56 protein-coding genes and 3 pseudogenes (2 of these 59 cut by a window edge) are annotated in these 55,139 nt (G+C 69.5%); 24 read left to right on the top strand and 35 right to left on the bottom strand.

The window, feature by feature from the left end:
• Positions 1-517 carry the 3' portion of a class I SAM-dependent methyltransferase gene (locus ABZT04_RS13800; protein WP_356056388.1) on the top strand. 68 nt of this gene lie to the left of the window's left edge, so only the last 517 of its 585 coding nucleotides appear in the window; its start codon lies beyond the left edge, outside the window; its stop codon occupies positions 515-517.
• On the opposite strand, the gene ABZT04_RS13795 is transcribed toward ABZT04_RS13800, so the two are convergent.
• From ABZT04_RS13795 to ABZT04_RS13760, 8 genes are all read right to left on the bottom strand, one after another.
• Positions 464-985 carry a hypothetical protein gene (locus tag ABZT04_RS13795; RefSeq protein WP_356056387.1) on the bottom strand — a complete coding sequence of 174 codons (522 nt, stop codon included), beginning with the start codon at positions 983-985 and terminating at the stop codon, positions 464-466. The genes ABZT04_RS13800 and ABZT04_RS13795 overlap by 54 nt on opposite strands.
• Positions 982-1,530, bottom strand: a complete 549-nt coding sequence (locus tag ABZT04_RS13790; protein WP_356056386.1) for a hypothetical protein — start codon at positions 1,528-1,530, stop codon at positions 982-984. The genes ABZT04_RS13795 and ABZT04_RS13790 overlap by 4 nt, the downstream gene beginning before the upstream one ends.
• Complete coding sequence (locus tag ABZT04_RS13785; RefSeq protein WP_356056385.1) at positions 1,508-2,782, bottom strand: hypothetical protein; 1,275 nt, start codon at positions 2,780-2,782, stop codon at positions 1,508-1,510. The genes ABZT04_RS13790 and ABZT04_RS13785 overlap by 23 nt, the downstream gene beginning before the upstream one ends.
• Positions 2,782-3,081, bottom strand: a complete 300-nt coding sequence (locus ABZT04_RS13780) for a DUF6317 family protein (RefSeq protein ID WP_356056384.1) — start codon at positions 3,079-3,081, stop codon at positions 2,782-2,784. The genes ABZT04_RS13785 and ABZT04_RS13780 overlap by 1 nt, the downstream gene beginning before the upstream one ends.
• Positions 3,081-3,590 carry an SAV_915 family protein gene (locus ABZT04_RS13775; protein WP_356056382.1) on the bottom strand — a complete coding sequence of 170 codons (510 nt, stop codon included), beginning with the start codon at positions 3,588-3,590 and terminating at the stop codon, positions 3,081-3,083. Before ABZT04_RS13775 ends, ABZT04_RS13780 begins: the two co-directional genes overlap by 1 nt.
• Positions 3,591-3,762: 172 nt before the next feature.
• Positions 3,763-5,538 (bottom strand): 3-oxosteroid 1-dehydrogenase, encoded by a 1,776-nt coding sequence (gene kstD, locus ABZT04_RS13770; protein WP_356056380.1) that lies wholly within the window; start codon positions 5,536-5,538, stop codon positions 3,763-3,765.
• Positions 5,539-5,620: 82 nt separating this feature from the next.
• Entirely contained in the window at positions 5,621-6,724 is a 1,104-nt protein-coding gene (locus ABZT04_RS13765; protein WP_356056558.1) for a substrate-binding domain-containing protein, read from the bottom strand.
• A gap of 96 nt (positions 6,725-6,820) precedes the next feature.
• Positions 6,821-8,740, bottom strand: a complete 1,920-nt coding sequence (locus tag ABZT04_RS13760) for an AMP-dependent synthetase/ligase (protein WP_356056378.1) — start codon at positions 8,738-8,740, stop codon at positions 6,821-6,823.
• Between the two features lie 362 nt (positions 8,741-9,102).
• Between ABZT04_RS13760 and ABZT04_RS13755 the strand changes: the two genes are divergently transcribed.
• Positions 9,103-9,957 carry a MaoC/PaaZ C-terminal domain-containing protein gene (locus tag ABZT04_RS13755; RefSeq protein WP_356056376.1) on the top strand — a complete coding sequence of 285 codons (855 nt, stop codon included), beginning with the start codon at positions 9,103-9,105 and terminating at the stop codon, positions 9,955-9,957.
• Here ABZT04_RS13755 and ABZT04_RS13750 read toward each other — a convergent pair.
• The 6 genes from ABZT04_RS13750 to ABZT04_RS13725 all read right to left on the bottom strand — a co-directional run bounded on the left by ABZT04_RS13750 (position 9,952) and on the right by ABZT04_RS13725 (position 14,014).
• Positions 9,952-10,614 carry a TetR/AcrR family transcriptional regulator gene (locus tag ABZT04_RS13750; RefSeq protein ID WP_356056374.1) on the bottom strand — a complete coding sequence of 221 codons (663 nt, stop codon included), beginning with the start codon at positions 10,612-10,614 and terminating at the stop codon, positions 9,952-9,954. The genes ABZT04_RS13755 and ABZT04_RS13750 overlap by 6 nt on opposite strands.
• 60 nt (positions 10,615-10,674) lie before the next feature.
• Entirely contained in the window at positions 10,675-10,974 is a 300-nt protein-coding gene (locus ABZT04_RS13745; RefSeq protein ID WP_356056372.1) for a DUF4229 domain-containing protein, read from the bottom strand.
• 95 nt (positions 10,975-11,069) lie between these two features.
• Positions 11,070-11,594, bottom strand: coding sequence for a GNAT family N-acetyltransferase (locus ABZT04_RS13740; protein WP_356056370.1), 525 nt, complete (start codon positions 11,592-11,594; stop codon positions 11,070-11,072).
• Between the two features lie 10 nt (positions 11,595-11,604).
• Positions 11,605-12,768, bottom strand: a complete 1,164-nt coding sequence (mqnE, locus tag ABZT04_RS13735; RefSeq protein ID WP_356056368.1) for an aminofutalosine synthase MqnE — start codon at positions 12,766-12,768, stop codon at positions 11,605-11,607.
• A gap of 48 nt (positions 12,769-12,816) precedes the next feature.
• A complete protein-coding gene (locus ABZT04_RS13730; protein ID WP_355904730.1) occupies positions 12,817-13,272 on the bottom strand; it encodes an Lrp/AsnC family transcriptional regulator in 456 nt (151 codons plus the stop codon).
• 49 nt (positions 13,273-13,321) lie between these two features.
• Entirely contained in the window at positions 13,322-14,014 is a 693-nt protein-coding gene (locus tag ABZT04_RS13725; protein WP_356056366.1) for a UbiX family flavin prenyltransferase, read from the bottom strand.
• A gap of 90 nt (positions 14,015-14,104) precedes the next feature.
• On the opposite strand from ABZT04_RS13725, the gene ABZT04_RS13720 reads away from it, so the two are divergent.
• Positions 14,105-14,725: a rhomboid family intramembrane serine protease gene (locus ABZT04_RS13720; protein ID WP_356056363.1), complete on the top strand. Its 621-nt coding sequence runs from the start codon at positions 14,105-14,107 to the stop codon at positions 14,723-14,725.
• Here ABZT04_RS13720 and mqnP read toward each other — a convergent pair.
• Both mqnP and ABZT04_RS13710 read right to left on the bottom strand, forming a co-directional pair.
• Positions 14,715-15,617 (bottom strand): menaquinone biosynthesis prenyltransferase MqnP, encoded by a 903-nt coding sequence (gene mqnP / locus ABZT04_RS13715; protein ID WP_356056360.1) that lies wholly within the window; start codon positions 15,615-15,617, stop codon positions 14,715-14,717. The genes ABZT04_RS13720 and mqnP overlap by 11 nt on opposite strands.
• Positions 15,614-17,074, bottom strand: coding sequence for a menaquinone biosynthesis decarboxylase (locus tag ABZT04_RS13710; RefSeq protein ID WP_356056359.1), 1,461 nt, complete (start codon positions 17,072-17,074; stop codon positions 15,614-15,616). The genes mqnP and ABZT04_RS13710 overlap by 4 nt, the downstream gene beginning before the upstream one ends.
• A gap of 88 nt (positions 17,075-17,162) precedes the next feature.
• On the opposite strand from ABZT04_RS13710, the gene ABZT04_RS13705 reads away from it, so the two are divergent.
• A complete protein-coding gene (locus ABZT04_RS13705) occupies positions 17,163-17,459 on the top strand; it encodes a PLDc N-terminal domain-containing protein (protein WP_356056358.1) in 297 nt (98 codons plus the stop codon).
• A gap of 18 nt (positions 17,460-17,477) precedes the next feature.
• Here the strand turns inward: ABZT04_RS13705 and ABZT04_RS13700 are convergent, their stop codons facing one another.
• The gene (locus ABZT04_RS13700) at positions 17,478-18,392 is read right to left on the bottom strand and encodes a hypothetical protein (RefSeq protein ID WP_356056357.1); all 915 of its coding nucleotides are present in this window, start codon (positions 18,390-18,392) and stop codon (positions 17,478-17,480) included.
• 176 nt (positions 18,393-18,568) lie between these two features.
• On the opposite strand from ABZT04_RS13700, the gene ABZT04_RS13695 reads away from it, so the two are divergent.
• Positions 18,569-20,011: a cytosine permease gene (locus ABZT04_RS13695; RefSeq protein WP_356056355.1), complete on the top strand. Its 1,443-nt coding sequence runs from the start codon at positions 18,569-18,571 to the stop codon at positions 20,009-20,011.
• Positions 20,012-20,194: 183 nt separating this feature from the next.
• Entirely contained in the window at positions 20,195-20,518 is a 324-nt protein-coding gene (locus tag ABZT04_RS13690) for a helix-turn-helix transcriptional regulator (protein ID WP_356056353.1), read from the top strand.
• An 11-nt stretch (positions 20,519-20,529) separates the two neighbouring features.
• Here the strand turns inward: ABZT04_RS13690 and ABZT04_RS13685 are convergent.
• Positions 20,530-20,682 (bottom strand): annotated as a pseudogene (locus ABZT04_RS13685) (helix-turn-helix domain-containing protein); the annotation flags it as partial.
• Here ABZT04_RS13685 and ABZT04_RS13680 point away from each other — a divergent pair.
• The 5 genes from ABZT04_RS13680 (at position 20,620) to ABZT04_RS13660 (ending at position 24,933) form a co-directional block, all read left to right on the top strand.
• Positions 20,620-21,174 carry a zinc-binding dehydrogenase gene (locus ABZT04_RS13680; protein ID WP_356056557.1) on the top strand — a complete coding sequence of 185 codons (555 nt, stop codon included), beginning with the start codon at positions 20,620-20,622 and terminating at the stop codon, positions 21,172-21,174. The pseudogene ABZT04_RS13685 and the gene ABZT04_RS13680 sit on opposite strands and share 63 nt — an antisense overlap.
• Complete coding sequence (locus ABZT04_RS13675; protein WP_356056352.1) at positions 21,159-21,755, top strand: Uma2 family endonuclease; 597 nt, start codon at positions 21,159-21,161, stop codon at positions 21,753-21,755. The genes ABZT04_RS13680 and ABZT04_RS13675 overlap by 16 nt, the downstream gene beginning before the upstream one ends.
• A 127-nt stretch (positions 21,756-21,882) precedes the next feature.
• Entirely contained in the window at positions 21,883-22,770 is an 888-nt protein-coding gene (locus tag ABZT04_RS13670; RefSeq protein ID WP_356056349.1) for an MBL fold metallo-hydrolase, read from the top strand.
• Positions 22,771-22,958: 188 nt separating this feature from the next.
• Complete coding sequence (locus ABZT04_RS13665; protein WP_356056348.1) at positions 22,959-24,149, top strand: cytochrome P450; 1,191 nt, start codon at positions 22,959-22,961, stop codon at positions 24,147-24,149.
• 175 nt (positions 24,150-24,324) lie between these two features.
• Entirely contained in the window at positions 24,325-24,933 is a 609-nt protein-coding gene (locus ABZT04_RS13660) for a TetR/AcrR family transcriptional regulator (RefSeq protein WP_356056347.1), read from the top strand.
• A 128-nt stretch (positions 24,934-25,061) separates the two neighbouring features.
• Here the strand turns inward: ABZT04_RS13660 and ABZT04_RS13655 are convergent, their stop codons facing one another.
• Both ABZT04_RS13655 and ABZT04_RS13650 read right to left on the bottom strand, forming a co-directional pair.
• Positions 25,062-25,745 (bottom strand): hypothetical protein, encoded by a 684-nt coding sequence (locus ABZT04_RS13655; protein ID WP_356056344.1) that lies wholly within the window; start codon positions 25,743-25,745, stop codon positions 25,062-25,064.
• Positions 25,742-26,230: a sigma-70 family RNA polymerase sigma factor gene (locus ABZT04_RS13650; RefSeq protein WP_356056342.1), complete on the bottom strand. Its 489-nt coding sequence runs from the start codon at positions 26,228-26,230 to the stop codon at positions 25,742-25,744. The genes ABZT04_RS13655 and ABZT04_RS13650 overlap by 4 nt, the downstream gene beginning before the upstream one ends.
• Positions 26,231-26,546: 316 nt before the next feature.
• Here ABZT04_RS13650 and ABZT04_RS13645 point away from each other — a divergent pair, with 316 nt between their 5' ends.
• Entirely contained in the window at positions 26,547-26,804 is a 258-nt protein-coding gene (locus tag ABZT04_RS13645; protein ID WP_356056340.1) for a hypothetical protein, read from the top strand.
• 14 nt (positions 26,805-26,818) lie between these two features.
• On the opposite strand, the gene ABZT04_RS13640 is transcribed toward ABZT04_RS13645, so the two are convergent.
• A complete protein-coding gene (locus tag ABZT04_RS13640; RefSeq protein ID WP_356056338.1) occupies positions 26,819-28,081 on the bottom strand; it encodes a PucR family transcriptional regulator in 1,263 nt (420 codons plus the stop codon).
• A gap of 106 nt (positions 28,082-28,187) precedes the next feature.
• On the opposite strand from ABZT04_RS13640, the gene ABZT04_RS13635 reads away from it, so the two are divergent.
• The 4 genes from ABZT04_RS13635 (at position 28,188) to ABZT04_RS13620 (ending at position 33,432) form a co-directional block, all read left to right on the top strand.
• A complete protein-coding gene (locus tag ABZT04_RS13635) occupies positions 28,188-28,637 on the top strand; it encodes a nucleoside deaminase (RefSeq protein WP_356056336.1) in 450 nt (149 codons plus the stop codon).
• Complete coding sequence (locus ABZT04_RS13630; protein WP_356056334.1) at positions 28,630-29,622, top strand: 2-oxoglutarate and iron-dependent oxygenase domain-containing protein; 993 nt, start codon at positions 28,630-28,632, stop codon at positions 29,620-29,622. Before ABZT04_RS13635 ends, ABZT04_RS13630 begins: the two co-directional genes overlap by 8 nt.
• Before the next feature lie 139 nt (positions 29,623-29,761).
• Positions 29,762-31,894: a hypothetical protein gene (locus tag ABZT04_RS13625; RefSeq protein WP_356056333.1), complete on the top strand. Its 2,133-nt coding sequence runs from the start codon at positions 29,762-29,764 to the stop codon at positions 31,892-31,894.
• A complete protein-coding gene (locus ABZT04_RS13620) occupies positions 31,891-33,432 on the top strand; it encodes a hypothetical protein (protein WP_356056331.1) in 1,542 nt (513 codons plus the stop codon). Before ABZT04_RS13625 ends, ABZT04_RS13620 begins: the two co-directional genes overlap by 4 nt.
• A gap of 13 nt (positions 33,433-33,445) precedes the next feature.
• Here the strand turns inward: ABZT04_RS13620 and ABZT04_RS13615 are convergent, their stop codons facing one another.
• The 9 genes from ABZT04_RS13615 to hemL all read right to left on the bottom strand — a co-directional run bounded on the left by ABZT04_RS13615 (position 33,446) and on the right by hemL (position 42,877).
• Positions 33,446-34,384, bottom strand: coding sequence for a CU044_5270 family protein (locus tag ABZT04_RS13615; RefSeq protein WP_356056330.1), 939 nt, complete (start codon positions 34,382-34,384; stop codon positions 33,446-33,448).
• Entirely contained in the window at positions 34,381-34,995 is a 615-nt protein-coding gene (locus ABZT04_RS13610) for a sigma-70 family RNA polymerase sigma factor (RefSeq protein ID WP_356056329.1), read from the bottom strand. Before ABZT04_RS13610 ends, ABZT04_RS13615 begins: the two co-directional genes overlap by 4 nt.
• Positions 34,996-35,080: 85 nt before the next feature.
• The gene (gene ccsB, locus ABZT04_RS13605; RefSeq protein WP_356056327.1) at positions 35,081-36,157 is read right to left on the bottom strand and encodes a c-type cytochrome biogenesis protein CcsB; all 1,077 of its coding nucleotides are present in this window, start codon (positions 36,155-36,157) and stop codon (positions 35,081-35,083) included.
• Positions 36,154-37,929, bottom strand: coding sequence for a cytochrome c biogenesis protein ResB (locus tag ABZT04_RS13600; RefSeq protein WP_356056326.1), 1,776 nt, complete (start codon positions 37,927-37,929; stop codon positions 36,154-36,156). Before ABZT04_RS13600 ends, ccsB begins: the two co-directional genes overlap by 4 nt.
• 3 nt (positions 37,930-37,932) lie before the next feature.
• Positions 37,933-38,694: a cytochrome c biogenesis protein CcdA gene (locus tag ABZT04_RS13595; RefSeq protein ID WP_356056556.1), complete on the bottom strand. Its 762-nt coding sequence runs from the start codon at positions 38,692-38,694 to the stop codon at positions 37,933-37,935.
• A gap of 9 nt (positions 38,695-38,703) precedes the next feature.
• Positions 38,704-39,306, bottom strand: a complete 603-nt coding sequence (locus tag ABZT04_RS13590) for a TlpA disulfide reductase family protein (RefSeq protein ID WP_356056325.1) — start codon at positions 39,304-39,306, stop codon at positions 38,704-38,706.
• 104 nt (positions 39,307-39,410) lie between these two features.
• A complete protein-coding gene (locus ABZT04_RS13585; protein ID WP_356056324.1) occupies positions 39,411-40,706 on the bottom strand; it encodes a hypothetical protein in 1,296 nt (431 codons plus the stop codon).
• 147 nt (positions 40,707-40,853) lie between these two features.
• Entirely contained in the window at positions 40,854-41,540 is a 687-nt protein-coding gene (locus tag ABZT04_RS13580) for a histidine phosphatase family protein (protein ID WP_356056323.1), read from the bottom strand.
• A complete protein-coding gene (gene hemL, locus ABZT04_RS13575; RefSeq protein ID WP_356056322.1) occupies positions 41,537-42,877 on the bottom strand; it encodes a glutamate-1-semialdehyde 2,1-aminomutase in 1,341 nt (446 codons plus the stop codon). Before hemL ends, ABZT04_RS13580 begins: the two co-directional genes overlap by 4 nt.
• Positions 42,878-43,391: 514 nt before the next feature.
• Here hemL and ABZT04_RS13570 point away from each other — a divergent pair.
• Positions 43,392-43,829, top strand: a complete 438-nt coding sequence (locus tag ABZT04_RS13570) for a hypothetical protein (protein ID WP_019061278.1) — start codon at positions 43,392-43,394, stop codon at positions 43,827-43,829.
• 47 nt (positions 43,830-43,876) lie between these two features.
• Here ABZT04_RS13570 and ABZT04_RS13565 read toward each other — a convergent pair.
• Positions 43,877-44,479: pseudogene (locus ABZT04_RS13565) on the bottom strand (tyrosine-type recombinase/integrase); the annotation flags it as partial.
• Positions 44,480-44,496: 17 nt separating this feature from the next.
• On the opposite strand from ABZT04_RS13565, the pseudogene ABZT04_RS13560 reads away from it, so the two are divergent.
• The 3 genes and pseudogenes from ABZT04_RS13560 to ABZT04_RS13550 form a co-directional block, all read left to right on the top strand.
• Positions 44,497-44,673, top strand: a pseudogene (locus ABZT04_RS13560) (serine hydrolase); the annotation flags it as partial.
• A 256-nt stretch (positions 44,674-44,929) separates the two neighbouring features.
• Complete coding sequence (locus ABZT04_RS13555) at positions 44,930-45,460, top strand: hypothetical protein (protein ID WP_356056321.1); 531 nt, start codon at positions 44,930-44,932, stop codon at positions 45,458-45,460.
• Positions 45,457-47,991, top strand: coding sequence for a tetratricopeptide repeat protein (locus ABZT04_RS13550; RefSeq protein WP_356056320.1), 2,535 nt, complete (start codon positions 45,457-45,459; stop codon positions 47,989-47,991). Before ABZT04_RS13555 ends, ABZT04_RS13550 begins: the two co-directional genes overlap by 4 nt.
• Positions 47,992-48,089: 98 nt before the next feature.
• Here the strand turns inward: ABZT04_RS13550 and ABZT04_RS13545 are convergent, their stop codons facing one another.
• Entirely contained in the window at positions 48,090-48,764 is a 675-nt protein-coding gene (locus ABZT04_RS13545) for an IclR family transcriptional regulator (protein ID WP_356056318.1), read from the bottom strand.
• A 154-nt stretch (positions 48,765-48,918) separates the two neighbouring features.
• Here ABZT04_RS13545 and ABZT04_RS13540 point away from each other — a divergent pair, with 154 nt between their 5' ends.
• The 4 genes from ABZT04_RS13540 (at position 48,919) to ABZT04_RS13525 (ending at position 53,020) form a co-directional block, all read left to right on the top strand.
• Positions 48,919-50,298 carry an MATE family efflux transporter gene (locus ABZT04_RS13540; protein ID WP_356056316.1) on the top strand — a complete coding sequence of 460 codons (1,380 nt, stop codon included), beginning with the start codon at positions 48,919-48,921 and terminating at the stop codon, positions 50,296-50,298.
• Positions 50,299-50,336: 38 nt separating this feature from the next.
• Positions 50,337-51,155 (top strand): SAM-dependent methyltransferase, encoded by an 819-nt coding sequence (locus tag ABZT04_RS13535; RefSeq protein WP_356056314.1) that lies wholly within the window; start codon positions 50,337-50,339, stop codon positions 51,153-51,155.
• 234 nt (positions 51,156-51,389) lie between these two features.
• Entirely contained in the window at positions 51,390-51,560 is a 171-nt protein-coding gene (locus ABZT04_RS13530) for a hypothetical protein (RefSeq protein WP_356056312.1), read from the top strand.
• Positions 51,561-51,643: 83 nt separating this feature from the next.
• A complete protein-coding gene (locus tag ABZT04_RS13525; RefSeq protein ID WP_356056310.1) occupies positions 51,644-53,020 on the top strand; it encodes a histidine-type phosphatase in 1,377 nt (458 codons plus the stop codon).
• Here the strand turns inward: ABZT04_RS13525 and ABZT04_RS13520 are convergent, their stop codons facing one another.
• The 3 genes from ABZT04_RS13520 to ABZT04_RS13510 form a co-directional block, all read right to left on the bottom strand.
• Positions 53,021-53,185, bottom strand: a complete 165-nt coding sequence (locus ABZT04_RS13520) for a hypothetical protein (RefSeq protein WP_356056309.1) — start codon at positions 53,183-53,185, stop codon at positions 53,021-53,023.
• Positions 53,186-53,347: 162 nt separating this feature from the next.
• Positions 53,348-54,799: a HAMP domain-containing sensor histidine kinase gene (locus tag ABZT04_RS13515; protein ID WP_356056307.1), complete on the bottom strand. Its 1,452-nt coding sequence runs from the start codon at positions 54,797-54,799 to the stop codon at positions 53,348-53,350.
• Positions 54,800-55,139, bottom strand: partial view of a response regulator transcription factor gene (locus ABZT04_RS13510; protein WP_356056305.1) — the 3' end only. The gene runs 401 nt beyond the window's last position; only the last 340 of its 741 coding nucleotides appear in the window; its start codon lies beyond the right edge, outside the window; it ends in the stop codon at positions 54,800-54,802.

Below are 55,139 nucleotides of genomic sequence, written 5' to 3'. Positions count from 1 at the left end.
CGGCCAGGTGGCCGACCTCGGCTGCGGCCCCGGGCGGACCACCGCGCACCTCGCCTCCCTCGGCCTGGACGTCTTCGGCCTCGACCTGTCCACGTCCATGCTCACGATCGCCCGCCGCGAGAACCCGGGACTGGTCTTCCGTCAGGGCTCGATGCTGGACCTGGACATTCCCGGCGGGGCGCTCGCGGGAGCCGTCTCCTGGTACTCGTCCATCCACACCCCTGTGGACCGACTCCCGTCCCTCTTCACGGAGTTCCACCGTGTACTGGCCCCGGGCGCCCACCTCCTGCTCGCCTTCCAGGCGGGCGACCGGCCCCTCACCCTCGACCAGCCCTTCGGCCACCCGGTACGCCTGGACTTCGAACGACGGCGACCGGACGCGATGGCCGGGCTGCTGGAGGCGGCTGGGTTCGTGATGCGGTCGCGGGCGGTGCGGGAGGCGGACGAGGAACTCGGGGAGTCGTCAGCGCAGGCGTTTTTGCTGGCCCGCAAGGCTGCGGCTGTGCTCCAGGGCTAGGCGGGCGCCGACCTCGCTGGGGTACTCGCGGACGGAGAACGCGGCCGCGATCGTGCCGACGCACCACGCGAAGAGGGCCGGCACGACGGGGAGTACGAGCAGCGCGGGGAGGACCGCGGCGCGGCCCAGCCCCTGGCCGCGTCGTGTCGCGTCGCGCTTGTCCAGCCAGGCCTGGGTGGGAGTCGGCGGGTTCAGCATCTTCTCGTGGATGTCCCGGCGCTGCTTCACCCAGCCCCAGGCAAAGGCCCCGCATGCTGCGAGCGCCTGCGCCCAGTCCCACACCGTGCGCAAGGGCGGGGGCAGGTGGACGCGGAACGACCGGTAGAGGTCGAGGACGATGTAGCTCATGAAGGCCAGAATCACGAACCAGAGGAGTGCACCGGAGGCGCGGCGCAGCCAGTAGCGGGCGCCGCGCTTGTACCAGGTTCTGCCGAGGCCGGGCAGTTTCGGGATGTCGGACGGGGTCATGTTCCGGACGGGTGCTCCTGCAGCCAGCGGCGGGCGCCAACCTCGCTGGGGTATTCGCGGACGGTGGTCCAGGCCGCGAGCCAGCCGACGAGGTACGCCGCGAAGGCCGGCATGACAGGCGCTGCCAGGGCGATGAGCACCCGCCCGCCCGCGGCACCGAAGCCGGCCGACCTGCCGGCCTGCCGGTTGTGGTCGCGCTTGGCGATCCAGGTCTGCTTCGGGGTGGGCGGGTCCAGGAGCGCCGTGCGATGACCCTGACGCTGCTTGATCCAGCCCCAGACGAGGGCCGCGCAGCACAGGACGACCTGCGCCCAGTCGTACGCGGTGCGGGCGTTGGACGGCAGCAGGTCACGGACTCCCTGGAAGAGGCCGAAGGTGAACAGGCCGTAGATGGCCATGAAGACGAGCAGGAAGACCGTCGTACGCACACGGCACAGCCAGTAGAGCGTGCCGCGCTCGTACCAGGTTCTGCCGAGTTTCGGCAGCTTCGGGATCTCCACGTGCGCCCCGGCGGCGGCGACCTCAGAAGATGCTCGTGACGCCATGCCACACGTCCTTTAGTAGTCGTTTCCCGTCGTCCACCGTCTCCGTCGCGACATCACCCGCGCCGTGCAGTACACCGCCCACCACTCCGTGGTCGTGGATGTCCTCGCTCCAGTGCTCGTGGACGGCGTGGTCGAAGATGCTGGTCGCGGCGATGGTCGCACCGACGCCGACCGCCGCCACCGCCACCGCGCCCTCGACCGGGAGCGCCACCACCGCCAGCGCGCCCGCAGCCACACCCCCGACAGCCACACCTACATCCACCGTCACCGACTTCTGCCACGACCACCCCTTGTCATGGTCGTCCTTCGCCTCGACCAACCCACACGCGGCGGCCGCGGCGACGTCGATGACCGGGATCTCCTTGAGGAACTCCGGCAGCGCCTCAAGCCCCTTGCCCAGCCGCAACGCGTCCGCCGCGTCGGCGAGTTTGACGTTCAGGACCCGGTCGTAGGGCAGCTTGCTGCTGCCGACGTCGGCGCGGGCGATGGCCTCCTCCAGGGAGTCGACCTTCATGACCGCGTCGCCGTAGGCGCCCTTGGCGGGGAGGTCCTTGGGGAGGCCGCGGCCCGCCTTCTGGTACGCCTTGCGTTCCGCCCGCATCTCCTTCTTCGCCGCCTGCGCCTCGGCCTTGGCGTCGTCGAGCTGGGCGCGCGCCTTCTTGCCGCCGGCCCTCGCGTCCTCGGCGTCGTACGCGTACAGGCCGCGCAGCGCGTCCGCGATGGTGATCTTGTCGCCGGTCGACACCTTGTCGGTGACCTGGGCGTACAGCCCGTTCAGCTTGTCGGCGGCGACCAGCCGGGCGTGCTGGGCGGTGTGCATGACCTGCTTGAGGACGGTGTCGTACTCGGTCATCGCGGAGATCGTCTTCTGGTCCGCCGCGCTGGGCGGATTCGCCGTGACCATCGGCAGGGGCACACCCTTGTCGCCCATGGGCACGCCCTTGGTCGTGGCGACGTGCTCGGCGTTCTGCAGGGCCGTCTCGCAGGTGGACAGCGCGTCGGCGAGGGTGCTGAGGATGTCGCCCACGTCACTCACCATGCTGGCGAAAGCGCCCGCCGTCAGCGCGTCCTCGCTCCACTTGGCGCGGAACTCCTCGGCCGCGTCGCCCTTCCAGCCCGCGTCGCCGACCAGCTTCTCGACGGCGCCGGTGACCGGGCGGACGACGTCGTCGAGTTTGTCCTTGGCGTTCTTGTACGTGGTGGCCATCGTGCGCAGTCCGCCGATGTCACCGCCGACCCAGCTGTCGCCCATCAGCCCTCCACCATCAGGTCCTCGAACACACCGTGGACGTCCACGTCGTGCCGGTGGAACGAGTCACGCGCGTACGCGACCTTGTCGCCGTGGTCGTCCAGCCGGTCGGCGAAGCCGGTGTGCAGGCCGAGGATGAGGTTCGCGACCTCCTTGATGGCGTCGTCGAGCCCCGCGTCCCCGCCGCTCACCAGGGGCGGGGAGACGTCGGCGGCGAGTCCCCGGTAGTCGGTGGCCTGGTCGTGGAAGGTCTTGGTCATCGAGGTGAGATCGCTCAGCACCGCCTTGAAGTCGGCCGACATCAGCGCACCTCCCGTGCGAGGGCGGCCAGGTCGGCCGGCCGCCAGTTGCGCCGAACCGGGGCGACCTTCGGGTCGAGGACCACGGTCGCTCCCCGCTCCCCCATCGCCTCGGCGAGCGGCCCGATCGACGTGAGGACCCAGGGCTGGGCCTCGCCGAACGCGGCGACGAGCTTCTCCACCGTGCTGAAGGCGAAGGCCGCGGAGTCGGCGGCGGGGTGCTCGAAGAGTTCGTAGACGACGAAGGGCATCCGGACCGGACGTCCGTCCTCGTTCACGGCCTCGATGGACCGAGGATGCGCCGGCACGAACACCGCCGTCTCGTACGGCGGCACGCCCGGCCTGGGTCCCGGGCGACCGTCCGGCTCCGGGCGCCGCGACGCCTCCGCGTAGTCGAGCAGGCTCGACCGACGCGACTGCGCGGTCGCCACCGGCGGTCCCTGTGTGTAGTCAAGAAGGCGTGAACGGTTCGGCTCCCCCACCGCCGTCTCCTCTTCCCCGTCAGTCGTCATGGTCGCTGTGGACGTATTCGCGCCATCACAGTAGCCACCGGACCAACGCCCAAATCCGGCTATGTCCCGTCTGCGAACCCGTTGCATGCGCAATGCATACGGCCGCTTGGCCCCGGCCTGGCCATCCCTTGACCCCGTGATGACCGGGCCGGGGAACCTCCCCCCACCTCCGCTACAGCGCCCCCGCCAGATCCAGCGCCGCCACATACCCGAACGTCATCGCCGGGCCGATCGTCGAACCCGCGCCCGCGTAGCTGTGGCCCATCACGGCGGCGCTCGCGTTCCCGGCCGCGTACAGACCCGGGATCACCGAACCGTCCGCCCGCAGCACCCGTGCCCGTGCGTCCGTGCGCATGCCGCCCTTGGTGCCGAGGTCGCCGGGGACGATGCGGAAGGCGTAGTACGGGGGCAGCCAGAGCGGGGCCAGGCAGGAGTTGGGGAGGATCGACGGGTCCGTGTAGTAGTGGTCGTAGGCGCTGTCGCCGCGCCCGAAGTCGGTGTCTTTGCCGCTCGCCGCGAGGGAGTTGAAGCGGGTGACCGTGGAGCGGAGGGCCGCCGCCGGGACGCCGATCGACGAGGCCAGCGCGTCCAGCGTCCACGCCTTGTACGCCGCGCCCGAGCTGTACCAGTCGTCGGGGAACGTGAACGTCGGTGCCACGTCCTTGAAGAGGTAGCGGTTGCGGTAGTTCTGGTCGACGATCAGCCAGGCCGGGATGTCGGGGGCGGCCGTGTTGCGGTCGTACATGGTGTGGACTACGTCGCTGTACGGCGCGGCCTCGTTGACGAAGCGGGAACCGGCCTGGTTGATCAACAGGCCGCCGGGGAGGGTGCGTTCGGCGAGGCAGAAGTACGGGTCGCCGGGGAGCGGGATGGTGGGGCCCCACCAGGCGTCGTCCATCAGCGCGAGCGAAGCGCCCGCACGCCGGCCCGCCTGGATGCCGTCACCCGTGTTCTCCTTGGCGCCGACCGTCCAGTCCGTGCCGATCGGCTGCCGCTGGTACTGCGCGCGCATCGCCGCGTTGTGCTCGAAGCCGCCGGAGCCGACCACCACCCCGCGCCGGGCCCGGACCAGTCCGGCGGTTCCGGCGCGGGTGACGACGGCTCCGGTGACGGCGCCGCCCTCCAAGTACAGGTCGGTGAGCGGGGTGTTGAGCCACACCGGCACCTGGGCGTTCAGCAGTCCCGCGCGCAGGCCGGCGGCCAGCGACTGGCCCATGGTGAGGGGTTTCTGGCCGAGCAGGGCCGCCTTCGTCCCCCGGGCCAGGCACTCGGTGGCTACGGCGGCGCCCTTGGCGCTCACCGCGGACAGGGCTAGCCACTTGTAGTCGGCGCTGAAGACGACCATGCCGGTCGGGACGGCCAGGTACGGCGGGTTGAGGTGGGCGAGTTCGGCGCCGAGGATGTTGCCGTCGAGCTGATCGGGTTCTATGGAACGGCCGTTGGGGAGGCCGCCGGTCAACTCCGGGTAGTAGTCGCTGTATCCCTCCATCCAGCGGAAGCGCAGCGGGCTGTTCGCCATGACGAAGGAGATCATGGCGGGGCCGTGGGAGAGGAAGGACTGCTGCCGGTCGGCGGAGACGTCGGAGCCGACCACGGCGGCGAGGTAACTGGCCGCCTTCGCGGGGGTGTCGGGGACTCCGGCGGCCAGGATCACGGGGTTGTTGGGGATCCAGATCCCCGCTCCCGAGCGGGCCGCCGAGCCGCCGAACGTCGGTGCCTTCTCCACCACCACACAGCTCAGGCCCTGCTTGGCGGCGGTCAGCGCGGCGGTCATGCCGGCCGCGCCCGAGCCGATCACCACCACGTCGTAGGTGCCGAGGAGCGGGAGGTCGGCGGCGCGCGCCGACTGCCGCGCTCCGGTGGCGACGGTGAGCGCGGCGACCGCACCACCGGCCAACACACGTCTTCTACCGGGGAGTTCCTGTTGTGCGTCCGTGCTCGGGGTCATGGCCGCTCCAGCCCGACAAGGAAATGGGCTGGGAATGTCGCGCGGGGGTCTTGTGAAGTCAATGAGCAGGGCCGAAGCGGAATTACGTCAGTCCGATCGCCGCGCAGTCCGCCGCGTAGGCCGCCGTGCAGATGTCCTTGACGGTGTAGACGTCGTCCGCGATCACCGTGTCCTTGATGTTGTCGCGGGTGAGGGCGACCACCGGGACCAGCATCGAGGGGATGTCCTTCTGTGTCGGGCTGTCGACCTTGTCGCGGGTCAGCGCGTCGAACTCGATGTCCTGGCCCTGGACTTCGGCCACCGCCATCTTCGCCGCGTAGGTCGCCTCGTCGAGGAAGGACTTGTACACGGTCATGTACTGCTCGCCCGAGACGACCCGCTGCACCGCGTCGAGGTTCGCGTCCTGCCCGGTCACCGGCGGGATCGTGGTCGCCCCTGCCGCCTTCAGCTCGTCGATGACGGCGCCGGCCATACCGTCGTTCGCGGAGTAGACGGCCGCGATGTTGCTCAGGCCGACCGACTTGATCGCCTTCTTCATGTTCGCCTTGGCGACCGCGGGCGACCACTTGTCGGTGTTGTACTGCTTCACGATGTCGACGTTGCCCTTGAGTTCGCTGAGCGCGCCTTCCTCCAGCAGGGCCGTGTTCGGGTCGGCGGGGTCGCCGTTCATCATGACGACCTTGCTCGCCTTCGCCTTCGAGCCGAGCGCCTCGATGACGGCGCGGGCCTGCACCTGGCCGACGAGTTCGTTGTCGTGGGAGATGTACGCGGTGATCGGGCCCTGGGCGAGCCGGTCGTAGGCGATGACCGGTATGCCCGCGTCCTTGGCCTTCTGGACGTCCGGCGCGATGCCCTTGGCGTTCAGCGCGTCGACCAGCACCACGTCCACCTTGGCGTCGATCATCTGTCCGAACTGCTCGCTCTGCTTGGCCTCGCTCGCCCCGGCGTTGGCGTAGCGGACCTTGCCCTTGCCGTGGGTGAGGGTGGCCACCTCCTTCTCGATGATGGGGCGGTCGAACTTCTCGAAGCGGGCGGTGTCCCGGTCCGGCAGCAGCAGCCCCACCGTGATGTCGTCGCCCTTCTTCGGGGTGGCGGAGTCGCTCCCGGAGGAGCCGTCGATGACTCCGCACGCGGCGAGCGAGAGGGCGGAGGAGAGAGCTGTCAGGACGGTGGCGGTACGGCGCACAGCGGTCCCGCGGGTGGTACGAACGTTCACTTGAGCAACCCGGTGTCGTGACGTGCGGATGGACCTTGGTGGTGCCTGGATGGGACGCGGGAGGGGCTATCGCTCCTGCGCGTACAGCTCCTCGATCTCCTTCGCGAAGTCCCGCATGACGACCTCGCGGCGGAGTTTCATCGACGGGGTGAGATGGCCGGCCGCCTCGGTGAAGTCGACCGGCAGGACGCTGAAGCGGCGGATGGACTCGGGGCGGGAGACCAGCTTGTTGGCGTCGTCGACGGCCCGTTGCAGGACGTTCCTCAACTCCTCGTCGTGGACGAGCAGTTCGGCCGGCACCGGGTGCTTGCCGTTCATCTGGCGCCAGTGGGTGATGCCTTCGAGGTCGAGGGTGATGAGGGCGGCCACGTAGGGGCGGCGGTCGCCGACGACCATGCACTGGGCGATGAGGGGGTGGGAGCGCAGCCAGTTCTCCAGCGGGGCCGGGGCCACGTTCTTGCCGCCGGCCGTGATCAGGATCTCCTTCTTGCGGCCGGTGATGGTCAGATATCCGTCGTCGTCGAGGCTGCCGATGTCGCCGGTCGCCAGCCAGCCGTCGGCGGACGCGGGGATCACGCCGTCGCCGTGCGGGTCCCAGTAGCCCCGGAAGACCTGGCCGCCGGCGAGCAGGATCTCGCCGTCCGAGGCGATCCGCACCTTGGTGCCGGGCATCGGCCAACCGACCGTCCCCAGCCGGGGTTTGAGGGGTGGCGTGCAGGTCGCCGCCGCCGTGGTCTCGGTCAGGCCGTAGCCCTCGAAGATCTCGATGCCCGCCCCGGCGTAGAACGCGGCGAGGCGGCGGCCGAGCGGGGAGCCGCCGCAGATGACGTAACGGAGCTTGCCGCCAAGGGCGTTGCGGATCTTGCGGTAGACCAGCGGGTCGTAGAAGGCGCGGGCCGTTCTCAGCGGGCGGCTGGGGCCCGAGCTCTTGCCGGACTGGCGGGCCTCCAGGGCCTCGCCGTAGCGGCGGGCCACGTTCGTCGCGCGGTCGAAGACCTTGCCCCGGCCGCCCTTCTCCGCCTTCGCCCGCGCGTTGTTGAAGACCTTCTCCAGCATGTACGGGATGGCCAGCAGGAAGGTCGGCTGGAAGCTCGCCAGATCGGCCAGCAGATCCTCGGACTTGAGGCTCGCGGCATGCCCGAGCCGGACCCGGGCGCGGACGCAGGCGACGGCGACCATCCGGCCGAAGACATGGGAGTAGGGCAGGAAGAGGAGGGTGGAGGGCTCTTCGTTCGGCTTGTTCTTGAAGACCGGGTAGAGCAGTTCGATCGCGTTGTCGACCTCCGCGAGGAAGTTGCCGTGCGTGATCGCGCAGCCCTTGGGGCGGCCGGTGGTGCCCGAGGTGTAGATGACGGTGGCGAGCGTGTCGGGCAGCAACACCCCACGCCGTACGGCGACTTCCTGGTCCGGGACGGTACGGCCCAGCTCTGCCAGCCGCTCCAGATGACCCTTCTCGAAGACCCACATGTGGCGCAGGTCGGGGAGCCGGGGCGTCTCCGGGCCGAGGGCGGCGGCCTGGGAGACCGTCTCGGCGGCCATCGCCACCGCTCCCGAGTCCTGGAGGATCCACCGGGTCTGGAAGAGGGAGGAGGTCGGGTAGATCGGGACGGTGACCAGACCCGCCGCCCACGCGGCGAAGTCGAGGAGCGTCCATTCGTACGACGTCCGGGCCATGACCGCGATCCGGTCGCCCGGCGCGAGGCCCTCCGCTATCAGCCCCTTGGCGACGGCCCGCACCTGCTCGGCGAACTCGGCCGCCGTCACGTCGGTCCAACCGCCGTCCTCCGTCTGCCTGCTGAGGACCAGGTGTTCGGGGGCCGCCGTCGCGTTCTCGAACGGTATGTCGGCGAGCGAGCCGTGCGTGGCCGGCGGCACCAGCGGCGGTACGGACACCTCGCGCACCACGCCGTCCAGCCGCCGTATCTCGGGCTCGACGAGTACGGGCGCGCCGTCGTAGTCGTAGCCGGACGGGTAGGCGAGGGACATTGGCGGCTCCTGAGGCGTGCAGCTTGTACCGCTCTGCTGCATTAGGTACGCATGGCGCGTACCGAGGCGTTCATCCGCGGCCCGCGGCCGGGGTTACCTCGGGTCAGGTCGCAGATCGTACGGGGCCCGCGTGGTGACTTTGTGCGGGTTCGGGGGTGGTACGGAGCCGGGCCTGTGCAGCCTCGGCGGGTTCGAGGGACTCTGTCAGCCATACGTCAGTTGTCTGTCGGCCTTGTGCGACCCCTGCGTCACCCATGCGTGTCCCATGACCGCCCGGCTCGCCCCACTTGACCTTACCTGCGGTAACCTTACTGCGAAGTAAGCCGAAAAGAGCCGCCCAGGACGCCACTCGGGAGTGGGACATGGCCAACCCCTATCCGACCCTCAGCGACACCCCCGCACTCACCCCGCTCCTCCTCCGCGGCGCCCTGCTCTCTCCGTTCAAGAGACCGCGCCCCGACGCCGAGTTCGCCCGCACCGGGCTCGTGCTGCCCGGCGTCCGCGTCGACCTGGCCAGACTCGCCGCCTACGAACGGGTCTGCGGCTTCGCCACCGGCGACGACGCCCTCCCCGTCACCTATCCGCACGTCCTCGGCTTCCCGCTGGCCATGCGCCTGATGAGCGGCCGGGCCTTCCCGCTCCCCCTGCTCGGCCTCGTCCACACCTCCGTGGAGATCACCCGGCACACGGCTGTACCGGCCACCGGTGAGTACGAACTCGCGGTGCGCATCGACGAGTTGGTCCCGCACCGGCGCGGGACCGAGGCGACGGTCAGCACCGAGATGCGGGGTGGAGGCGGGGGCCGGGTGATCTGGGAGTCGCGGAGCACCTATCTCGCCCGGCACCACCGCACCGGCACGGCCGCACCCGAAGTCCCTGGCCCTCAGGCCCCATTGCCCACCGTCGCCGAATGGCACCTCGCCGAGGACGTCGGCCGTCGCTACGGCGCCGCGTCCGGCGACCGCAACCCCATCCACCTCTACCCGCTCACCGCCCGCCTCTTCGGCTTCCCGCGGACCATCGCGCACGGCATGTGGACGGTGGCCCGGTGCCTGGCCGCGCACGGCACACCCGAATCGGCTTATGTGCAGGCCAAGTTCAAGGCGCCGGTGCTGCTGCCGGGGGTGGTGGAGTACGCGGCGGAGGGCGGCCGTTTCCAGTTGCGGAGCGGGGAGCGCTCACATTTGGACGGGGTCGTACAGCCACTCATGTCATGAGCGCTCGGCGTCCACCGTCGCAGGCGGAGTCCAGGGCCGCCCCTCCATCAGGCCGCCAAGGCCCGCCCACGCGAAGTTCATCAGGGTCGCCGCCGCCTGCTTGGCGGTGACGCCCGGCGTCGAGTTCGACCAGGCGGCCAGGGACTCGGCGGCGCCGACCAGCGCCTCGGCGAGACCGGCCACCTCGCGCTCGGGGAGGTCGGGGTTGCGGTGGGCCTCGCGGGCGGCGACCGCTATCAACTGGGTGACGAACGCGACGAGTTCGGCGCGCATCGCGGCCACCTCGGCCGCGAAGGGCTCACCGTGGGTGCGGGCCTGGAGGTGCAGGACGGACCAACCGTCCGGGTGCTGGGCGGTGTGGGTGAAGAACGCCCGCAGCCCGTCCCAGAGTTGGCGGTCGGCGGGCGAGGCGGTGTCCACTCCGGCCCGGACCGTCTCGGTGAGCGCCTGGCCCTCGCGCCGGATGCACGCGGTGAAGAGGTCTTCCTTCGAGTTCAGGTAGAGATACACCAACGGCTTGGAGACGCCCGCGAGTTCGGCGATCTCGTCCATCGACGCGGCCATGTAGCCGCGCTGTCCGAAGGTCCGCACGGCGGCGTCGAGCATCTGCTGCTCACGGACCGCCCGCGGCATCCGCTTGGTCTTCACGACACCCATGGGGGCAAGGGTAGTTCGCCCCGGGCACCCGGCCTGCCGACAGGAGTTACAGCAGGGGTTCTAGGAAGTCTGGCCCTGCGGGTGGGCGGCGTCCACCGTCTCGTCCTCCTGGCTGCGGTTGGCGTCCAGGTTGGCCTTCATCCGGTCGACCCGCTCGACGATCTGCACGGAGGCCCGGTCGCGCACCCCGCGCAGCACCACGAAGCTGATCGGTGCCGAGATCACCAGCGCCAGCAGCACGATCCACATGCCGTTGGACTCACCGAAGCCGCGCGGGAAGACGCCGAGGTAGACGAGGCCCCAGACGACTCCGAGGCAGCCCGCGAAGACCCCGAGGCGCATCAGTGTGTAGCGGAACATCTCAATCCACTCTTCCGTGAGCTTCCGAAACCATGACGAACAGTCCTACTCAGTGAAGCACGCGCCCCCACCGATCTTCGGGCGGGGTACGCGGCTCACATCAGGGGCCGCAGCATGAAGATGTCGTCCCGGTCGTCGCCGGGGGCGACACGGATCGCACCGGGCACCCGGCCGACCTCCTTGTAGCCGCAGGAGCCGTAGAACCGCTCCAGGCCGTGGCCGCCCCGGCAGGTGAGGCGGATCGCCTCGATGCCGTCGAGGCCGCGGGCGGCCTCCTCGGCGGCGGCGAGCAGGTCGCGGCCGTAGCCCTTGCCCTGGTGGCGGGGGTGGACCATCACGGTGTAGAGCCACACCCAGTGCAGCATCAGCCGGTGGGTGTTGAACGCGAGGAACACGGTCGCGGCGACCGTGCCCGACTCGTCCCGGCCGACCAGCAGCCGGGTGCGGCCCTTGGCCATGGCGACGAAGTGCCGGACCAGTTCGGGCCGTATCTCGTCCACCGTCACCGGTGCGACGAACCCGACGGAGCCGCCCGCGTTCGAGACGTCCGCCCACAGGGCGAGGATCTCCTCGCGCAGGGCAGGGGTTATCGCGGGGTCCAGTTCGAAGGTGAGCGCCATCGAGCCGTTCTCACACCCGCATCGGCTGCGGGGACTCGCGCCGCGCCGGGTCCGGGCCGTCGTACTCGCGGATGATCTCGTAGCGGGTGTTCCGCTCGACCGGCTGGAAACCGGCGTCGCGGATCAGGTCGAGGAGATCGTCGCGGGTGAGCTTGTTCGGGGTGCCGTAGTTGTCGGCGTCGTGCGTGATCTTGTACTCGACGACCGAGCCGTCCATGTCGTCCGCGCCGTGCTGGAGGGCGAGTTGGGCGGTCTGGACGCCGTGCATCACCCAGAAGACCTTGACGTGCGGGACGTTGTCGAAGAGCAGCCGCGAGACCGCGAAGGTCTTGAGCGCCTCGGCGCCGGTGGCCATCTGGGTACGGGCCTGGAGGCGGTTGCGTACCTTGCCGTCCTTCATGTCCACGAAGTCGTGCTGGTAGCGCAGCGGGATGAAGACCTGGAAGCCGTTCGTCTCGTCCTGGAGCTCGCGGAGACGCAGTACGTGGTCGACCCTGTGCTTCGGCTCCTCGATGTGGCCGTAGAGCATGGTGCACGGGGTCTTGAGCCCCTTCTCGTGCGCCAGCCGGTGGATCCGGGACCAGTCCTCCCAGTGGGTGCGGTGGTCCACGATGTGCTGGCGGACCTCCCAGTCGAAGATCTCCGCGCCACCGCCGGTGAGGGATTCGAGGCCGGCCTCGATCAGCTCGTCGAGGATCTCGCTCGCGCTCAGCCCGGAGATCGTCTCGAAGTGGTGGATCTCCGTCGCCGTGAAGGCCTTCAGCGAGACGTTCGGGAGGGCCTTCTTCAACTCGCTCAGGGAGCGCGGGTAGTAGCGCCAGGGGAGGTTCGGGTGCAGCCCGTTGACGATGTGCAGCTCGGTGAGGTTCTCGCCCTCCATCGCCTTGGCGAGGCGGACGGCCTCCTCGATGCGCATCGTGTACGCGTCCTTCTCGCCCGGCTTGCGCTGGAACGAGCAGTAGGCGCAGGACGCGGTGCACACGTTGGTCATGTTGAGGTGGCGATTGACGTTGAAGTGAACGACATCGCCGTTCTTGCGCGTCCGCACCTCGTGCGCCAGCCCGCCCAGCCAGGCCAGGTCGTCCGACTCGTACAGCGCGACGCCGTCCTCGCGGGACAGCCGCTCACCGGAGCGGACCTTCTGCTCCAGCTCGCGCTTGAGCCCGACATCCATGCCCTTACCTCTTCCTGAGACAGCTTGTTAAACGGTACGCCTTGACCTCTACGCCTCTTCGGGCAGCTCTCCGACCCGGTTCTCCCACTTCGTGGAGAGCACGATCGTGGTACGGGTCCTGGAGACCCCCTTCGTCCCACTGAGCCGCCGGATGGTCTTCTCCAGGCCGTCCACGTCCGGTGCCCGCACCTTGAGCATGAACGAGTCCTCGCCCGCGATGAACCAGCAGTCCTCGATCTCGCTGAGGTCCTTCAGCCGGCGTGCCACGTCCTCGTGGTCGGCGGCGTCGGAGAGCGAGATGCCGATCAGGGCGATGACGCCGAGGCCGAGCGAGGCCGAGTCGACGGTCGCGCGGTAGCCGGTGATGACACCGGCCGCCTCCAGCCGGTTGATGCGGTCGGTGACGCTGGGTCCCGACAGGCCGACGAGGCGCCCCAGCTCCGCGTAGGAAGCCCGGCCGTTCTCTCTCAGGGCCTGGATGAGCTGCCTGTCCACCGCGTCCATGCGATCGATTGCCTTCCGGTGATGAGGATGAATTCGTGGGTGCCGTACGTCAGTTGCCGGTGGTGCGGGAGCCCCCGAGGTCGCCCTTCCACCGGCGGTACAGATCGTGCTCGACGCCCGCCGCGTCCAGGACCCGCCCGGCGACGAAGTCCACCAGGTCCTGGATGTGGGTGGCACCGGCGTAGAAACCGGGCGAGGCCGGCACCACGGCCGCGCCCAGGTCGTCCAGGGTCACGAGGTGGCGCAGCGTCTGTCCGTTCAACGGGGTCTCGCGCACGGAGACCACCAGCCTGCGCCGCTCCTTGAGGGTCACGCTCGCCGCCCGCTGCAACAGGTCCTTGCTGAGGCCGAGGGCGACCCCGGCGACACAGGCGGTCGACGCGGGCACGATCAGCATCCCCTTCGTGGGATACGACCCCGAGGACGGGCCCGCCGCGAGGTCGCCCGCGCTCCAGTGCCGTACGGCGGCGGTGTCGATGGCGTGCTGGAAGGTGCCGGGCTTGCCGTCGGCTCCGCGGGCCAGCCATTCCCGCAGGTCGTCCTGCCAGTGCGCGTCCCTGAAGGCGATCCCCGTCTCGTCGAGGAGCGTGAGCCGGGAGGCCCGGGAGACGACGAGGTCGACGCTCTCGCCCGCGTCGAGGAGCCCGCGCAGTACCGCAGCCGCGTATGGGGTGCCGGAAGCGCCGGACACCCCTACGATCCAAGGCGTACGCGGCGTCTCTCCTGGCTTGACTGGGTTCACGACACCGAGCCTAGCTGGCGTCGCGGAGCGGGAACCGGCCAAGGGGGCCGGGCGTTGTGTGGTGGGGACGAGTGGACCGTGGGGGGTGCCATGTCCGGTACGAGGTTCGGTACGGAATTGGAGTGGTCGCGGGGCGACCGCGCGAAGGCCGCGGCGAAGCTGATGGTGGGCTGGGTCGCGCTGTTGTGGCTGCTCGAAGTGGTCGACGTGATCAGCGGCCACGCCCTGGACGGCCTGGGCATCGTCCCGCGCGAGCCTTCTGAACTGGTCGACATCGTCCCGGCCGCGTTCATCCACTTCGGCTTCGCCCACGTGGCGGCGAACAGTGTGCCGCTGCTGGTGTTCGGCTTTCTCGCGGCCCTGGGCGGCATCCGCCGGTTCGCCGCCGTCTCCGCGCTGATCATCGTCGCGGACGGCCTGGGCGTCTGGCTGATCTCCCCCGCCCACACCAACACGGCGGGCGCCTCCGGCCTGATCTTCGGCCTCTTCGGCTTCCTCCTCGTCAGCGGCTTCGCCGAGCGCCGCCCCCTCGGCATAGCCGTCGGCCTCCTCGTCGGCGCGGTCTGGGGCACCTCGATCCTGCTCGGCCTCGCCCCGACCCAGTCGGGCGTGAGCTGGCAGGCCCACCTGATCGGACTGGCGGCGGGGGTGGGGGCGGCGTTCGCGTTCCGGCGGGGGCCGGCACCCCGGCCCGCCGCGCTTACACCGTGAGCCCCCGCACCAGCAGATCCAGCAGCGCGCACAGGAACAGCGCGATCCCGATGAACCCGTTGACGCTGAAGAACGCCCGGTTGAGGCGGGACAGGTCATGCGGGCGGACGATCGAGTGCTCGTACACGAAGGCGCTCGCGACGATCAGCAGGCCGAACCAGTAGAAGGCGCCGGCGCCGGTCGTCGCGCCGTACCAGGCGAGGAGGGCCGTGGTGATCGCGTGGCAGACCCGCGCGCCCCAGATGGACGCCGGGATGCCGAAGCGGGCCGGGACAGACATGACGCCGATCTCGCGGTCGGTCTCGATGTCCTGGCAGGCGTAGATCAGGTCGAAGCCGCCGATCCAGATGCCGACGGCGAGGCCGAGGATCACCGCGTCCCAGGACCACTCGCCGGTGATCGCGAGCCAGCCGCCGACCGGTCCCATCGCCTGGGCGAGACCGAGGATGGCCTGCGGGAAGTTCGTGAACCGCTTGCCATAGGGGTAGATCACCATCGGCACGACCGCGATGGGGGCAAGGGCCAGGCAGAGCGGGTTGAGGAGGGCCGCCGAGCCAAGGAAGACGACGAGCGCGACGAGCGCGCCCGTCCACGCGTGCTTCACCGTCATCGCGCCGGTCACCAGCTCGCGGTGCGCGGTGCGCGGGTTCCGGGCGTCGATCTCCCGGTCGATGATCCGGTTGACCGCCATCGCGAAGGTCCGCAGCCCCACCATGCAGATGGTGACCAGCAGCAGCCGCCCCCAGTGGATGTTCTTGTCCCACTGGAACATCGCGGTCAGCGCGGCGATGTAGGCGAAGGGCAGGGCGAAGACGGAGTGCTCGATCATGACGAGGCGTAGGAAAGCCTTGGTGCGCCCCGGCTGCGGGATCGCGGCTGATGCGCTGCTCACGAGAGTCCGTACTCCTTCCACCGGCGGTCGACCTTCGCCGCCGTCTCCGGGTCGGACAGCACCATCTCGGGCCAGCCGCCGTCCCGCGTATAGCCCTCCTCGGGCCACTTCCTCGTCGCGTCGATCCCCGCCTTGCCGCCCCAGAACTGCTGGTAGGAGGCGTGGTCGAGATGATCGACGGGTCCTTCGACGACCGAGAGGTCACGGGCGTAGTCCGTGTTGCCGAGGGCCCGCCACGCGACCTCGTGCAGATCGTGGACGTCGCAGTCGGAGTCGACGACCACGATCAGCTTGGTCAGGGACATCATGTGCGCCCCCCAGACCGCGTGCATCACCTTCTGCGCGTGCTTCGGGTACTTCTTGTCGATGGAGACGATCGCGCAGTTGTGGAATCCGCCCGCTTCGGGCAGGTGGTAGTCCACGATGTCCGGCACGATGATCTTCAGCAGGGGGAGGAAGAAGCGCTCCGTGGCGCGCCCCAGCGGTCCGTCCTCCGTCGGAGGCCGGCCTACGACGATCGACTGAAGCAACGGCCGCTTCCGCATCGTCACACAGTCGATGGTCAGCGCCGGGAAGGGTTCCTGCGGGGTGTAGAACCCGGTGTGGTCGCCGAAGGGACCTTCCGGGAGCATCTCGCCCGGCTCCAGCCAGCCCTCGATCACCACTTCCGCCTGGGCCGGCACCTGCAACGGCACGGTCTTGCAGTCGACCATCTCGATCCGCCTGCCCGCGATGAACCCGGCGAAGAGGTACTCGTCGATGTCACCGGGAAGGGGCGCGGTGGAGGCGTACGTCACGGCGGGCGGACACCCGAAGGCGATCGCGACCGGCAGCCGCTCACCCCGCCGGGCCGCGACCTGGTAGTGGTTCCGGCTGTCCTTGTGGATCTGCCAGTGCATGCCGATGGTGCGCTTGTCGTGACGTTGGAGCCGGTACAGCCCGAGGTTGCGGATCCCGCTCTCCGGGTCCTTGGTGTGCGTCAGCCCCAGGTTGAAGAAGGACCCGCCGTCCTGCGGCCAGGTGAAGAGCGCGGGCAGCGTGTCGAGGTCGACGTCGTCGCCGTGCAACACGACTTCCTGGACCGGGGCGTTGTCGGATTTCACCTTCTTCGGCGGCACATGGGTCATCGAGCCGAGCTTCCCGAAGGCGTCCCGCACCCCCACGAACCCCTGCGGCAGCTCGGGCCGCAGCAGCCCGCCGATCTTCTCGGAGATCTCGCCGTACGACTTCAGTCCCAGCGCCTTCAGCAGCCGCCGGTCGGTCCCGAAGACGTTCATGGCGAGGGGCATGGAGGAGCCCTTCACGTTCTCGAAGAGGAGAGCGGGCCCACCGGCCTTCTGCACCCGGTCGACGATCTCCCCGACCTCCAGATACGGGTCCACCTCGGCCTTGATGCGCTTGAGGTCTCCCTCGCGCTCCAGTGCCCTGAGCAGGGAGCGAAGATCGTCGTAAGCCATGTGTCCAAGTATCGGCCACGCGCTAGCCTGGCCCCGTCACCGGGGCCGCCTCACCTCTCTTCCCACCACTCTGGAGAAACTCACCACCATGCTCAGGTATCTGCCCTTCCTGCTGGTCCTGGCGCTGTGGATCTACGCCTTCGTGGACTGCCTGAACACGCCCGAGGAAGATGTGCGGGGCATGCCGAAGGTGGCGTGGGTGTTCGTCATCCTGCTCTTCGGCGAGGTCCTGGTCGGGCCGGTCGGCTGGCTGATCGCCGGGAAGAAGCGGCGGGAGACGGCGCCGGGCGCGACCCAGGCCGAGGGCCGGTGGATCGCGCCCGACGACAACCCCGAGTTCCTCAAGTCCCTCAAGCCGGAGAGCGAGGAGCGAGACGGGGAGTGATCCCGGGACAGCCGCGGATCAGCTACCGCTCCGGCACTGGCTGACCGAACTGCAGCTCCGGCTGTAGGAGTTCGCGCTCGGGGAGTCGATGTCCGTGTTGTAGCCCCAGTCGGCGCTGTTGTCGCGGGCCGGGTCGTAGGTGACGCGGGCTGCGACGTGGTGCGGGTTGGCCACGAACTGGTCGTAGTTGAAGGTGATGGTGCTCGGCCGGATGAAGCCCTCGTTGTAGCGGGCCGTCATCGTGTAGATCCGCACGCCGGTGATCGCGTAGTTCGGGATGTGCCGGACGTACGCCCACTCGTCCTGCGAGTGGTAGTGGTTGTAGAGGTTCTGGTCGCCCCGGATCTGGTCGGGGACGTACATCGCGTTCGACGCCCAGGTGGGGTCGATGAGGTAGACGAAGGTGCGTGCGGTGACGGTGCCGTGCAGGCACCGGTCGAGGAGGTACGGCCCGATGCCGGGAAGGATGGCGTAGGTGACCAGACGCGACGTGGAGCACTGGCTGTTCAGGGCCAGGTTGGCCATGGTGTTGGCGCCCTGACTGCGCGCGAACTGCACGGCTACGTTCATGTTCCCCGACGTCGAGATGTACTCGCTGTTGAGGGAGCGGTCCCCCTGGACGTGCGAGCGGATGTCGGAGTTGGTGCCACGGGACCAGAACCCGGCGTCGAAGATGCCCTGTCCGTTGGGAGCGACCGGCGGGCGGGCGTCGCCGCGGTACACGACGGAGGGGAACGCCCGCTCCGCGACGAGGTCGCGGTTGTGCAGGGAGGGACAGGTGCCCTGGCCGGACGAGGAGGCTCCCGAGGAGGGGCCGCCCGCGCAGGGGTAGGTGGTGGCCTGGGCGGTGGACAGCGGGCCGAAGAGGGTGGCGAGCACCGCCAGCAGAACCGCGCTCACCGCGCCCGTGATGGTGTGTGTGCGATGGGACATGGCACGAGACTCGGACCCCGGGAATTGAAAGGCACCCCCTCCCACCACGGCAATCAATCAACCGGCCGGGAGGCCACCGCGGCGACCGTCCCCGACAGGTTGTACGCCACCGAGCCCCCCGAAGCGGACAATGCGCCCCTGGGCCTGTGGCCCCCGGAGCCGGACACTTACCTCGCATGACGACTGCACCCGCCGACTCCGCCGGCACCCTCGCCCCCGCATACGGTGACAAGGTCATCGCCGTCGAGACGGCGGGCGCCGAGCCCATCCCAGACGCCGAACGGCATGGCAGCCCGCTCCAGCTCCTGTGGACCTGGGCCTCCCCGAACATCGAGTTCGCGACCGTCTACATCGGCGTGATCTCGGTCCTCTTCTTCGGCCTGAGCTTCTGGCAGGCGACCGCGGCGATCGTCCTGGGCACCGGCCTCGGTGCGATCACCCAGGGTTTCCTCTCCCTGGACGGCCCGCGCTTCGGCGTCCCACAGATGGTGATCGGCCGCTTCTCCTTCGGCTTCCGCGGCAACATCCTGCCGTCGGCGGCGAACGGCTTGGTGGCGGGCGTCGGCTGGTTCGCGGTGAACAGCGTGAGCGCGGCCTTCGCCCTCAACACACTGACGGGCCTACGCCCCCTGCCGTCCCTGCTGCTCGTGGTGGTCGCCGAGATCCTGATCGGCTTCATAGGCCACAACTTCGTGCACACCTTCGAGAAGTACGCCTTCCCGGCACTCGCCCTGATCTTCCTGCTGGCCGGCGTGTGGACCTTCAAGGACGCGCACCTCGGCGGGGGCGGCACGGGCGGCGGGGTCGGCGGCTTCCTGCTCGCGTTGAGCGCGGCCTGGGGTTATGCGGCCGGCTGGAACCCGTACGCGACGGACTACGCGCGCTACCTCCCCCGTACGGCGAACAAGTTCAGGACGATCCTCTACCCGGCGGTCGGCCTGTTCGTGTCCGTCACGTTCGTAGCGGTGATGGGCGCGGCGTCAGCGACTCTCCTCGCCCCCAAGAACGCGACCCCCACGGCAGCGTTCACCGGCCATCTCCCCTCCTGGCTCGGCGACCTGGTCCTGATCGCGATCATCCTCGGCGCGGTCTCGGCGAACGCCCTCAACGTCTACTCCGGCGCGATCTCCCTCACCGCCCTCGGCCTGAAACTCCCCGCCTGGCTGAACCGCGGCGTCCTGGTCGTGGTGTCGGGCGTGGCCGGCACGGCGGCGGCCTGGGCGTCACTGTCCGACGCGGGTTCGGCGTACGAGGCGTTCCTGCTGGTCATCGCGTACTGGGTGGCACCGTGGCTGGGCGTGGTCCTGGTCGAACGCTGGCACCAGTCCCGCGTCCCGACCGAGGAGTTGGCCCCGCGCCTGACCGACCCCACTTTCACCAACTGGCCCGGCCTGACAGCCCTGTTGACCGGCATCGCGATCTCGGTCCCCCTGTTCTCCAACCAGGAGGACTACGTGGGCTACGTGCCGAAACACTGGCCGTCGTTCGGGGACAGCACGCCGATTGTGGGGTTTGTGGTGAGTGCGGGGGTTTATGTGGGGTTGCGGGCGGTGCTGGGGAAGAAGGGAGAGGCTGCGGGGACTCTGGGTGAGACGCAGCCGACCGGCACTTCCGCCTGACCCGCGTACCTTCGCTGCGGATCTACAGGCACCCGCGACCGAGCGGTCTGGACTGCGCCCGGGTGGCGGGAGCGTCGAAGATGCGTGAAGCGGCGGAAGTCGAACGCGCCCAGCAGGCGCAGAAGGTCTGCGAGGCCGAGCACGGCCTGCTCAGCACACCTACGATCGGCGCAGGGAGAGTTGATGAATCACAGTGTGTGGAAGACGCGCCGGACCCGGCAGCTTGCCGGCGAGGCGGTGGAGTACGACGAGGAGTACATGGACGCGCGGCTGGCCGGCGATCTCGGGCAGGCGGTCTACGACCATCGGATCGAACTCGGTCTGTCCCAGGCCGAGTTGGCCGAACCGGCCGGGATGACGCAGCCCCAGGTCTCCCGGATGGAGGGCGGCGACACTGTGCCGACACTCCCGCTGCTGCGGCGCCTGGCAAAGGCACTGGACGGCTCGCTGAACGTCGCCATCGACGAGGGCGACTCGCACGTCACATTCACTCCGCACGCCGCGTGACGTAGGCCCAGCTACCGCAGGACAAGCGCGAGAAGCCCCGGAAAGCCGGCCTCGAACTCCTCGCGGCGGAGTCGGTTGACGCGCTCGGGGCCCTCGTCGCGCTGTTCGACGAGGCCCGCGCCGCGCAGGACCGCGAAGTGGTGGCTGAGGGCCGCCTTGGCTACGACGACGTGTTCGTCGGCGAGTTCGAGGCGCCGGTGCGGGCGGCGACCGGTGGGCGCGGGGTCGACCTGGTGCTGGATCCGGTCGGCGGCGACACGTTCCGCGCGGGCCTGGCCGCCCTCGCGACCTTCGGCCGCCTGGTCTCCTTCGGCAACGCGAGCTCGGCGGAACCGTGGCAGGTGGGCCGGCCCGAGCTGTACCCCGGCGCCCGTTCCGTCTCCGGTTTCTCGATCCTGACCCTGGCCCAGACCGACCCGGCGGCCTTCCGGGCCCTGGCCGAGCGGGCGTTCACCAAGGCGGCGGACGGGACGGTGGCTCTGCCGGTCACAGCCGAGTTCGAGTTGGCGGAGGTGGCGGAGGCGCACCGGTTGATGGGGGCGCGGGCGAGTACCGGGAAGTTGCTGCCAGGGTGGCTGCCGGGCGACCGGGCCGGGCGCGGAATCCCAAACACCCTCAATACCCCCAATACTCTTGGTACATGGAGTACGCGATGATGCGCGCGATCGCGACGGAACTCGGGGCATACGCCGAGGGCCTCGAAGGGGCCTGGAGGGTGGAGATCGGCCCGTCGGGCCCGGTACTGGCCATGAGGTGTCCGTCGAAACGACACGCGGGCACGATCCGTCGTATCCGCAATCAGTTGGACGAGCAACTCCTCACAACTCACCCCGGCTATATCTGCGCCAACGGGCCTGAGATCGAGCACCCGTCGCTCGGTCGCATGCGGGGCCCCGACGCCGTCGTCATCCCCGAGGACGTACTCGACGAGGAAGGCCTCGCGGTCGACGCGACGCAGGTGCTGGCGGTGATCGAGATCGTCTCGCCGTCCAACCCGAACAACGACTACGTCGAGAAGCTCGCCGACTATCCCGCCATGGGCATCGCCCACTACCTGATCGTCGACCCGCGCACCGGCACGATCGAGGTCCACTCCGATCCGTGCAGGAACGGCTACGCCCGCAAGGACCCGTACATCTTCGGGGACGCGGTGCCCTTCGGCCCGTGGACCGTGGACACGTCCGCCTTCCGCCGCTACGGCAAAGCGGGCAACGACATCGGCGAAGAACAGCCGTAAACACCGACCAGAGCGGCCCGCCCCCGTAAGCACAAGGCCCGAACCCCCCTTCCACTGTCCACCCGGTGCGGGATACCCCTGAAGACGAGCCGCCGCTCGGCGGACGTCGGTACGGAAGGGGATGGCCATGGGTGAGGAGCGGTTCGAGGACGGCTGGCGGGTGGACGAGCGGTGCACGAACTGCGATGTGGCCCGCCAGCTCGCCCCCGGTCTGATCGGCGAGGTCGACGGCCGCTCGGTCGTACTGCGCCAGCCGCGCGGCCAAGCCGAGGTCCGGCAGATGAACGCCGCCGCGCACGCCTGCCCCCCGCGCTCGATCCGCCCCCCGACCGGTCGACTGGAACCGGCGCAGGACCCCTTCCCGATGGCCCTGGACGACACCGTGTACCTGTGCGGGCACAACTCCCCGCACACCGCGGGGGCCAACTCCTACCTGCTGCGCCGCCCCGACGGCACGGCGATAATGGTGGACACACCGCGCTGGAGCCCCTCATTGGCCGCGCGCTACGAGTCGCTGAGCCCGGTCACCGACGTCCTCCTCACCCACCGCGACCACGTCGCGCACGGCCGACGCTACGCCGATCACTTCGGTGCCCAGTTGTGGATCCACGAGGGCGACCTCGACGCCGCCCCGGACGCCGACCGCGTACTCCGCGGCACCGACCCGACGCGGATCGCCGAAGGGGTCGTCGCCTTCCCCTTACCCGGGCACACCCAGGGCAGCGTGCTCTTCCTCGCGGACGAGCGGTACTGCTTCAGCGGCGACAGCTTCTACTGGTCGCGCGGCACCGGGGACATCGAGGTGGCCGAGAGCGTCACCTGGTACTCCATCACCGAACTGGCCGCGTCCCTGGCCCGAACAGTCGACCGGCTGCGCTTCGAGTGGCTCCTACCGGGCCACGGCGACCGCCGCCAGCTCCCCGCCGATGACATGGCCCAGCGGCTACGACGGCTGACGGCACGCACCGGCCAACTGCGGCCCCGCGCCATCGATTTCAGCGCGGTGCGCTGGTAACGAGGGCCGCCGTAAACGCCGACCATGCGGAACGGCCTGCCTCGCCGGCAGCGGCAGCCGTAGGGCGGCATGAAGGGGGTACGGGGTGGGTGATGTACGGATTGCCCGGCTTCCCTCGGTTCGCGAGAACGGCCTGGGCTTCCGGCCGAAGCGCCTACCGCTCCCGCCCCCATTCGACCGAGGTGGCCATGCCCGACCTCTGCCTGTTCGATGCCCTCTCCGAGCCCGAGCAGCTCAGCGACCCGTACCCCTTCTACTCCTGGCTGCGCACCAACCATCCCGTTCACCGCGACCCGGACGGCACCGCCTACGTCTCCCACTACGACTACGCCACCCTGCTCAAGGACCCCGACCTGCGGGACGCGCCGGTGCACGACGCCGACTCCTACACCCTGCGCACCCTCAACCAGGCCCTCATCAAGGCCGTACCGCCGCGCCACACCCGATTACGCCGCGTCGGTTCGGCGGCGTTCGACCGGGACCTCCTCGCGCAGGCCGAAGAGCGGATGACAGAGACGGCCGAGGAGCTGGCCGACCGACTCGCCGTCGCCCTGGCCGAGAACGGCACCGCCGACCTGCACACCGCGTACTCGCTGCCGTTCACCCAGCGGGCGGCGGCCACCGTCTTCGGCATTCCCGACGCCGACTTCGAGCTCCTCGCCGCGCTGCCCGCCCGGATGTTCCAAGCGCTCTATCCGAGGGCCACCCCGGCCGACACCGCCGACGCCGACGACGCCTCCCGCGCCCTGTTCACCTACATGGAAACCGCCGTCCGTGAACAGCGGTTCAGCCCCGGCTCCGGCTTCGCCCGTCTCATCGAGGCCGCCGACCTCATGCCGGCCGACGAGATCACCCGCCTGTGCTGGATGCTGTGGTGGGGCTCCTACACCTCGGCTCTCGCGGCCATCGACCTGGCCGCCCTCACCCTCATCGAGCACCCCCACACCGCGCCCCTCCTGCACGAGGACACGGGGACGTGGGTCGAGGAAGCGCTGCGCTACCGCAGCCCCCACGTCATCAACTCCGCGAACCTCACCACACGGCGCACGATGACCGTCGGCACCGTCACCCTCCCGCCCCACACCCCCGTGCGCTTCCTCCTCGCCGCCATCAACCGCGACGAGAGCGCGTTCCCCGGCGGCGACGCCTTCGACCCGCACCGCACCGGCACACCACGCCACCTCGCCTTCGGCGAAGGCATCCACGCGTGCATCGCCGCCCAACTCGCGCGCAGGGAACTGGCCATCGCCCTCACCACCCTCGAGACCCGCCTGCCCCGCCTCGCCCTGGCCGGCCCGCCCGTCTGGCGCCCGTACACCACCCAACGCCTGTGCAGCGGCTTCCCGGTGACGGTCACAGGGAGCGTGACGTCGGAGTGACATCGGACTGCGGACGGGAAGCCCCGGGTCCACGGCCGTCCGTATCCCCCGAAACGGGCGGACGCGGGCCCGGGTACCGCCAAGTCTGGATCTACAGGTGACCAGACCGGAAGAGGGTTCCAGAAATCTGCTCTAGAAATTCACTCTAGAACGGATCACCCATACGCTGTCCGGCATGAGCCCAAAGCAACAGCGCGGAGAGGTCACGGCCGACCTGCTCCTCGACGCCGCGCTGCGCGTCTTCACGGAACAGGGTGAACAGGGCCTCACCGTCAACGCCGTGACCAGGGCCAGCGGTGTCAGCCTGGGCAGCATGTACCACCACTTCGGCAGTCTGGACGGGCTGTACGACGCCCTGACGCAGCGGTGGCTGAGTCGGCTGCTGGACGAGCTGACCATCGCGCTCAGGGCCACCCGTACCGCCCGCACCGGCATCCGCGCGATCGTACGGACATATCTCACCTTCGTCCGCGAACACCGGGACGCCGCCCTGCTGTTGCACTCCTCCAGGACCGACCAGCGCAACATGACCCGGGCCCGAGAACTCCGCGACTCCCAGGAGGCCAGGCTGTCGGTGTTCGCCCTGTGGATCCAATGCCACGTGGACTCAGGGGAGTTGGCCCCGCTTCCGCCCGCCCTGATCGAGTCCCTCGTCCTGGGCCCGCTGATCGGCGTGGCCCGCCGCTGGCTCTCCGGCGTCGACGACACCGAACTCGACCTCGACCAGGCCACACGCGTCCTGCCGGACCGGATCTGGCGGTCGGTCAGCGCGGAGCCGAACTGAGCGCCGTGCCCGCACCCGCTGAGCGCGGAGCCGACGCGAAGGTGGCAGGTGAAGATGAACGTGCACACCACCGCGCCGGCTCCGCACGGAGCCCCCCTCCTGGCCCCCTCCCCCGGGCTCTCCTCCGCTCAGCCGAACGTCGGCACGTCGTCGGAGCAGGTCAACTGGCTTGTGTCCGTGGGCACGATCCGCTCGACCGAGCCGACGACCCTGCCGCCGGAGCTGGCCTTCTGCTGGTCGGCCGTCAGGTAGCCGATGAACATCTGCTTCCCGGCCGGCATCGCGGCGGGGTCGAAGTCGAAGACCACCTTGTCGTCGCCCTCCCGGTGGGCCGTACGCACGTCGTTCACGCCGGGCCCGGTGCCGCTGCGGTCGAGCGTGCCGGGGTCGTTCGTCCCCTTGCAGAACTCGCCGACCTTGATGAGCACCGGGAACCCGGCGTCGTGCAGAGCCTTCGCCAGCCCCGCGTGGTCGTCGAAGTAGGCCTGCTTGTCCCAACTCACCCTGACCGAGCCGTTTTTGAGGCTGTCCACCGTGTAGGCCGCGGTACGGATGTGGATGGTTCCGGCCCCGGTCGCGATCTCGTCCGACGGCGGCGCGGTGGACGGGTTGCCGTAGGTCGCCACACCCAGTGCCAGCGCGGCTACGGCGACGGTGGCACCGGCGGTCAGCCCGAGGCGGCGCGTGCGGCGCCGGGCGCGTCCGGTGGCGACGATCCGCTCGACGGGAGTGTCGAGGGCGACGTCGGCGAGCGAGGCCCGCAGGGCGTTCAGTACGTCCAGGTCGGGTGCGTTCGTGTCGAGTTCGGTCATGGTCCGGCCTCCGGGGTGACGAGGTGGCCGCGCAGGGTCGCTACGGCCCGTGACAGGTGGGCGGTGACGGTGCCGGGTGCGATCCCCAGCGCCTTCGCCGTGGCCTCGGTGTCGAGGTCCAGGAAGACCCGGAAGGCGATCACCTCCCGCTGGCGGCGCGGCAGTCGGCGCAACAGGACGAGCAGCGCCGGATCGAGTCCGGCGTCGGCGACCGCGGGGGCGGCCCGGTCGTGCCCGGCGTCGTCGAGGGCGACCTCGCGCCGCCTCCGCCGCCACCACGAGACACGGGTGTTGAACGCCGTACGCACGACCCACGCCCGGGGCGCAGGATGCCGGCCGACCTTCGCCCACCCCATCCACGCCCGGGTGAACGCCTCGGCCACCAGATCCTCGGCAAGCTGCCGCTCACCCACACCGGCGAGCACGGCCCTCAGGCACACGTCCCGGCTGCTGCTGTAGAACTCCGCGAACTCCAGCTCCTTCACACCCCCTATACGCCGTGGGACGGGGATCCGCTTACGTGCCGGAACGGTGTCTTCTACCGCACCGTGGGCATTCTCGGGCCATGCCTGCTGTGCTGACACTTGCCCAGGGCCAGGGGTCCTCCGGCTTCGACGACTACCTACAGACCGCCGCCATCATTCTCGCCGCCGCCGGCGTGATCATCACTCCCATTCGCCACAGTGCCCGGCGGACGCGCGGGCGTACCACGACTCCATAGCGGACGGCTCGCCCTGGACGGCCTGCGTCAACGACAGCCAGGACGCGGACGTCCGACGACTCCTGCGGTTCTACAACCAGTTGTCGATCCTGCTCGCCAAGGACCTCATAGACGAGGAGTTCGTCTTCGGGCTCATCGGCGCCGGGCTGATCAGTGTGTGGCCGGTGCTGCGCCCCGCGGTCGGCTACTACGAGCACTACTACGCGCGCTCGACCGGAGCGGAGTGGCACGAGGCACCCCGGCTGATCTACTACGAGGTCCAGACCCTGTACGAGCGCTGCGCCAGGTGGAACGAGCAGCAGCGGGCAAGGCCCGGCGGCGGTACGGCGGCGCGGTGACCTCGTCACCCTGGCTAAGCCACCGTCCGCAAACCCCGCCCCCGAGCAACCGCCCCCATCCCCCGCACCACCCGATGCGCGCACACCGCCGCCAGCAACTCCCCCAGCAGATCCGGGTCGTCGATCTCCAGGCCGAGCAACGACTCGATGCGCTCCAGGCGTTGGTAGAGGGACTGGCGGCCGATGTGCAGCAGGGACGCCGTGCGGGTCGGGGAGCAGCCGTGGCGTAGGTGGACCTCGAGCGTGCGCACCAGGTCGCTGGGGTGGGCCGCCTCCCAGGCCAGCAGGGGGCCCAGCGCGTGCTGCACCAGGCGGGCGAGGCGGTCGCGGTTCGCGTCCACGCCGCCGCGGGTCAGCTCCCGTTCCAGCGCGAGTGCTCGCGCCGAGGTCACCAACGGGCCCTCCGGTACGGCGGGTTCGGCGGCCGGGACCGTCAGGGCCAGCTCCAGGGTCGTACGGGCCGCGCGCAGCGTGTCGCTCCAGCGGAGCCAGCCGCTGCCCGCCTCGACCACGTGCCCTACCGCGACGGTCAGCCCGGGATCGGCGGCCGTACGGAAGGCCTCCTGGACGGTGCGGATCGGGTCGCCGGCGACGGAGGCGGGGAGCGCCAGCAGCGCCAGTACGTCGCCCGGGAACGCCGCCCGCAGCACGCTCGCCCCGCCCAGCAGCCGTACCGCCCGGTCCACGGCCGCCACCTCGCGCGTGCCGTGCACCGAGACCCCGATCAGCCGGGCGCCAGGGCCGGGGTGGAAGCCGGCCAGCGCCGAGCGTGCCTCGACCTCCGGCTGGTTCAGCGCGGCGCGGTCCGCGAGGTCGGCCAGCAGGGCCGCCGTGTGGTCGTCGCCCCACGGTCGTGCCACCGAGCGGCCGGACAGGCCCCGGGCCACGATCGCCCGGTTCGCCGCCTCGGTGATCCGTACGAAGGGGACGACCCGGTGCAGGGCCAGGAGCGGCAGGCCCAGGCGGCGGGCCTCGTCGGTGACCTCCGCCGGCATCGTCGGCAGCGAGCGGCCGATCTCCACCGCCAGGCCGGAGGCACCCCGGGCGGCCAGCTCACGCACGTAGCGGCGGCGGATCTCGGCGTCCGTGTCGGTGAGGCCGAAGCCGTTGGTGAGGAGGAGTTCGCCGCCGTCGAGGAAGTTCGCGCCCTCGTAGACCTCGCTGGAGTGGACCCAGCGCACGGGGCGGTCGAGCGCGGCCTCGCCGGCCAGCAGGACGGGCTCGGCGGCCCGTACGGGGTCCAGGTCCAGGACTTCGCGGAGGGTGAGTGCGGCCACGGGCACCTCCAGGGACAGCGCGTGGACACTTCGTCCGGCGGCGGGATGCCCGGAGAGTACTTTCCGCACGTTGCCCTCGTGTTTCGGCCACAGGAGAGTGGGACGTATGGATCAGGCACAGGCACGCGCGTGGCTCGCCACCGCCGTCGAGGAGGCCCGCGCCGGGCTCGCCGAGGGCGGCATCCCGATCGGCGCCGCGCTCTACGGCCCCGACGGCACCCTGCTGGGGCGCGGCCACAACCGGCGCGTCCAGGACGACGACCCCTCGATGCACGCGGAGACGGCCGCGTTCCGCGCGGCGGGACGGCAGCGGTCGTATCGCGGGACGACCATGGTGACCACCCTTTCGCCGTGCTGGTACTGCTCGGGGCTGGTGCGGCAGTTCGGGATCTCGCGGGTCGTGGTCGGCGAGGCCGTCACCTTCCACGGCGGGCACGACTGGCTGGCCGAGCATGGTGTGGAGATCGTCGTCCTCGACGATCCCGAGTGCGTCACGCTGATGCGCGACTTCATCAACAACCGTCCGGAACTGTGGAACGAGGACATCGGTGAGTGACCCGCATAACCCACGTAACCGTCATAACCCCCGTATTCCGACCATCGATCTGCGGCCCTGGGTCGACGGCGACCCCGCCACCCGCGCCGAGATCGCCCGCACCGTCGACGAGGCCCTCCAGACCGCCGGGTTCCTGCTGGTCACCGGGCACGGGGTCGATCCGGACCTGCGGGCGCGGATCCGGGAGGCCGCGCGATCCTTCTTCGCGCTGCCCGTCGACGTGAAGGAGCCGTACTCCGCCAAGGTCGGCGGGCGTGGGTGGCTCGGGCCGGGGGCCGAGGCCAACGGGTACTCGGAGGGGACCGAGACGCCGCCCGATCTGAAGGAGTCGCTGACCTTCGCCACGCACGAGCCCTTCGCGGACCCGGTGATCAACGCGGAGTGGTACGCGCCCAATGTGTGGCCGGCGGAGGTCCCCGAGCTGCGGTCGCTCTGCGAGGAGTACCTCGACCGGATGGGCGAGCTGGAGAAGCAGCTCCTCTCCCTCCTGGGGTCCGCTCTCGGGCTCGAACCCGACTTCTTCTCCCGGCACATGGACCATCCGACGTACGGGTTCAACATCAACTGGTATCCGGGGACGGAAGTTGTCGGCGAGCCGGAGCCGGGGCAGTTCCGGATCGGGCCGCACACCGACTTCGGGACGGTGACGATCCTCGACCGGCAGGCCGGGAAGGGGGGTCTGCAGGTCTTCACCGATGAGGGCGGGTGGGAGGACGCGCCGTTCGACCCGGATGCCTTCACCATCAACATCGGTGATCTGATGGCCCGTTGGACCGGGGACCGGTGGCGGTCGGGTCGGCACCGGGTGCTGCCGCCGCCCGCCGACGCGCCCGCCGAGGAGCTGATGTCGCTCGTCTACTTCGGCGAGTGCACGCCCGGTACACGTGTGGAGTCCGTGCCGGCGCCGGTCGGGCGTGTGGCCTACGAGGCTGTCGACTCGCATGTCTATCTGCGGGAGAAGTTGGACTCGATCACAGTCGAGTAGCGCTCCCTTACATCCGCGGTTCCGACAATTTTCGTAACCCAACGGACACCACTTGACCTAGTCCGAACCAACTCCCCCTATTTACCCTGGTGTTGATAGACATGTTGAGGTGCCGGGCGACCGCTCAGGGGGAGATGCGGTGGGGAGAGGGCTGCATGGACGCGGGGCACTGTTCGAGGCGCAGCCACCCGGTCTCGCCGCGCGGCTGACCGGCCTGCGCCCGTACCAGCTCCTCACCTCGCCGTACGAACACCGGGAACCGCCCTTCGTGGTGCTCGCGGGGGCGCGCGGGCTCGGCAAGAGCATGGCGCTGGCCGAGCTGCGGACCGCCTACCGCGGGCACACTCCGGTCGCGCTGATCGACTGCGAGGCGGACCGGCTGACCCGGCTGCCGGGCGGGCGGCCCGCCGCGACCTGGTCCCCGGTGTGGCAGGCGCTGGAGACGATCGCGGAGCAGCTCAGGGAGCCGGTGGTGCACGGCGCCGGGAGCATCGACTTCCCCCGGCTGGAGGCGGGCCTGCTCGCCGTGTGTGCGACCGGGTGGGGTGCCCGGGACGAGGACAGTGCCCGCGAGGAGGCCCGGCGGATCCTGCTGCTGAGCGACCCGGCCCGGCGCTGGTCGGTGATCGCGCAGGGCTGGGCCACCAAGGTCGCCTCCCGGCTGATCGCCAATGTGTCCGGTACGGGTCCGGTGGGCCAGGCCTTCATCGAGGCGACCCTGGACACCCTCTTCGACCTGGTGTGGACGCCGAACGGGCTGTTGAAGGCGGGCGCGGACTGGTACCGCGACTATCCCGGCGCGAGCGGCGACGCCAAGCGCGGGCTGATCGAGATCGCCCGGGACTTCCGCGCCGACGGCACCTCCCGCGCGGACGCCGAGCGCTGGCTGCTGCGGGCGCTGCTCGCCGACCTGGGCGAGACGTACCGGCGCCGGTGGGAGCGGATGCGCCGGGTGGGGCGGCCGGTCGTGCTCGTGGACAACGTGCAGTCGGGTGCCGGTCCCGGGCTGATGAAGGCCGTACTGAAGGAGCGGGCCGACGGCGTCGGCGACCAAGTGGTGTTCTTCGCCGCCCTGCGCGGTCAGCGCCATCCCGATCTGCCGGACGCCGTACCGCGTCCGCTGCCGGAGGTGGCCCGGGCGAGCGGCTGGGCGCCGGGGGCCTCGCCGTCCTCCCGGGCCCTGGTGGTGACCCTGCCGTCGCTGACTCCCGAGGAGGCGCGCCGCGTCATCGCGGACGTGTGTGTCCCGGACGACGCTACGCGTGTCGAGGTGCCGCCCCAACTGCCGTACGCCATCCACAGGTTGACGGCAGGCAGCCCGCTGGGGGCGGCCGTGCTCGGGCAGGCCGTACGGCAGAACCGGCCCGCCGGAGCGGTCAGTCCGGGTGAGCTGCTGACCGCCGGACTCAAGCCGGGCGGGGACGAGGAGAGCGATCGGCGGCCCGTCTACCGGGAGTTGCTCGACCGGCTGGTGCCGCCGGGCCTCGCGGAGGAGCTGGCCGTCCTCGCCACCGCGCACGACGGGGACTCGGCGCGGGCGCTGGCCGAGGCACGGCTCGGGGACAGTTTCGGCGCGGCCGGGGTGAACCGGCTGCGCACCCAGCTCACGGCGGAGGGACTGCCCCCGGCCGCGGGCTACTTCGTGGGCGATCCCTTCCTGCGCACCCTGCTCCTGCTGCGGCTGCATCTCGACGACGCGGACCACGAACGCTGGCGTGCCGTGCACCGCACGCTGCTCTCCCACTACGCGGGCCTGCCCGGCGACCCGAACACCCCGGTCCGCGCCCGCTACCGGCTGCACCACGAACTCGCCCTGGGCGACACGGGGTTCGCGGTCGCCCATCTGCGCGACACCTTCCGCGGGATCGCCCCCCGCGCCTGGCTGGAGACGCTGCGGTTCGTCACCGCCGCGCCCTACTACCACGCGCACGATCCACACGGCCGGGACATCGGCGCGCCCGGCGACCACCGCAAGGACGTGGCGCTCGGCCGTACGGACGCCGAGGAGGAGCCCCCGGACGGCGTGGACGCGACCCTGCATCGGACCGTACGACGGCTGCTGTACGCGGTGTGGCAGGTGACGGACCCTCTGGTGCTGCCGGACGAGGAGGTCGCGGGCCGGATGCACTTCGATCTGGAGCAGTTGTCGAACATCTGGCCCGCGGGCAGCGAACTGCTGTGGCGGGCCGCGCAGCAGTGGCCCGAGGACGCGCTGGCCGGGCGTCCGTTGCGGGTGCCGGACGGCAACGACGGGAACGGGGGCCTGCGATGAGCGGGTGGACGAGCGAGCTGATCTACCGGATCCGGACCCTCCCGATCTACCGCTGGACGGCCCTGGTGGTCGCCGCCGCGCTGGTCTTCGGCCTGGTCGTGCTGATCCGCACGGTCCTGCACGACGACCGCTCGTGCGCGGCCGGGGTGGCCCGCCCCGAGAACAGTGACGAGTGCGTGGGGGTGTCCACGTCGGGGTTCGACTTCGGTCAGCGCCCGTTCGCCGACACCATCAGGGCGGTGGCCCGCGAGAACCGGAGTCTCAAGGCGGGTACGTACGTCACCGTCGCGCTCTTCGAGCCGTTCACCGCGACCGACACCGACATGATGAACGACGTGCTGCATGAACTGCAGGGCGCTTACCTCGCCCAGTACACGGCCAACCACGACGACAACGGCGAGACCCCGTACATCCGGCTGGTGCTCGCCAACCCCGGTGCCACCGGCGCCCATTGGGAGGGGACAGTGGACCGGATCGTGGCGATGACGAAGTCGTCCGACCGGCTGCGGGCGGTCACCGGGATAGGGACGAGCACCGACAACAACAAGAAGGCGGTGGCGAAGCTGACCGCGTCGGGCGTCCCGGTGGTCGGCTCGTCCATCACCGCCGACGACCTCGCCAACGGGCAGCGCGGCAAGGACCCTTACCCGGGGCTGGCCCGGGTCTCCCCCACCAACACCGACGAGGCGCGCGCCCTCGCCTCCTTCGCCAAGGTGACGGCGGACCGGGCCCTGCTCGTCTACGACAAGCCCGGCGACCCGTACACGAAGACACTCCAACAGGCCTTCGCCACCCTGCTGAAGGGATCGCCGTACGGTTCCTGGCCGTTCACCCCGCCCGCCGACCGCAGCCAGGAGGGGAGCACGCCCAACACCTTCCGGCAGATCACCGACCTGGTCTGCGACACGGACACGAAGCTGGACACCGTGTTCTTCGCCGGCCGACACACCCAACTGCGCCAGTTCATCAACGCGTTGGGCCGCCGCGGCTGCCAGTCCCGCGCGTTCACGGTGCTCACCGGCGACGAGGGCTCGTATCTGACCGCCGACAAGAAGCTCAACGCGAGCGCCCTCCAGCACGGCGTCACCGTCCGCTACACCGCGCTCGCCCACCCGGACGCCTGGCTCAAGGGCGCCCCGGCGACCGGCGGTTCGGCCCAGGACACACGGGACTTCGAACGGCTGCTGACGGCCGCCAAGTCCGCACCCTCCGGCCCGATCGGCACGGTCGCCCTCGACGACGGCCAGGCGATCATCGCCTACGACGCGATGCGACTGGCCGTCCACGGCATCCGCGAGGCAACCCCCGACCAGCACAAGATTCCGCCCCTGGCCGATGTCGGCCTCCAATGGCCGCAGGTCAAGGGCTCGTTGCGGGTGAGCGGGGCGAGCGGCTGGATCTGCCTGGACGTCCACGGCAATCCGTACGACAAGGCCGTACCGATAGTGGAACTCACCCCGCGGAAGGGCACCCGCTTCGTGAAGATCGCCTGGCCGGAGGGCAGGCCCCCGTCGAAGGGCTGCCTGCCTCCGGCCTGAACGTCCCCGCTCCCTACGGGCGTTGGCCCGCCCTGTCGACGACGGCTCGGCGCAGGACGGCTGTGTCGGCGGTGATCTCCCCCTTCTTCACACCCGCGTTGTCCTTGGTCGCCACCTCGCGTTCGCCGAGGAACTCGTAGGTCTTCGCGTCGAAGATCCACTCGTCCCGGAGCGGGTTGTCGGGGTCGGTGCGGGCGATGCCGATGCCGGGCCGGCCGGCCGCGTCCTTCACGTGCTCGACCGTCGTGATGCCGGGAATCCTCGCGACCGCCCGGAAGAGCGCGGCGCTCTGCTGCGGCGGCATGATCGAGTCGCGGAGGAGATCGCCGACGAGCACGAACACGGCCTGGCCCTTCTCCTGATCGCTGTACTTCGTGGCGGTCCTGGCCAGATAGGCGTACATGGCATCGGCGTCGGTCGGCAGCGTCTTCACGTGGTCGTAGAAGGACGACGCGTCCCAGCCGACCTGGCCGGGCTTGACGTCGGGCGGGACGGAGTGCCCCGGCGTGCCGGCCTCCCGCACCAGACCGGTGTGCAGGCCGTCCACCGACATCCACACCTCCTGCCGGTGCGCCGGTGCGATCGTGGTCTTCCGGCCGTTGCCCGACTGCGCGTAGGACACCTTGCTGTCCACGTACACGAACTGGTCGTCGCGGACCGTGCCGTAGGACTTCTCGTGCTCGGCCGCCAGCGCGATGTCCTCCAGGAGCGCGGCGGTCGACCTGCGGGTCGGCGGCTGTACGTCCGTCTGCGGGCCGCCGGACGACGGCAGGACCACGAAGGCGACAGCCGCGGCGGTGGCGACGGCCGCCGCCGCGATGACGGGGCGCAGCAACCTGCCGCGTTTCGGGGCGGGTTGCTCGTGCCGGATCTCGGTCATCAGATGCTCCTTGAGGAGTCGGTGACGGCCCGGCGGAAGGTCTCTCTCGGGGAGTTCCGGGAGTTCGCTCATCGCTTTTCCTCCCTCAGGGGCCCGACCGCACTGCCGCGGTCACCGTTCATCTGTCCGTCCCGCGTAGGGAGTTCCATGCTTTTGACATGTTTCGCGAGTTTTGCGCGAGCACGCGAGAGCCGCGACCGTACGGTCCCCACGGGCACCCCGAGCGCCTCAGCGGCGGCCCGGTAGTCGAGCCCGGACCACACGCACAGGGCCAGCACCTCGCGTTCGGCACGCCGGAGCGTGGCCGACGCCGTTCGTACGAGGGCGAGTTCGGCCGTGTCGTCGAGGCGTGCGGCGACCTCGTCGGCGAAGTCGCGCTCGACCTCGTCACGGGGCAGCCGGGAGACAGCCGCGGCGTGTCTTCGGGCCGCGCGGCGGGTGTTGCGCGTGACGTTGGTGGCGATGCCCAGCAGCCAGGGCCGGAGCGAACCGCCCTCCTCGTCGAGCCTGCCGCGCAGCCGCCAGGCGTCCAGGAAGGTCAGCGACACGATGTCCTCGGCCTGCGCCCAGTCCCCGGTGAGCCGGAAGGCGTGGTTGTAGACGGAGCGTGCGTACGTGTCGAAGAGCTGACCGAAGGCGTCGTGGTCCCCCGCGCGGATGCGCTTCCTCAGATTCGTATCCACACCCTTGCACCTGTCCGCACGACGAAGGCCGGTTCCCGTGACCCATGTCACACGGAACCGGCCTGCGCCGTAAGGGAGTTGCCGCTTACACGCCTGCGTAGGAGTGCTTGCCGGTGACGAAGATGTTGACGCCGTAGTAGTTGAACAGCCAGCAGCCGAAGGCGATCATGGCCAGGTAGGCGGCCTTGCGGCCCTTCCAGCCGGCCGTGGCGCGGGCGTGCAGATAGCAGGCGTAGGCGACCCAGGTGATGAACGCCCAGGTCTCCTTGGGGTCCCAGCCCCAGTAGCGGCCCCAGGCGGACTCCGCCCAGATCGAGCCCGCGATGATCGTGAAGGTCCACAGGGGGAAGACGGCGGCGTTCACCCGGTAGGAGAACTTGTCGAGGCTGGCCGAGGCGGGCAGCCGCTCCAGCACGGAGGTGGCGAAGGCGCCGGGCTTGCCGCCATTGGCCAGCTTGTTCTCGTAGCTGTCCTTGAACAGGTAGAGCAGCGTGCCGACCGCGCCCACGTAGAAGACCGCGCCGCAGATGATCGCGGTCGAGACGTGGATGTACAGCCAGTACGAGTGGAGGGCCGGCACCAACTGGTCACTGGCGGTGTACAGGACGGTGACGGCGATGCCGAGATCGAGGAGGACCGTCGTGACCAGGAACAGGCCGAGCCAGCGCACGTTCTTCCTGAGCAGCAGCAGTGTGAGGTACACACCGACCGCGACCGTGGAGAAGGTGATGTTGAACTCGTACATGTTGCCCCAGGGCGCCCGCCGCACCGAGGCCGCGCGGGCGACGACACCGCCCAGCTCGATGAGGAACGCGAGCACGGTGAGGGACACGGCGATACGGCCGTAGAGGTCGCCCTGTTCGTCCCCGCCGTGCGCGCCGGGCCCGTCCGGGACATCGCGCGAACCGGACGCGGCCCGTACGACGACCTGCGGCCGCTCCAGCACGGTGGTGCCGCCGGCCTTCTTGACGGCGACGGCGGGCGCGGCCGCCTTCTCGGCACCGGTCAGCGCGGCGGCCGTACGGCCGATCTTGCTGCGGCTGCCGAAGGTCCATTCGGCGATGTACGCCAGGAAGGCCAGGGTGTAGACGGCCATCGAGGAGTAGATCAGCGTGTTGCTGATGTTGGCGAGGTGTTCGTTGGTGGCGGCGGCGAGAATCACTGCTCAGCCCCTTCGGCGGGTACGGGGGGTTCGACGTCGGAATCGTCGGAGTCGGGGGTGTGTTCGTCGTCGGTCTTCGTCGGGGCCCGGTCGTGCACGAGTGCGGCCAGGTCGCCGAGTTCCTCGGGGAGTTTCGCGGACTCGCTGCGGCCGAGCCCCGCCATCTCGACGACGGTGACGCCGTCGTCGCCGGTGGTGGCCCGCACCCAGACGCGGCGGCGCTGGATGAACAGGGAGCCGGCCAGACCGAGGATCGCGGTGAGCGCGCCGGCCAGTGCCCAGGTGGTGCCGGGCTGCTGGACGACCTGGAAGCCCGCCCACTCCTTGATCTGCTTGTCGAAGGTGATCGACCCGGCGCCGTTCGGCAGCTTCATCGTCTCGCCGGGCAGCAGTTGGGCCTTGAGGATGTCGCCCTTGGAGTCCTTGAACTGCTTCAGGTTCTTGGTGTCCAACTGGTACACGTTCTGCGGGATGCCCGAGTTGACGCCCAGGTCACCGTGGTAGCCGGTCACATTGAGCACCGGGTAGTCCAGGCCCGGATACTGGGAGAACATCGTGCCGCTGCCCTTGGCGTACGTCGGCACGAACAGGGCCGCGAAGCCGAGCTGTTCGGCGACGCCCTGGGCGTTCTTGTAGCCGTCGAGGACCTTGATCGCGCCCTGCGAGGTGACGTTGGAGTCGATCGGCAGCAGCGGCACGGCCTGGTGGAAGACCACGTTGCCCTTGCCGTCCCGGACGGTGACGACGGGGGCGTAGCCGTGGCTGACGAGGTAGACCTTCGAGTCGCCGATCTCCAGCGGCTCGTTGACCTTGATGGTGTGCTTCTCCGCCTTGCCGTAGGCGCCGAGGCTGTAGGTGATGTCGGCCTGGTAGGTGCGGGGGGTGCCGCGGTTGGGGCCGGTGCGCTCGTAGGTGCCGACGAAGTTCTTCAGGTTGAAGCTGAAGGGGACCAGGTCGTCGTCGCTGAAGAGGTTGCCGGACTTGAAGTCGTCGTACTGCGTGAGGGTGTTGGAGAAGCCGTCGCCCTCGACGATCAGCTTGTCGCCCTCGGACTTGAAGAGCTGGCCCCAGGCGAAGGCGATCAGCATCACGATCAGCGCGAGGTGGAAGAGCAGGTTGCCGGTCTCGCGCAGATAGCCCTTCTCGGCGGCGACGGCGTCACCGGCGACATGGGCGCGGAAGCGGCGCTTCTTCAGGACCTGGAGGGCGGTCTCGCGGACCAGTTCGGGTTCTGCCGCGGTGCGCCAGGTGGCGAAGGCGGGCAGCCGGTCGAGGCGCTTGGGCGCGCCCGGCGGCCGGCCGCGGAGCTGGCCGACGAACTGCCAGGTGCGCGGGATGATGCAGCCGATGAGGGAGATGAAGAGCAGGACGTAGATCGCGCCGAACCAGGCCGAGCCGTAGACATGGAAGAGGCCGAGCTTGTCGTAGATCGGCGCGAGCGTCTTGTGCGCGGACTGGAACTCGGAGACCTTCAGCGCGTCGGTGCCGGACTGCGGGATCAGCGAGCCGGGGACCGCTCCGAGCGAGAGCAGGAACAGCAGCATCAGCGCGACCCGCATCGAGGTCAGCTGCCGCCACATCCAGCGCGCCCAGCCGAGCACCTCACGGCCGGTCCAGGCGAGCCAGCCGGTCAGGCCGGGACTGCGGTTGCCGCCGAAGGAGCCGGGCATGGCCGTCTCGACGGGGGCCGTGGAGAGCTGGGAGCCGGCGGCACCGAGGTCCTGGTCCTCGCCTGCCGGGTTCTCGGGCGCTTCCGTGGACGTCTTGCTCATCGATCAGATCCCTACAGTGAAGCCGTCGGACCAGCTCTGCATGTCCTGCACCAACGCGTCCCAGGCGCCGGTGAGCAGCAGCACGCCGGTCACGATCATCATGGTGCCGCCGACGCGCATCACCCAGACGTAGTGCCGCTTGACCCAGCCGAAGGCACCGAGGGCCTTGCGGAAGGCGACCGCGGTGAGGACGAAGGGGACACCCAGGCCGAGACAGTACGCGACGGTGAGCAGGGCGCCGCGACCGGCACTGGCCTGGTCCATGGAGAGCGCCTGCACGGACGCGAGGGTCGGACCGATGCACGGGGTCCAGCCGATGCCGAACAGCGCGCCCAGCAGCGGAGCCCCTATCAACCCGGTCGTCGGCCGCTTGTGGAAGCGGAACTCACGCTGGGTCAGCCACGGCATCATCCCCATGAAGAACACACCCATGAGGATCATGAGCACGCCCAGCGCCTTGGACAGAACGCCCTCGTTCTCCTGGAGCGTCTGCCCGAAGTAGCCGAACAGGGCCCCGCCGGAGACGAACACGACGGTGAAGCCGAGGACGAACAGGGAGGCACCGGCGACCATCCGGCCACGCCGGGCGTCGCCCAGGTCGGTGCCGCTGACGCCGGTGACGTAGGAGAGGTAGCCGGGGACGAGGGGCAGGACGCACGGGGAGAAGAAGGAGACGAGCCCGCCGAGCACGGCGATCGGCAGGGCGAGCAGCAGGGCCCCGCTGTAGACCGTCTCGTTCTGGCCCGGGAGGGCGGCGGCGAGCAGCACGTCAGCTCACTTCTCCGCGATGACCGGGTCGAGCATCTCGCGCAGCTTGTCCTCGCTGAGCGCCTGGAGCGCGCGGGCCGCGATCTTCCCGTCCCGGTCGATGACGATCGTGGAGGGGATGGCCTGCGGGTTGAGCGTGCCCTTCTTGAACCGGAGCATCAGCTTGCCCGTCGGGTCGTACAGGCTCGGGTACGGGACGTCGTACTTCTTCTCGAACGCCACGGCCGGTTCGGTGCTGGTGTCACGGGTGTTGAGGCCGACGAACTGGACGTCCTTGCCCGCGGTGGCCTTGGCGACCTGGACCAGGTTGTCCGCCTCGGCGCGGCACGGGGAGCACCAGGAGCCCCACACGTTGACGACGACGACCTTGCCCTTGTAGTCGGCGGTGTCGAGCGTCTTGCCGTCGATGGTCTTGCCGGACAGGTCGGGGGCGGCCTGGCGGTCGCCCTTCCTGACGGTCGCGATGCCGTCGGAGCCGGTGATGAAGTTGGTGTTGCCCGAGCCTCCGGAGGTACCTCCGGAGCTGCACGCGGAAAGCACCAACGCGGCGACGGCAACGCCGGCGGTCGACAGGACGGCGCGGCTACGGGCGCGACTGGCGGCACTCATGTGAAAAGTTTCGCATGCCCGTTCTGGGGATCTTGCGCGCCCCCCTCAACGGCGTCCTGCGGGCGGAAACCCGCATTTCAGGCCCGCATTTCAGGCCCCGGTTCTCAGGCCGCGTCCCCGGTGGCGGTCGAGGAGGCGGTGCCGGTAGGGCTCGCGGCCAGGAAGGACTTCCAGCCACCCGCCGGGGCCTGGCCGACGTCGAGCGTGCGCAGCTTGGCGAGCACCTCGGGCTTCTGCACATCGATCCAGTCGGTGAACTGCTTGAAGGAGACGAGCCGTACGTCCGCGCCCTTCTCCTTCTCCTGGGCCATGTGCTTGAAGGCCTTCTCCACGGCGTCCATGTAGATGCCGCCGTTCCAGTGCTCGAAGTGGTTGCCGATGAAGAAGGGGGCGCGGTTGGTCTCGTACGCCCGCTGGAAGCCGGATATGTAGGCCTGCGCGGCCTGGGTACGCCAGCCCGGGTAGTTGTAGGCGGGCGCGTTGGTGGAGTTGACCGACTGGTTGGCCAGCATGTTGTAGTCCATCGAGAGGACCTCGAAGCTGTGCCCGGGGAAGGGAACCGCCTGGAGCGGGTAGTCCCAGACGCCGTTGCGCTTCACGGGCCAGACCTGGCGGCCGCCGGGCGACGAGGCGTCGTAGCGCCAGCCGAGGGAGCGGGCGGTGGGCAGCAGGTTGTCCTGGCCGAGGAGGCAGGGCGTGCGGCCGCCGACGAGCTCCTTCTCGTAGTCGAAGGGCAGCGACGGAAGGTTCGTCCACCCGGTGTTCGTCCGCCACTCCTTCACGAAGGACTTGGCCTGGTCTATCTCGCTGCGCCACTGCTGGGGCGTCCAGTGGGCGACCGTGCCGTAGCCGGAGCAGAAGTGGCCGTTGAAGTGGGTGCCTATCTCGTGGCCTTCGAGCCAGGCGCGCCGGACGTTGGTGAGCGTGGCCTTGACGTGCTCGTCGGTGAGGTAGCCGATGTCGGAGGCGCCGCGCGCGTTGTTCGGCGGATTGTACTGGCGCTTCTTCGACTCGGGCAGCAGATACAACCCGGAGAGGAAGAAGGTCATGCTCGCGCCGTGCTGCTTGGCGAGGTCGAGGAAGCGGGGGAAGAGTCCGTTGCCGACCTCGCCCGCGCCGTCCCAGGAGAAGATCACGAACTGCGGCGGGGTCTGCCCGGCCTCCAACGGCACGGGCTTCGCGGGCTGCTTGGGCTGCGCGCCGGTGAAGGACGTGGAGCCGTCACCGATGGGCTTGGCCCGCGGCTCCATCGACTTGGCGGGACCACCGGAATGCCCCTTCCCCGAACCGCCGGAGGGGCCCGACCCGTCCGCGCCGAGCGTCCCGCACCCCGCCAGTCCTACGGCCGCCGCGGCGCCCGCACCGACTCCGAGCGCTCCCCGTCGCGTGAGACTCCGCATCGCTTCCCCATCCATCGCGTCCTCTGTGGTCAATCTGTGAGAGGACGCGGCGGACGGGAAAGTTCACCGGGAACGGTGTGTGTTGCGAAACAAATGTCACGGAACGGCAACAGGTATGGGGGCGATGTCAGGTGCCCCCGGTCGACCTCAGGCTCCGAACGCCTTGCCCTGTCCCTTCACGGGCTTGGCACCCGCGAGGAGATGGGCCGGTACGAGATCGCGGGCCGGCTCGGTGTAGCCGACGGAAACGATCCTGTCGCCCCGGTAGGTGAAGGACGTCAGGGACGCGAGCGTGCACTGCCGCTTCCGCGGGTCGTGCCACAGCCGCCGCTTCTCCACGTAGGACCGCACGATCCAGATCGGCAGTTGATGGCTGACCAGCACCGCCTCGTGGCCGCGGGCGGCGTCCTTGGCGGCGTCGAGAGCGGCCATCATGCGGACGACCTGGTCGACGTAGGGCTCACCCCAGGACGGCTTGAACGGGTTGACCAGATACTTCCAGTTCGCCGGCTTCTTCAGTGCTCCGTCGCCGACCCCGAAGGTCTTGCCCTGGAAGACGTTCTCGGCCTCGATGAGCCGCCCGTCGGTGGCGAGGTCGAGCCCGTGCGCCTTGGCGATCGGCGTGGCCGTCTCCTGCGCCCGCTCCAGCGGGGAGGCGACGACATGGGTGACATCGCGGGAGGAGAGGTGCTCGGCGACCCGGTCGGCCATCTGCCGCCCCAGCTCGGAGAGGTGGTAGTCGGGCAGACGGCCGTACAACACCCCGTCCGGATTGGCGACTTCACCGTGCCGCATCACATGGACGACGGTGATGTCGCTGTCACTGCTGCTCATCGGGTGGCCTCCGCCGCCGCTTTGGCCGCCGCCGGGAGGGCGTCGGCGATCCGCTGGATGGCCCGTTCGTCGTGGGCCGTGGACACGAACCAGGACTCGAAGGACGAGGGGGGCAGATAGACCCCGTTCGCCAGCATCGAGTGGAAGAAGGCGGTGAAGCGGTACGACTCCTGCGCCTTGGCGTCCTCGTAGTTGCGCACGCTCCGGTCAGTGAAGAACACGGAGAACATGTTGGAGGCGTTCTGGATCCGGTGCGCGACACCTTCCTTGCCGAGCGCCTCGGTGACGAGCGCCTGGATCTGCGCCGATACGGCGTTCACCGTGTCGTAGGCCGCGTCGTCGAGGAGCCGCAACTGGGCGAGGCCGGCGGCGGTGGCGACCGGGTTCCCGGAGAGTGTGCCGGCCTGGTAGACGGGCCCGGCCGGAGCGAGGTGCGCCATGATGTCGGCGCGCCCGCCGAACGCGGCGGCGGGGAACCCGCCACCCATCACTTTGCCGAAGGTCATGAGATCGGGAGTGACCCCGTCGATCCCGAACCACCCGGCCCGGCTGGTCCGGAACCCGGTCATGACCTCGTCGGAGATGAACAGCGCGCCGTTCTTGCCGCACGCGTCCTTGAGCCCCTGGTTGAACCCGGCGACGGGCGGCACGACCCCCATGTTCCCCGGCGAGGCCTCCGTAATAACGCAGGCGATCTCACCGGGATGCCGGTGGAAGGCCTCGTTCACGGCTTCGAGATCGTTGTACGGCAGCACGATCGTGTCGCCGGCCTGGGCGCCGGTGACGCCGGGGGTGTCGGGCAGCGCGAAGGTGGCGACCCCGGAACCGGCGGCGGCGAGCAGCGCGTCGACGTGACCGTGGTAACACCCGGCGAACTTGATGACCTTGGGCCGGCCGGTGAACCCACGAGCGAGCCGGATCGCGGACATGGTCGCCTCGGTGCCGCTGCTGACCAGCCGCACCTGCTGCACCGGCTCGACCCGGGCGACGATCTCCTCGGCGAGCGCGACCTCGCCCTCACCGGGGGTGCCGAAGGAGGTCCCGCGCGAGACGGCGTCCTGGACGGCGGCGATCACGTCGGGCTGCGAGTGCCCGAGGATCATCGGCCCCCAGGAACACACGAGGTCGACGTACTCGCGCCCGTCCGCGTCGGTCAGATACGGGCCGTCGCCGGACACCATGAACCGGGGCGTACCGCCGACGGCACGGAAGGCGCGCACCGGGGAGTTCACGCCGCCCGGTGTGACGACCGCGGCACGGTCGAAAAGAGCCTGCGAGACGGGCGCTTCGTATGAATAGGGCAGTTCGGTTGGCGTTTCGCTGGGCGTTTGGCTCATGACCTGCGACTTCTCCGACTTCTCGGACTCCGGGACCTCAGTTACCTCCTCAGGGTAGGCGGCGGGACGGCGGACACGGGCCCCCACCCATCTGCGAGACTGGGAGGTGATACACACAGGTACACACAGCTCGTGCGGGCGCCGGTGTTCAGGGCTTGCGAATATCTTGCGGACAGGTGTTTCAGCGCACGTTTCGGCGGGCGGCCGTGGGGGAGGTCACTGACACGATGATCGGGTTGCGCGGCTGGGGCCACGCGTCCTAGAAAAGCAGTCGGGTGGAGATATGCATCGCGGTGGCGGACTGGGCGAGGGGACTGACGACCTGGGTCCTCGGCGTGCCCGGCGGGGGAAGCACCGACGCGAGGCGGAGGAAGCCGCCGAGGCACGGCAGGCGCAGCAGGGACAGCAGGGTGGTTCGGGACCTGGTTCGGTCTCGGGTGAGTCGGAGCGGGACGAGCGACGTATCGAACGTCGGATCGATCAGTTGCGGGCGGGGAGCAGGAATGGTGGTCGGGTGGGGGTGACGTACAAATACTTCGGCGCGCCCGACGGCGCGACGGCGGCCCGCGTCCCGATCTCGATGCGCCCCGAGGAACTCGGCGGCGACGAGCTCGGGATGAACGGCATGTTCACCAAGATCAAGCCGGAGACGATGGCCGCGATGGTCCTCACCGGCATCGAGGGCGTCCCCCTCAACAAGGTCCCCCCACTGGAACTGGTCGTCCTCCACCCCGACTACGCGGTGGTCAAACTCCCGATGACGGTCGTCGACCCCCTGCGCGGAATCGGCGAGGAGGCGGTGGGGGCGGCAGCCTTCATCTGGTCGACGGTGCCGGACCGGGGCGGGCCTCGGGATGCGTTCAATGTGTATCAACTGCTGCACGAGTGGCAGGACTTCAGCCATCGGTTGCATGAGGCGGGGCATCAGCCTTATTGCCTTGTTTGGCCTTGAGCTGGGGTTTCTTGCGGATCGGGCGGGGTCTTCGGGCCTCGCCTTTTTCATGTCCCCGGAGGGGCCGTCGGGCGGCCAGGGCACATTGGTTTCGTTGGGGGCACTGATGTGCCCTGCCCTGGGTACCGGGCCGGTCGCCGTCGCCTTCCGTCTCGGCTTCCGTTTCCGTTTCCGTGAAGGCGTCGTCGATCGCCTCGCGGGTGCGGGTCTCGCTGGACGGCAGCAGGTGCGTGTACGCCCGCAGTGTGAAGCCCGGGTCCGAGTGACCGGTATTGGGAGAGCGCCTTGATGCTCTCCCCCGCGTCCAGGAGTACGGAGGCGTAAGTGTGCCGAAGGGCGTGCATGCCGTCTCCCGGGGCCGCTTGGAGGTAGCGCGCGCCACGTTTGCGCGGAGGAATCACGCCGGCGGCCAGGGCGAGCTTCCAGGCACCCATGTTGAAGACGCTGCGGTTGTAGGCCCGGCTCCTCTCGTCGACGAAGAGAAGGCAGAAGGTCTTCGGTTCGCCGTCCGGATTCGCCCATGGCAGGGTGACCTCGACCGCCGGGAAGTCCTTCATGTGGGCCTTGACGGCGACGGCAAGCTGCGCCCGTAGGGGCACTGACCGGATCTTGTCGCCCTTGGGGAGGGCGAAGACGGGCTTCGTGCCGAGCCGCCCCATCCCGCCGACTCTTCTGGCATCCGGCGCCCGGTACGACACATGAGACCGAGGACATCTGGTTGCACCACGGCTTCACAGGCACCGGGATGTGGATCTCTCCGGCGAAAACCCGCTGGGCGGTCCTGCTGACCAACAAGCTCTACTACACCCGCGACCGCGAACGCTATACCCTCGTCCTCGCCTGAACCCCGCTGCATCGAGTGGCCGTGCGGTACGAGACCCGGGAACTTGGTGTTCCACAAACCATTACTGGGGGGGCTTCGTGAGGTCGTGGCTGGTGGGTGATGCCTTGCCGTCCAAGCGAGCCCGCAATCCGAAAGTCATGTGATCCGTCGGACAGGTCCTCACTGCGGTCGTAAATCGCTATGCTCTCCGAGGTCAAAGTACTCAGGGGGGGACATGAGGCCAAAACGGGTCAATGTCAAGATCGCCATACCATTCGTGGGTGAGATCAGCGGGGAATGGGAACCGGACGACGCCGAGCGCAGGGCGGCGTGGGAGTTGTATGTCGAGCTGGCGACGAGGATCTCGGTGGTGCCCTTGCGCACAGGCGAGGGATCGGTACGTGAGGCGCTCACGTCCATGTACAGCCTCTTCGCGACAATCCGAGACATCCTCAAGCGGTACGGCCCCGACGTCGCGTCGGCTGGTGGCCCAGACCGCGTCTCCTTCGGTGTGCTCGCCGTCACCGTCCTCAACAACGCGTTACGCCCTACTCTCTCCAAGTGGCATCCCCGACTCGCGGTCTGGGAGAGCACTCTCGTACCAGGCCGTCCACTCATCGACCACGAGAATGCGTGGCCCGAGATCGACGCTTTCCGTGCCGACCTGGAGGCGTTGCGGCTAGTCCTCCGGCAGATGGCCGACGTCCTGGGCGACGTGGCGGGTGCCGCCGACCTGATCCGCGTGTCCGAGACCGTACCTCTGCAGATGGCCAAGCAGCCGGAGCCGAGAGGACAAGCAGACCAGTGATCAAGGCATTTTTCTCCTACTCAACGAAGGATGCTGACTTCGTGCGGGAGGTGGCGTCCAAAGTCGGTCGCGCCTTCGCCAGGATCGACTTCCGGTCCTTCGCCGCTGGCGGGGATATCCTCGAATCCATAGACGAGGCGCTCAAGGAGTCCGCCGCGTTCGTGTTCTTCCTGAGCAAGGCGGCACTCGAATCCCCCTGGGTGGCGCACGAGATTCGGGAGGCACGCTTCCAGGCTGCGATAGGGCGAATTAAGAACACGCTGGTCGTTCGTCTCGATGATCGCATTTCTCAGGAGGATCTGCCCGACTGGCTGAACCGCTCCAAGTACATCACCGCCACAGCAGCGAAGCCCGTGGCGCGCGAGATCGGGACCCTCATCGACGATCTGGTTCGCCAGGGCCAGAGCCCCCGCTTCGTGGGCAGGGCAAACGAGATCGCCGCTCTGCAAGACGCCTACTCCTCTCCAGGACCGGGTGCGGAGGCTCAGATCGCCTGCGTGACCGGGCTTTCGGGCATAGGCCGAAAGTCGGCGCTGACCAAGATGGTCCGCGAGTCACTCGACCTCGAACGCTTGTTGGTCACCGACCTGGAGCCGGGAGACACTGTCCAGACACTTGCCATGAAGCTCTGCGCTCAGGTAGACCCCTCGGAGACGCCAGAGGAGTCCCTACAGAGAACCAAGGAGATCGCCGCCCTCGATAGCCACGTCGCTCTCGCCCTCGTCTTGAGCAAACTTCGCGAGATCTGCGCCTACCGCGAGATGCCTGTCCTGAACGACGCCAGCGGACTCATGGACAACGACGGCGACATGGCGCCCTTCGTGCTTGACCTCATCGAGGCGCTTGGCAAGTACCCAGAGATCGTCATTGCTCTGCTGACACACCGACGCCCCACGCGGCAGCCCTTCACCGCCCGGGGTATGGTCCAGCCCACTGTGGTCCACCTTCGGCCCCTCGACAACTCTGATATCAATCGTCTGGTAGCGCTGGCGGCGAGAGCGCGCCAAATGTCTTTGACGGCCCCGACAGTCAAGAAGATCACCTCTGCCGTTCGCGGCTATCCGCCCTCGGTGACGTACGCGCTTGAACTCGTCGAGGCGTACGGCGCCGACCTGGGCGCCAGCGACCGCGTGCTGTCCACGGTGGGTGCGGGCCTCTTCACGCGCTATCTGAAGGACAACCAGTTCAGCGGTCTGGAGATGCGAATCCTCCGTGTCATGAACGCCAACAGCCCGCTGCCGTTGGCTGTGCTACGGAAGGTGATTGACGCGACCGACGGCGAACTTGAGACCGCACTCACACGGCTCATCGACGTATCCCTGATCGTCCCGACTACCGGCGGTTGGTACGAGGTGTCCGGCCCGGCGGCCGACACGATCCGAGATGTTTTCGGACAATGCACGAGGGCGGACTATGCAGCCGTGGCAAGTGGCCTCGACGCCTTCCTCGCGCAGCGCGACGACGGCACGGACTTCCTGGCTCTCCAACGCACACTCTTCCGCGCCTTCAACAACGCCGGGCGCGCGTCCACATCAAGGGCCTACGCCCTTGTCACGGACCACGTGCAGCTGGCCGAGCAGTACTACCACGAACAGAGGTACGAGCGGGCGGTGCAGCTGGCCAGCGAGGCCTTGGAGGTCGATCCCACCATCCATCAGGCCCGTACGACGCTCATCCGCTCCCTGGTGAAGCTGAGTGAGTATGACGACGCCCAGGAAAACATCGCAGAACTGAAAAAGCGGGGTCAGATCCGCGACGCCTTCTTCCTGCTGGGATTCCTGGAGCGGAACCGAGGCGACCACCGGCAGGCCCTCCGGCATTACCAACAGGCATTGGACCACGGTCGCGGCGGCATGGCCATCCATCGCGACATGGCCGACTGCTACCTGCGACTGGGCGACTTGAAGCGCGCCGAGGAGCACATCTCAACTGCTGAGGAAAAGCAGCCCTACAATCGGTACGTCGTGGACCTGAAAATCCAAATCGCCTGCAAGCTCGGCGACGAGAAGACGGCCCGGGAGCTGCTGCGGCGCCTCGCCGACATCGACCGGCAGGAGATGGTCAGCCACCGACAGTCGCGGGTGGAATACCTGTTTGGTCATCTGGACTGGGCGTACGAGTTCGCTGAGCAGGCTGTGGCCCAATCCGAGAACATTCGATTCGAGGTCCTCGCCAACTACGCGCAGTGCGCGCTGCGCACGTCTCACGTCTCGGAGGCCCGCGAAGCGCTCAACCAGTTGGACCAAGCTTTCCACCGCCAGCGACGGGACATCCGCACCGGTCTGCGGGCCAGGCTGTGTATTGCTGAGCAGGACTATGAGACAGCGCTCGACTACGCCACGAAGTTCGTCAGTCCCGAGCGCCCGGTACATCTCCAGATCCGACAAGACGCGGTGCGTGGACTACTTGAGCGCACCGCGCTGTCCAACCAACGGCGGGCCGAGCTCAAGGCCGAACTCAGGCATTGTGAAGAACGGCTCGCTGGGCAGGATGGGGACTTCGACCTGGATGCCCTGACGGGCGCGGACTAGCCTCGATCTTGCATGAGGCGGGACATCAGCCCTATTGCCTTGTTTGGCCGTGAGGTTAGGCTGTGCGGGATGTGAAGTCGGCATATGAAGTGGAGCCCCTACGCCCGAGTCGCCCCCAAATCCCGCGAGATGGCCCGAGCGCAATTCCGGACCGCCGACACCAACCACCCCCGCGCTTCGCCCTCCGCACAGATGCGCTCCGCGGCCCCCGTAATACCCACCGCCGCGACCGCCGTCCGGCTGTCGTGGATCGGGGCGGCCAGGGAGAGCAGGCCCGACCAGGCCGGTTCCGGGGCGCAGGTCCAGGAACGTTCCCGAGGGGTCAGGGCCGCGCCGAGTGCCGTTCCCTCCACGGGCACCACCGTGCCGGTCTGGAGCAACTGCCGTGTGTCGTCGGGCCGGCGGGCATGGTGGATGATCAGCACCCCCGACCCGTGCGGTACGCCGACACGGACCGCTTCTCCGGTGGTGCGGGCCAGGTCGTCGGCCCAAGGGAGGGCGCGGGCGCGTAACTCGTGGCGCTGGAGGTAGCTGCCTCCGAGCCGCGCCAGTTCGGCGCCCAACCGGTACTGACCGGACGTCGCGTCCTGCTCCACCAGCCCCTCGACCTGGAGTGTGCGCAGGATTCCGTGGACCGTGGCCTTCGGCAGGCCGAGGGACGCGGCGGTGTCGGAGAGGCCGAACTGGCAGGGGCCCGTGGCGAAGAGCCGTAGTACGGCCGCGGCTCGGGACACGGACTGGATAGGACCTGTACCTGTACCTGGACCTGGCATGCGGCCACCTCCGCTGATGACTTGGCACCGACGCCCGCCCATGACACCGCGCATCTGCATGTGCCGTGCACTCAACCGGTCGGACTCGGCCAAATATCGACGTCATCTCGACGTCATCTGTCGTCCGCCACGCCAAGGTCGACACAATTGACCGGTGATCGCCGTACGTTCACCGAAGAAGGAACACTCCGAGCTGCGGTCGATACTCGGGTTCAGTCTTCCGATGTCGGTCGCCAACTACGTACAGCAGTCGTACCTGTTGGCCGACAGCATCATCGTCGGCCACTACGTCGGTATCGGTGGCCTCGCCGCCGTCGGTGCCGCCCAGCCGATCTTCTACCTGGTCAACGCCGTCTTCCTCGGGCTGGTCAGCGGCTTCGCCATCCGGTTCGCGAGGATGACCGGATCCGGCCGGGCCGACCAGCGGCAGGACGCGGTGATCGGCCTGGCCGCCTTCGCCGTCGTCTGGGCCGCGCTGTGCGTCGCCCTCGTCTTCGGCGCGACCGGCTTCTTCCTGCACGCCATGGGCATCCACGGCACCGTGGCCGACGGCAGCACCACCTATCTCCGCACCCTCGCCCTCGGGTTCGTCGGGATGTTCGGCATCGGCGCGCTGGGCGGCTTCCTGCGCGGGCTCGGCGACTCCCGGACCGTGATGTACGTCCTGGTGTTCAGCAGCCTCCTCAACATCGTGCTCGCCTGGAGCTTCGTGGCCGTGCTCGGATGGGGGCTGCGCGGAGCGGCCCTGGGGACGGTGACGGCCAGTTGCACCGCGTTCGCGGTGGGGCTGGTGCTCGTGGGTCGGCGGCACGGCATCCACCGCTACCGCAGCACGCTTCCGGCGCTGCTCCGGCAGGCCGGTTCGTCCCTGCGGCTGGGCTTCCCGGTGGGCATCCAGCACGTCATGCTCTCGCTCGGCAGCATGGTCCTGACCTCGCTGATCGCTCCGTTCGGCACGGCCGCCATCGCCGCGTTCAGCATCGCCTCCCGGCTGGAGGCCCTGGCCGGGCGGTTCTACCTCGACCTGTCCGGCGCGGTGACGGTCTTCGTCGCCCAGCACACCGGGGCCGGGGACGCCGAGCGGGCGCGCCGGGTACTGCTGGACGCGCTGCGGATCTGCCTGTGGGCGACCCTCGCGGAGTCCGTACTCGTCATCCTGCTACGGCACGACATCGCGGCCGCCTTCACCGCCGACGCCCCGGTGCGCGCGATCGTCGGCTCCTACGTCCTCATGACGTACCCCTTCTTCCTCCTCTACACGGCGATGGCCGTCACCCACGGCTTCCTCAACGGCATCGGCCGGACCGTCTTCCCGCTGGTGTGCACGATGCTGTCGTTCCTGGTCTTCCGGGTGCCCATGGCGTCCCTGCTGAAGGGCCCGCTGGGGCTGGACGGCATCATCTGGGCGGTGCCGATCGGCTGGTTGGTGGGCCTGACCTACACCGCGTTCGCCGTGCGCCGGTACATCCGGGACGCCGGGCGGCACATCCCCGTACAGAAGGCCCCCGAGTCGGTTACGGGCATGTCAGGATGATGATCTGACAGCCACTCACCAAGACGGAGCCCGGCCTCATGACCTCTCCCAGCGGGGACGGCAGTGGCGCCCAGCCACTGATCATCGACACCAGCAAGCCCCACCCGGCCCGGATGTACGACTACTTCCTCGGCGGCAAGGACAACTACGAGGTCGACCGGGAGGCCGGCGAGCAGTTCATCAAGGCGGCGCCGGAGGTGCGGGAGGGGGTCCGGGCCAACCGGCGCTTCATGCACCGGGCCGTCCGGCATGTCGTCGAGGAGGGCGGGGTGCGGCAGATCCTCGACATCGGCACCGGGCTGCCCACCGAGCCGAACGTGCACCAGATCGCGCACGCCATCGCCCCGGACACCCGGATCGTCTACGTCGACAACGACCCGATCGTCAGCACCCACTCCATGGCCCTCATGGAGGACACCGACACCTCCGTCATCCTGGCCGACCTGCGCGATCCCCGCGCCATCCTCGACCATCCCGAGGTGCGCAAGGCCATCGACTTCGACCGGCCGGTGGCGGTACTGCTGGTGGCCGTCGTGCACTTCCTGTCCGACGACGGGGACCCGTACGGCATCGTCGCCACCCTGCGCGACGCGCTGCCCGCCGGTTCGTATCTCGTCCTGTCGCACGCCACCGGTGACGTCCACGAGGACCACCGCGAGGAGGCGGTGTCCGTCTACAACCGGGCCACCGCCACCCTGAACCTCCGCACGCACGCCCAAGTCCTGGACTTCTTCGGCGACTTCACCCTCGTCGACCCGGGCCTGGTCCGCGTCACCCACTGGCGCCCCGAGGAGACTCCCGACCCGGGCGCAGCCCCGATCGGTATCTACGGCGGGGTGGCACGGAAGGACGGCTAGGGCCACCAAGCGCGCCTGCGCGGGCCGCCGGTGACGCGCGGTGAACCACTGCGACAGCGAAGGCTGCGAGACGTCGGTCGGTTCGGTCGGCTGGCGCGGTGAGTGGTGGGGCCTGCTACACCCCCGAATGGGCAGCCCACCCCATCGTGACGGCGGTCCGACGGCGGGATCGTTGATCTCACAAGGTCGACGATCCGCCGTCACCGACTCGCCCGAAGGAAGCGTGGGACCGACATGCCTCACAGCGCCATCTCCCTCACCAAGGAAGCCCGTACCGCCGCCACGTCGTCCGCCGTCGCCCCCGGCTCCGTCCGGCGAACCCCGAGCACCACGCCCCGCGTCATGCCCCTCTGGCAGGCGATGGCCCACCTGTTCGCCCCGGACGAGAGCACGGTACGGCCGTAGGACTGTGGTGGCCTGACGACCGTACGGCTCGGCGAAAGCGTCAGTGCACCCGGTGTTCACGTCCTCCGCGAACCATGCGCGTCATGAGACGTGTCACCGCACCCGCCCTCGTCCTCGGCATGGCCGGCCTGCTGGCCACCTCGTTCTCCGCCCAGGCCGCAGCCGGCAACAGCCGCTCCCACACCGACAGTTACGGCACGAAGGCCGTGTACCAGCCGGAGCAGAGCTCCCGCTCGTACCAGAAGGCCCCGGCGGGGTTCACCCCCGTCTTCACCGAGAACGTGTCCCGGCACGGCTCGCGTGCCGCGACCGACAGTTCGGACGGCGACCTGATCCTCGCGCTGTGGACCAAGGCGCAGGCCGAGGGTCAACTCACCGCCAAGGGGCGGGAGTTCGGGCCGAAGGCGCAGGCACTCGAAGCCGCCATGAGCACCGTCGGCTACGGCGACCTCAGCGCGCGCGGCAAGGAGGAGATCCACGACACCGCCGTACGGATGGCGAAGCGGCTGCCGACCCTCTTCGCGTCGATCGCGAAGAACAAGGAACCCGTCGACGTCGTCAGTTCGGGTCAGGTCCGTGCCGTCGACAGCGCCAACCTCTACGGCGCCGCGCTCGCCGAGACCGACCCCGGCCTCACCTCGCTGATCGGGTCGACCCGGACCGACAAGGACCTGCTGTACTTCCACAAGGCCGACGGCGGTGCCGCGTACCGCGACTACATCGCCAACGACCAACGGCTGGCGAGCACTTTGAAGACCGTCACCGACCAGCCGAAGACCCACAGCGCCGCCCGTGACGTACTGAAGAAGCTCTTCAAGCCGGCGTTCGTGGACCGGATCACGGCGGGCGAGTTCGCGTCGATCGGCACGGATGTCGAGGCCGCGACGGCCGTCTACAACCTGTACGCCATCGCCCCGGCGATGAGCGAGGAGAGCCCGGGCGGCAAGGGCTGGGGCATGGACCGGTACATCTCGGCGCGCGACGCCGACTGGTTCGGGTATGTGTCCGACGTGGAGGACTTCTACGAGAAGGGGCCGGGCTTCGCGGACAGCGACATCACGTACAAGATGGCGGACGTGCTGCTCGACGACTTCTTCGAGAAGGTCGAGGCCAAGCGGGACGGCACCAGTGACCTGGGCGCCGAACTCCGGTTCACCCACGCCGAGGAGATCATCCCGCTGGCCGCGCTGATGGGCCTGCCGGGCAGCACTCAGGGGGTCACGGTCGACCGGCCGTACACCTACACGAGCAACGCGTGGCGGGGCGCGGCGGTGGCGCCGCTGGGCTCGAACATCCAGTGGGACGTCTACCGCAAGGGCAGCACGTACCTCGTGCGCATGCTCTACAACGAGAAGGAGACGGCGTTCAAGGCCGGCTGCCGTCCCGTCTCGAAGGGCAGCAAGTTCTACGACCTCAACGAGCTGGAGCGCTGCTTCGGCCGCACCGGCTCGAACGGCTGATCAACGCCGGGGCCCCGCGCTCTCCCGGGCGCGGGCCGCCGCCGCGAACGTCCGCCCGCTCATCCCGGGCCGCCGGTACGCGCTGATCGCGGCCGTGTTGTCCGCGTCCACCATCAGCGCGGCACGCCCGTGCTCCCCCGGCACCGCCGGCGTGGAGTCCGTCATCCTCTGCCACGCGGGCCCGGTTCCACCACGCCCCCACCGTGAACCCGATCACCGAACCGCCCCCCTCCCGCCGTTCGAGCCAAGGTAGAAGACGCCTCCGCCAGGTCCCAGGCAGCTCACGCGGCCCGGCGCAGATGCCCCGCACCGCCTCCGCGGAGACCCTCAGCCGCGACCACGCAGCCCCGCCCCCGAACGCGGGTCGACCACACCCCCCACCGTGAACCCGATCACCGAACCGCCCCCCTCCCGCCGTAGCGCGAAGGGTGCTCCGCCGTGGGCCAGGGAGACCTCGCGGACGATGGAGAGGCCGAGGCCCGAGCCGGGGAGGGAGCGGGCGTCCGCCGCGCGGTAGAAGCGGTCGAAGATGCGGAAGAGGTCGGTTTCGGAGACTCCGGGGCCTCGGTCCAAGACTTCTACGCGGACCGTGCCCGGGCGGGCGGGGCCGGAGACCGCGATCTCGATGGGGGTCCGGCCCGCGCGGTCGAACTTGGCCGCGTTCTCGACCAGGTTGGAGATCGCGCGCTGGAGCATGCCGGGGCGGCCGTCGGTGGTCGTGTCGCCGCTCGCGCGGACGGTGATGTCGCGTCCGGTGCGGCGGCGGGCGAGCACCGCCACGTCCTCGGCGATGTCGGCGAGGTCGATGTGCTGGGGCGGCTCGGTGTCGGACTGGCCGGCCGCCAGGTCCACCAACTCGTTGACCAGGTCGGTGAGTTCGCGGGCCTCCTGGGAGAGGTCGGCGACCAGTTCCTCGCGGGTGCCGGGCGGCAGTTCGTCCATGCGGCGCAGCAGCGAGATGTTGGTGCGCAACGACGTGAGCGGGGTGCGGAGTTCGTGGCCCGCGTCCTGGATCAGCCGCCGCTGGTCCTCCTCCGACTGCGCGAGCCGGCCGAGCATCCGGTCGAAGGCGCGGCCCAGCCGGCCCACCTCGTCGTAGCCGGTGACCGGGACCTCGACGCCGAGCCGGCGGGTGCGGGCCACGTCCTCGGCCGCCGCCGTGAGAATGATCAGCCGCCGGGTGATCCGCCGGGCCAGCCACCAGCCGCACAGCCCGGCGAGCACCACGACCGCCGCCATCAGCACGAACGTCCGCTGCTGCAACGCCCGCAGCAGGTCCTCCGTGTCGCTGAACTCCTGCGCGACCTGCACCGCCCCCCGCCCGTCGCCGAGCGAGACCGTCGCGATGCGGTACACGTCCTCGGCGACGGCGACGTCCTTGTGCTCCTCCGTCGTACCCGCCACCTTCGCGCCCGCGACCGCCCGGTCGTCGCCGGTGACGGGCAGCGCCGGGCTGCCGCTGTCGACGACACCGCCGTCCGGCCCGAGCACCTGTACGTCCGTACGGGCCGGCCGCACGATGTCGTGGCCGGGCGCGGAGGAGGAGAAGTCGTCGGGCGTCATCTGGTGCGTCCGCACCTCGTCCTGGAGATCCTGGACGACCTGGTCGAACACGGACTCCTGGTCGACGCGGACCAGCCGCGCCGCCGCGCCGTACGACAGCACACCGACGAGCAGGGTGACGACCGCGGTCACGGCCGCGAAGGACACCACGAACGTGGTGCGGAGCGAGACCAGCCTCGGCCGCCGGGCGACGACCAGCCGCCGCAGGCGGCCCACTCAGTCCTCCCGCAGCACGTAACCCACGCCACGCACCGTGTGGATCAACTGCGGTGCGCCGGGCTCGTCGAGCTTGCGGCGCAGATAGCCGACGTAGACGGCGAGGTTCTTCGAGCCCGGGCCGAAGTCGTAGCCCCAGATGCGGTCGTAGATGGTGGAGTGGTCGAGGACGATGCCCGCGTTGCGCACCAGCAGTTCGAGGAGTTCGAACTCGGTCCGGGTCAGCTCCAGTTCGCGCTCCCCGCGCCAGACGCGGCGGGCCTGGAGGTCCATGCGCAGGCCGGCCGCCGAGATCTGCTTGTCGGACGCCTGCGGCTCCTCCTTCAGTACGTCCGCGGAG

This window comes from Streptomyces sp. NPDC005492 (assembly GCF_040605995.1).
In the GTDB taxonomy this organism is placed as follows: Bacteria; Actinomycetota; Actinomycetes; order Streptomycetales; family Streptomycetaceae; genus Streptomyces.
This window is presented reverse-complemented; position numbering and strand designations above follow the sequence as displayed.

What these genes read in the sequence shown, in the direction of transcription:
- ABZT04_RS13795 (WP_356056387.1), bottom strand. Translation starts at nt 985, where the DNA reads ATGACCCCGTCCGACATCCCGAAACTGCCCGGCCTCGGCAGAACCTGG.
- ABZT04_RS13790 (WP_356056386.1), bottom strand. Translation starts at nt 1,530, where the DNA reads ATGGCGTCACGAGCATCTTCTGAGGTCGCCGCCGCCGGGGCGCACGTG.
- ABZT04_RS13785 (WP_356056385.1), bottom strand. Translation starts at nt 2,782, where the DNA reads ATGGGCGACAGCTGGGTCGGCGGTGACATCGGCGGACTGCGCACGATG.
- ABZT04_RS13780 (WP_356056384.1), bottom strand. Translation starts at nt 3,081, where the DNA reads ATGTCGGCCGACTTCAAGGCGGTGCTGAGCGATCTCACCTCGATGACC.
- ABZT04_RS13775 (WP_356056382.1), bottom strand. Translation starts at nt 3,590, where the DNA reads ATGACGACTGACGGGGAAGAGGAGACGGCGGTGGGGGAGCCGAACCGT.
- kstD (WP_356056380.1), bottom strand. Translation starts at nt 5,538, where the DNA reads ATGACCCCGAGCACGGACGCACAACAGGAACTCCCCGGTAGAAGACGT.
- ABZT04_RS13760 (WP_356056378.1), bottom strand. Translation starts at nt 8,740, where the DNA reads ATGTCCCTCGCCTACCCGTCCGGCTACGACTACGACGGCGCGCCCGTA.
- ABZT04_RS13755 (WP_356056376.1), top strand. Translation starts at nt 9,103, where the DNA reads ATGGCCAACCCCTATCCGACCCTCAGCGACACCCCCGCACTCACCCCG.
- ABZT04_RS13750 (WP_356056374.1), bottom strand. Translation starts at nt 10,614, where the DNA reads ATGGGTGTCGTGAAGACCAAGCGGATGCCGCGGGCGGTCCGTGAGCAG.
- ABZT04_RS13745 (WP_356056372.1), bottom strand. Translation starts at nt 10,974, where the DNA reads ATGTTCCGCTACACACTGATGCGCCTCGGGGTCTTCGCGGGCTGCCTC.
- ABZT04_RS13740 (WP_356056370.1), bottom strand. Translation starts at nt 11,594, where the DNA reads ATGGCGCTCACCTTCGAACTGGACCCCGCGATAACCCCTGCCCTGCGC.
- mqnE (WP_356056368.1), bottom strand. Translation starts at nt 12,768, where the DNA reads ATGGATGTCGGGCTCAAGCGCGAGCTGGAGCAGAAGGTCCGCTCCGGT.
- ABZT04_RS13730 (WP_355904730.1), bottom strand. Translation starts at nt 13,272, where the DNA reads ATGGACGCGGTGGACAGGCAGCTCATCCAGGCCCTGAGAGAGAACGGC.
- ABZT04_RS13720 (WP_356056363.1), top strand. Translation starts at nt 14,105, where the DNA reads ATGTCCGGTACGAGGTTCGGTACGGAATTGGAGTGGTCGCGGGGCGAC.
- ABZT04_RS13710 (WP_356056359.1), bottom strand. Translation starts at nt 17,074, where the DNA reads ATGGCTTACGACGATCTTCGCTCCCTGCTCAGGGCACTGGAGCGCGAG.
- ABZT04_RS13705 (WP_356056358.1), top strand. Translation starts at nt 17,163, where the DNA reads ATGCTCAGGTATCTGCCCTTCCTGCTGGTCCTGGCGCTGTGGATCTAC.
- ABZT04_RS13700 (WP_356056357.1), bottom strand. Translation starts at nt 18,392, where the DNA reads ATGTCCCATCGCACACACACCATCACGGGCGCGGTGAGCGCGGTTCTG.
- ABZT04_RS13695 (WP_356056355.1), top strand. Translation starts at nt 18,569, where the DNA reads ATGACGACTGCACCCGCCGACTCCGCCGGCACCCTCGCCCCCGCATAC.
- ABZT04_RS13690 (WP_356056353.1), top strand. Translation starts at nt 20,195, where the DNA reads ATGAATCACAGTGTGTGGAAGACGCGCCGGACCCGGCAGCTTGCCGGC.
- ABZT04_RS13675 (WP_356056352.1), top strand. Translation starts at nt 21,159, where the DNA reads ATGGAGTACGCGATGATGCGCGCGATCGCGACGGAACTCGGGGCATAC.
- ABZT04_RS13670 (WP_356056349.1), top strand. Translation starts at nt 21,883, where the DNA reads ATGGGTGAGGAGCGGTTCGAGGACGGCTGGCGGGTGGACGAGCGGTGC.
- ABZT04_RS13665 (WP_356056348.1), top strand. Translation starts at nt 22,959, where the DNA reads ATGCCCGACCTCTGCCTGTTCGATGCCCTCTCCGAGCCCGAGCAGCTC.
- ABZT04_RS13660 (WP_356056347.1), top strand. Translation starts at nt 24,325, where the DNA reads ATGAGCCCAAAGCAACAGCGCGGAGAGGTCACGGCCGACCTGCTCCTC.
- ABZT04_RS13655 (WP_356056344.1), bottom strand. Translation starts at nt 25,745, where the DNA reads ATGACCGAACTCGACACGAACGCACCCGACCTGGACGTACTGAACGCC.
- ABZT04_RS13635 (WP_356056336.1), top strand. Translation starts at nt 28,188, where the DNA reads ATGGATCAGGCACAGGCACGCGCGTGGCTCGCCACCGCCGTCGAGGAG.
- ABZT04_RS13620 (WP_356056331.1), top strand. Translation starts at nt 31,891, where the DNA reads ATGAGCGGGTGGACGAGCGAGCTGATCTACCGGATCCGGACCCTCCCG.
- ABZT04_RS13615 (WP_356056330.1), bottom strand. Translation starts at nt 34,384, where the DNA reads ATGAGCGAACTCCCGGAACTCCCCGAGAGAGACCTTCCGCCGGGCCGT.
- ABZT04_RS13600 (WP_356056326.1), bottom strand. Translation starts at nt 37,929, where the DNA reads ATGAGCAAGACGTCCACGGAAGCGCCCGAGAACCCGGCAGGCGAGGAC.
- ABZT04_RS13590 (WP_356056325.1), bottom strand. Translation starts at nt 39,306, where the DNA reads ATGAGTGCCGCCAGTCGCGCCCGTAGCCGCGCCGTCCTGTCGACCGCC.
- ABZT04_RS13585 (WP_356056324.1), bottom strand. Translation starts at nt 40,706, where the DNA reads ATGCGGAGTCTCACGCGACGGGGAGCGCTCGGAGTCGGTGCGGGCGCC.
- ABZT04_RS13580 (WP_356056323.1), bottom strand. Translation starts at nt 41,540, where the DNA reads ATGAGCAGCAGTGACAGCGACATCACCGTCGTCCATGTGATGCGGCAC.
- hemL (WP_356056322.1), bottom strand. Translation starts at nt 42,877, where the DNA reads ATGAGCCAAACGCCCAGCGAAACGCCAACCGAACTGCCCTATTCATAC.
- ABZT04_RS13545 (WP_356056318.1), bottom strand. Translation starts at nt 48,764, where the DNA reads ATGCCAGGTCCAGGTACAGGTACAGGTCCTATCCAGTCCGTGTCCCGA.
- ABZT04_RS13535 (WP_356056314.1), top strand. Translation starts at nt 50,337, where the DNA reads ATGACCTCTCCCAGCGGGGACGGCAGTGGCGCCCAGCCACTGATCATC.
- ABZT04_RS13530 (WP_356056312.1), top strand. Translation starts at nt 51,390, where the DNA reads ATGCCTCACAGCGCCATCTCCCTCACCAAGGAAGCCCGTACCGCCGCC.
- ABZT04_RS13525 (WP_356056310.1), top strand. Translation starts at nt 51,644, where the DNA reads ATGAGACGTGTCACCGCACCCGCCCTCGTCCTCGGCATGGCCGGCCTG.
- ABZT04_RS13520 (WP_356056309.1), bottom strand. Translation starts at nt 53,185, where the DNA reads ATGACGGACTCCACGCCGGCGGTGCCGGGGGAGCACGGGCGTGCCGCG.